Source organism: Micromonospora sp. NPDC050276, assembly GCF_044459545.1.
In the GTDB taxonomy this organism is placed as follows: Bacteria; Actinomycetota; Actinomycetes; order Mycobacteriales; family Micromonosporaceae; genus Micromonospora.
Window position 1 is genome coordinate 115,344 of sequence record NZ_JBITJA010000012.1, and the last position, 54,399, is coordinate 169,742.

62 protein-coding genes and 1 pseudogene (2 of these 63 running past the window's edge) are annotated in these 54,399 nt (G+C 71.6%); 36 read left to right on the plus strand and 27 right to left on the minus strand.

The window, feature by feature from the left end; translation table 11 throughout:
* The 3 genes from ACIBF8_RS24635 to ACIBF8_RS24645 all read right to left on the minus strand — a co-directional run.
* Positions 1-349 carry the 5' portion of a glycogen debranching N-terminal domain-containing protein gene (locus ACIBF8_RS24635; protein WP_396785928.1) on the minus strand. 1,706 nt of this gene lie to the left of the window's left edge, so the window shows 349 of its 2,055 coding nt (coding positions 1-349); its start codon is at positions 347-349; the stop codon falls past the left edge of the window.
* Positions 346-726 (minus strand): SCP2 sterol-binding domain-containing protein, encoded by a 381-nt coding sequence (locus tag ACIBF8_RS24640; protein ID WP_396785929.1) that lies wholly within the window; start codon positions 724-726, stop codon positions 346-348. Before ACIBF8_RS24640 ends, ACIBF8_RS24635 begins: the two co-directional genes overlap by 4 nt.
* Positions 727-805: 79 nt before the next feature.
* Positions 806-1,180 (minus strand): DsrE family protein, encoded by a 375-nt coding sequence (locus tag ACIBF8_RS24645; RefSeq protein ID WP_396785931.1) that lies wholly within the window; start codon positions 1,178-1,180, stop codon positions 806-808.
* 12 nt (positions 1,181-1,192) lie between these two features.
* Here ACIBF8_RS24645 and mtfM point away from each other — a divergent pair, with 12 nt between their 5' ends.
* Together mtfM and ACIBF8_RS24655 are read left to right on the plus strand one after the other, a co-directional pair.
* On the plus strand, positions 1,193-1,297 hold the full coding sequence (gene mtfM, locus ACIBF8_RS24650; protein ID WP_030327764.1) for a small membrane protein MtfM: 105 nt from the start codon (positions 1,193-1,195) through the stop codon (positions 1,295-1,297).
* Positions 1,298-1,358: 61 nt separating this feature from the next.
* On the plus strand, positions 1,359-1,949 hold the full coding sequence (locus ACIBF8_RS24655) for an FABP family protein (protein ID WP_396786035.1): 591 nt from the start codon (positions 1,359-1,361) through the stop codon (positions 1,947-1,949).
* Here ACIBF8_RS24655 and ACIBF8_RS24660 read toward each other — a convergent pair whose 3' ends face one another.
* Entirely contained in the window at positions 1,950-2,828 is an 879-nt protein-coding gene (locus tag ACIBF8_RS24660) for an aminotransferase class IV (RefSeq protein ID WP_396785932.1), read from the minus strand.
* Between the two features lie 92 nt (positions 2,829-2,920).
* Between ACIBF8_RS24660 and ACIBF8_RS24665 the strand changes: the two genes are divergently transcribed.
* The 4 genes from ACIBF8_RS24665 (at position 2,921) to ACIBF8_RS24680 (ending at position 6,339) form a co-directional block, all read left to right on the plus strand.
* Positions 2,921-3,325, plus strand: coding sequence for a Fur family transcriptional regulator (locus ACIBF8_RS24665; protein ID WP_396786036.1), 405 nt, complete (start codon positions 2,921-2,923; stop codon positions 3,323-3,325).
* Entirely contained in the window at positions 3,322-4,434 is a 1,113-nt protein-coding gene (locus ACIBF8_RS24670; protein ID WP_396785934.1) for a YgfZ/GcvT domain-containing protein, read from the plus strand. The genes ACIBF8_RS24665 and ACIBF8_RS24670 overlap by 4 nt, the downstream gene beginning before the upstream one ends.
* A gap of 23 nt (positions 4,435-4,457) precedes the next feature.
* Positions 4,458-5,285, plus strand: coding sequence for a 3-keto-5-aminohexanoate cleavage protein (locus ACIBF8_RS24675; RefSeq protein WP_396785936.1), 828 nt, complete (start codon positions 4,458-4,460; stop codon positions 5,283-5,285).
* A 94-nt stretch (positions 5,286-5,379) separates the two neighbouring features.
* The gene (locus tag ACIBF8_RS24680; RefSeq protein ID WP_396785939.1) at positions 5,380-6,339 is read left to right on the plus strand and encodes an asparaginase; all 960 of its coding nucleotides are present in this window, start codon (positions 5,380-5,382) and stop codon (positions 6,337-6,339) included.
* 7 nt (positions 6,340-6,346) lie between these two features.
* Here the strand turns inward: ACIBF8_RS24680 and ACIBF8_RS24685 are convergent, their stop codons facing one another.
* Entirely contained in the window at positions 6,347-7,144 is a 798-nt protein-coding gene (locus tag ACIBF8_RS24685; protein WP_396785941.1) for an alpha/beta fold hydrolase, read from the minus strand.
* Between the two features lie 112 nt (positions 7,145-7,256).
* On the opposite strand from ACIBF8_RS24685, the gene ACIBF8_RS24690 reads away from it, so the two are divergent.
* From ACIBF8_RS24690 to ACIBF8_RS24715, 6 genes are all read left to right on the plus strand, one after another.
* Positions 7,257-7,844 carry a helix-turn-helix domain-containing protein gene (locus tag ACIBF8_RS24690; RefSeq protein ID WP_396785942.1) on the plus strand — a complete coding sequence of 196 codons (588 nt, stop codon included), beginning with the start codon at positions 7,257-7,259 and terminating at the stop codon, positions 7,842-7,844.
* Positions 7,841-8,461, plus strand: a complete 621-nt coding sequence (locus tag ACIBF8_RS24695) for a hypothetical protein (protein ID WP_396785944.1) — start codon at positions 7,841-7,843, stop codon at positions 8,459-8,461. Before ACIBF8_RS24690 ends, ACIBF8_RS24695 begins: the two co-directional genes overlap by 4 nt.
* Before the next feature lie 71 nt (positions 8,462-8,532).
* The gene (locus tag ACIBF8_RS24700) at positions 8,533-8,847 is read left to right on the plus strand and encodes a DUF2516 family protein (protein WP_030327754.1); all 315 of its coding nucleotides are present in this window, start codon (positions 8,533-8,535) and stop codon (positions 8,845-8,847) included.
* Positions 8,844-9,731 (plus strand): alpha/beta fold hydrolase, encoded by an 888-nt coding sequence (locus tag ACIBF8_RS24705; protein WP_396785946.1) that lies wholly within the window; start codon positions 8,844-8,846, stop codon positions 9,729-9,731. The genes ACIBF8_RS24700 and ACIBF8_RS24705 overlap by 4 nt, the downstream gene beginning before the upstream one ends.
* Before the next feature lie 11 nt (positions 9,732-9,742).
* Positions 9,743-10,480, plus strand: coding sequence for an alanyl-tRNA editing protein (locus ACIBF8_RS24710; protein WP_396785949.1), 738 nt, complete (start codon positions 9,743-9,745; stop codon positions 10,478-10,480).
* A gap of 54 nt (positions 10,481-10,534) precedes the next feature.
* Positions 10,535-11,449, plus strand: coding sequence for an SDR family oxidoreductase (locus ACIBF8_RS24715; protein WP_396785950.1), 915 nt, complete (start codon positions 10,535-10,537; stop codon positions 11,447-11,449).
* On the opposite strand, the gene ACIBF8_RS24720 is transcribed toward ACIBF8_RS24715, so the two are convergent.
* Positions 11,440-12,408: a helix-turn-helix transcriptional regulator gene (locus ACIBF8_RS24720; RefSeq protein WP_396785952.1), complete on the minus strand. Its 969-nt coding sequence runs from the start codon at positions 12,406-12,408 to the stop codon at positions 11,440-11,442. The two genes, ACIBF8_RS24715 and ACIBF8_RS24720, sit on opposite strands and share 10 nt — an antisense overlap.
* 68 nt (positions 12,409-12,476) lie before the next feature.
* Between ACIBF8_RS24720 and ACIBF8_RS24725 the strand changes: the two genes are divergently transcribed.
* Positions 12,477-13,307 (plus strand): EI24 domain-containing protein, encoded by an 831-nt coding sequence (locus tag ACIBF8_RS24725; RefSeq protein WP_396785954.1) that lies wholly within the window; start codon positions 12,477-12,479, stop codon positions 13,305-13,307.
* A gap of 2 nt (positions 13,308-13,309) precedes the next feature.
* Complete coding sequence (locus tag ACIBF8_RS24730; protein ID WP_396785956.1) at positions 13,310-13,825, plus strand: O-acetyl-ADP-ribose deacetylase; 516 nt, start codon at positions 13,310-13,312, stop codon at positions 13,823-13,825.
* Positions 13,826-13,919: 94 nt separating this feature from the next.
* Here ACIBF8_RS24730 and ACIBF8_RS24735 read toward each other — a convergent pair whose 3' ends face one another.
* Complete coding sequence (locus ACIBF8_RS24735) at positions 13,920-14,666, minus strand: XRE family transcriptional regulator (RefSeq protein WP_396785958.1); 747 nt, start codon at positions 14,664-14,666, stop codon at positions 13,920-13,922.
* A gap of 189 nt (positions 14,667-14,855) precedes the next feature.
* Between ACIBF8_RS24735 and ACIBF8_RS24740 the strand changes: the two genes are divergently transcribed.
* Both ACIBF8_RS24740 and ACIBF8_RS24745 read left to right on the plus strand, forming a co-directional pair.
* On the plus strand, positions 14,856-15,161 hold the full coding sequence (locus tag ACIBF8_RS24740) for a hypothetical protein (protein WP_396785959.1): 306 nt from the start codon (positions 14,856-14,858) through the stop codon (positions 15,159-15,161).
* Positions 15,158-15,433 (plus strand): hypothetical protein, encoded by a 276-nt coding sequence (locus ACIBF8_RS24745; RefSeq protein WP_396785960.1) that lies wholly within the window; start codon positions 15,158-15,160, stop codon positions 15,431-15,433. The genes ACIBF8_RS24740 and ACIBF8_RS24745 overlap by 4 nt, the downstream gene beginning before the upstream one ends.
* Positions 15,434-15,458: 25 nt before the next feature.
* On the opposite strand, the gene ACIBF8_RS24750 is transcribed toward ACIBF8_RS24745, so the two are convergent.
* From ACIBF8_RS24750 to ACIBF8_RS24780, 7 genes are all read right to left on the minus strand, one after another.
* Entirely contained in the window at positions 15,459-16,355 is an 897-nt protein-coding gene (locus ACIBF8_RS24750) for a GNAT family N-acetyltransferase (protein WP_396785961.1), read from the minus strand.
* Positions 16,356-16,507: 152 nt separating this feature from the next.
* A complete protein-coding gene (locus ACIBF8_RS24755; protein ID WP_396785962.1) occupies positions 16,508-17,515 on the minus strand; it encodes a LacI family DNA-binding transcriptional regulator in 1,008 nt (335 codons plus the stop codon).
* Positions 17,516-17,537: 22 nt separating this feature from the next.
* Positions 17,538-18,917 (minus strand): GH1 family beta-glucosidase, encoded by a 1,380-nt coding sequence (locus tag ACIBF8_RS24760; RefSeq protein ID WP_396785963.1) that lies wholly within the window; start codon positions 18,915-18,917, stop codon positions 17,538-17,540.
* Complete coding sequence (locus tag ACIBF8_RS24765) at positions 18,914-19,747, minus strand: carbohydrate ABC transporter permease (RefSeq protein ID WP_396785964.1); 834 nt, start codon at positions 19,745-19,747, stop codon at positions 18,914-18,916. Before ACIBF8_RS24765 ends, ACIBF8_RS24760 begins: the two co-directional genes overlap by 4 nt.
* A complete protein-coding gene (locus ACIBF8_RS24770; RefSeq protein ID WP_396785965.1) occupies positions 19,744-20,736 on the minus strand; it encodes a carbohydrate ABC transporter permease in 993 nt (330 codons plus the stop codon). Before ACIBF8_RS24770 ends, ACIBF8_RS24765 begins: the two co-directional genes overlap by 4 nt.
* 70 nt (positions 20,737-20,806) lie before the next feature.
* Positions 20,807-22,111, minus strand: a complete 1,305-nt coding sequence (locus tag ACIBF8_RS24775; RefSeq protein ID WP_396785966.1) for an ABC transporter substrate-binding protein — start codon at positions 22,109-22,111, stop codon at positions 20,807-20,809.
* Positions 22,112-22,293: 182 nt separating this feature from the next.
* On the minus strand, positions 22,294-23,052 hold the full coding sequence (locus ACIBF8_RS24780; protein WP_396785967.1) for a maleylpyruvate isomerase family mycothiol-dependent enzyme: 759 nt from the start codon (positions 23,050-23,052) through the stop codon (positions 22,294-22,296).
* A gap of 69 nt (positions 23,053-23,121) precedes the next feature.
* On the opposite strand from ACIBF8_RS24780, the gene ACIBF8_RS24785 reads away from it, so the two are divergent.
* Entirely contained in the window at positions 23,122-24,204 is a 1,083-nt protein-coding gene (locus tag ACIBF8_RS24785; RefSeq protein ID WP_396785968.1) for a UDP-N-acetylmuramate dehydrogenase, read from the plus strand.
* A 186-nt stretch (positions 24,205-24,390) separates the two neighbouring features.
* Here ACIBF8_RS24785 and ACIBF8_RS24790 read toward each other — a convergent pair whose 3' ends face one another.
* Together ACIBF8_RS24790 and ACIBF8_RS24795 are read right to left on the minus strand one after the other, a co-directional pair.
* Positions 24,391-25,179 (minus strand): class I SAM-dependent methyltransferase, encoded by a 789-nt coding sequence (locus ACIBF8_RS24790; RefSeq protein ID WP_396785969.1) that lies wholly within the window; start codon positions 25,177-25,179, stop codon positions 24,391-24,393.
* A gap of 113 nt (positions 25,180-25,292) precedes the next feature.
* Positions 25,293-26,054 (minus strand): SDR family NAD(P)-dependent oxidoreductase, encoded by a 762-nt coding sequence (locus ACIBF8_RS24795; protein ID WP_396785971.1) that lies wholly within the window; start codon positions 26,052-26,054, stop codon positions 25,293-25,295.
* A gap of 192 nt (positions 26,055-26,246) precedes the next feature.
* On the opposite strand from ACIBF8_RS24795, the gene mshA reads away from it, so the two are divergent.
* Positions 26,247-27,611, plus strand: coding sequence for a D-inositol-3-phosphate glycosyltransferase (gene mshA / locus ACIBF8_RS24800; protein WP_396785972.1), 1,365 nt, complete (start codon positions 26,247-26,249; stop codon positions 27,609-27,611).
* A 57-nt stretch (positions 27,612-27,668) separates the two neighbouring features.
* Positions 27,669-28,184, plus strand: coding sequence for a YbjN domain-containing protein (locus tag ACIBF8_RS24805; protein ID WP_396785973.1), 516 nt, complete (start codon positions 27,669-27,671; stop codon positions 28,182-28,184).
* A 220-nt stretch (positions 28,185-28,404) separates the two neighbouring features.
* Here the strand turns inward: ACIBF8_RS24805 and ACIBF8_RS24810 are convergent, their stop codons facing one another.
* Entirely contained in the window at positions 28,405-29,295 is an 891-nt protein-coding gene (locus ACIBF8_RS24810; RefSeq protein ID WP_396786040.1) for a hypothetical protein, read from the minus strand.
* Between ACIBF8_RS24810 and ACIBF8_RS24815 the strand changes: the two are divergent.
* Positions 29,198-29,566, plus strand: a pseudogene (locus tag ACIBF8_RS24815) (hypothetical protein); the annotation flags it as partial. The gene ACIBF8_RS24810 and the pseudogene ACIBF8_RS24815 sit on opposite strands and share 98 nt — an antisense overlap.
* Positions 29,567-29,930: 364 nt before the next feature.
* Here the strand turns inward: ACIBF8_RS24815 and ACIBF8_RS24820 are convergent.
* Together ACIBF8_RS24820 and ACIBF8_RS24825 are read right to left on the minus strand one after the other, a co-directional pair.
* Positions 29,931-31,226, minus strand: a complete 1,296-nt coding sequence (locus ACIBF8_RS24820; protein ID WP_396785975.1) for an MFS transporter — start codon at positions 31,224-31,226, stop codon at positions 29,931-29,933.
* 70 nt (positions 31,227-31,296) lie between these two features.
* The gene (locus tag ACIBF8_RS24825) at positions 31,297-32,583 is read right to left on the minus strand and encodes an MDR family MFS transporter (RefSeq protein WP_396785977.1); all 1,287 of its coding nucleotides are present in this window, start codon (positions 32,581-32,583) and stop codon (positions 31,297-31,299) included.
* Between the two features lie 153 nt (positions 32,584-32,736).
* Here ACIBF8_RS24825 and ACIBF8_RS24830 point away from each other — a divergent pair, with 153 nt between their 5' ends.
* A complete protein-coding gene (locus tag ACIBF8_RS24830; RefSeq protein WP_278141873.1) occupies positions 32,737-33,504 on the plus strand; it encodes a phosphoglyceromutase in 768 nt (255 codons plus the stop codon).
* Positions 33,505-33,578: 74 nt separating this feature from the next.
* On the opposite strand, the gene phoU is transcribed toward ACIBF8_RS24830, so the two are convergent.
* The gene (phoU, locus tag ACIBF8_RS24835; protein WP_396785980.1) at positions 33,579-34,232 is read right to left on the minus strand and encodes a phosphate signaling complex protein PhoU; all 654 of its coding nucleotides are present in this window, start codon (positions 34,230-34,232) and stop codon (positions 33,579-33,581) included.
* Between the two features lie 204 nt (positions 34,233-34,436).
* On the opposite strand from phoU, the gene ACIBF8_RS24840 reads away from it, so the two are divergent.
* Positions 34,437-35,720, plus strand: a complete 1,284-nt coding sequence (locus tag ACIBF8_RS24840) for a sensor histidine kinase (RefSeq protein WP_396785981.1) — start codon at positions 34,437-34,439, stop codon at positions 35,718-35,720.
* Positions 35,721-35,744: 24 nt separating this feature from the next.
* A complete protein-coding gene (locus ACIBF8_RS24845; RefSeq protein WP_039906992.1) occupies positions 35,745-36,428 on the plus strand; it encodes a response regulator transcription factor in 684 nt (227 codons plus the stop codon).
* A gap of 327 nt (positions 36,429-36,755) precedes the next feature.
* On the opposite strand, the gene ACIBF8_RS24850 is transcribed toward ACIBF8_RS24845, so the two are convergent.
* Positions 36,756-37,553 carry a hypothetical protein gene (locus tag ACIBF8_RS24850; RefSeq protein ID WP_396786037.1) on the minus strand — a complete coding sequence of 266 codons (798 nt, stop codon included), beginning with the start codon at positions 37,551-37,553 and terminating at the stop codon, positions 36,756-36,758.
* Positions 37,554-37,633: 80 nt separating this feature from the next.
* Between ACIBF8_RS24850 and ACIBF8_RS24855 the strand changes: the two genes are divergently transcribed.
* Together ACIBF8_RS24855 and ACIBF8_RS24860 are read left to right on the plus strand one after the other, a co-directional pair.
* Positions 37,634-38,578: a Ppx/GppA phosphatase family protein gene (locus ACIBF8_RS24855; protein ID WP_396785984.1), complete on the plus strand. Its 945-nt coding sequence runs from the start codon at positions 37,634-37,636 to the stop codon at positions 38,576-38,578.
* 75 nt (positions 38,579-38,653) lie between these two features.
* Complete coding sequence (locus ACIBF8_RS24860; RefSeq protein WP_396785986.1) at positions 38,654-39,460, plus strand: sugar phosphate isomerase/epimerase family protein; 807 nt, start codon at positions 38,654-38,656, stop codon at positions 39,458-39,460.
* Between the two features lie 26 nt (positions 39,461-39,486).
* On the opposite strand, the gene ACIBF8_RS24865 is transcribed toward ACIBF8_RS24860, so the two are convergent.
* Genes ACIBF8_RS24865 through ACIBF8_RS24875 form a run of 3 tightly spaced genes read right to left on the minus strand, consistent with a single transcriptional unit; the run spans position 39,487 to position 41,534 of the window.
* Positions 39,487-40,074 (minus strand): CGNR zinc finger domain-containing protein, encoded by a 588-nt coding sequence (locus tag ACIBF8_RS24865; RefSeq protein ID WP_396785988.1) that lies wholly within the window; start codon positions 40,072-40,074, stop codon positions 39,487-39,489.
* A 19-nt stretch (positions 40,075-40,093) separates the two neighbouring features.
* Positions 40,094-41,260 (minus strand): glutathionylspermidine synthase family protein, encoded by a 1,167-nt coding sequence (locus tag ACIBF8_RS24870; RefSeq protein WP_396785990.1) that lies wholly within the window; start codon positions 41,258-41,260, stop codon positions 40,094-40,096.
* A 1-nt stretch (position 41,261) separates the two neighbouring features.
* A complete protein-coding gene (locus tag ACIBF8_RS24875; RefSeq protein ID WP_396785992.1) occupies positions 41,262-41,534 on the minus strand; it encodes a hypothetical protein in 273 nt (90 codons plus the stop codon).
* Positions 41,535-41,639: 105 nt separating this feature from the next.
* Here ACIBF8_RS24875 and ACIBF8_RS24880 point away from each other — a divergent pair, with 105 nt between their 5' ends.
* The 11 genes from ACIBF8_RS24880 (at position 41,640) to ACIBF8_RS24930 (ending at position 51,935) form a co-directional block, all read left to right on the plus strand.
* Positions 41,640-42,560, plus strand: coding sequence for a proline dehydrogenase family protein (locus tag ACIBF8_RS24880; protein WP_396785994.1), 921 nt, complete (start codon positions 41,640-41,642; stop codon positions 42,558-42,560).
* Between the two features lie 106 nt (positions 42,561-42,666).
* Positions 42,667-43,467, plus strand: coding sequence for an alpha/beta fold hydrolase (locus tag ACIBF8_RS24885; RefSeq protein WP_396785995.1), 801 nt, complete (start codon positions 42,667-42,669; stop codon positions 43,465-43,467).
* A complete protein-coding gene (locus ACIBF8_RS24890) occupies positions 43,460-44,035 on the plus strand; it encodes a TetR/AcrR family transcriptional regulator (RefSeq protein ID WP_396785996.1) in 576 nt (191 codons plus the stop codon). Before ACIBF8_RS24885 ends, ACIBF8_RS24890 begins: the two co-directional genes overlap by 8 nt.
* A 54-nt stretch (positions 44,036-44,089) precedes the next feature.
* The gene (locus ACIBF8_RS24895) at positions 44,090-45,379 is read left to right on the plus strand and encodes a hypothetical protein (RefSeq protein ID WP_396785998.1); all 1,290 of its coding nucleotides are present in this window, start codon (positions 44,090-44,092) and stop codon (positions 45,377-45,379) included.
* Positions 45,380-45,422: 43 nt separating this feature from the next.
* Positions 45,423-46,805 carry an efflux RND transporter periplasmic adaptor subunit gene (locus tag ACIBF8_RS24900; RefSeq protein WP_396786000.1) on the plus strand — a complete coding sequence of 461 codons (1,383 nt, stop codon included), beginning with the start codon at positions 45,423-45,425 and terminating at the stop codon, positions 46,803-46,805.
* Entirely contained in the window at positions 46,802-47,713 is a 912-nt protein-coding gene (locus ACIBF8_RS24905) for an ABC transporter ATP-binding protein (RefSeq protein WP_396786002.1), read from the plus strand. The genes ACIBF8_RS24900 and ACIBF8_RS24905 overlap by 4 nt, the downstream gene beginning before the upstream one ends.
* Positions 47,710-48,894 (plus strand): ABC transporter permease, encoded by a 1,185-nt coding sequence (locus tag ACIBF8_RS24910; RefSeq protein WP_396786003.1) that lies wholly within the window; start codon positions 47,710-47,712, stop codon positions 48,892-48,894. Before ACIBF8_RS24905 ends, ACIBF8_RS24910 begins: the two co-directional genes overlap by 4 nt.
* A gap of 212 nt (positions 48,895-49,106) precedes the next feature.
* Positions 49,107-49,316 (plus strand): helix-turn-helix domain-containing protein, encoded by a 210-nt coding sequence (locus ACIBF8_RS24915; RefSeq protein WP_007465625.1) that lies wholly within the window; start codon positions 49,107-49,109, stop codon positions 49,314-49,316.
* A 204-nt stretch (positions 49,317-49,520) separates the two neighbouring features.
* Positions 49,521-49,622, plus strand: coding sequence for a 30S ribosomal protein bS22 (locus tag ACIBF8_RS24920; RefSeq protein WP_007465623.1), 102 nt, complete (start codon positions 49,521-49,523; stop codon positions 49,620-49,622).
* Between the two features lie 122 nt (positions 49,623-49,744).
* Positions 49,745-50,821, plus strand: a complete 1,077-nt coding sequence (locus ACIBF8_RS24925) for an NAD-dependent epimerase/dehydratase family protein (protein ID WP_396786005.1) — start codon at positions 49,745-49,747, stop codon at positions 50,819-50,821.
* Between the two features lie 232 nt (positions 50,822-51,053).
* Positions 51,054-51,935: a lysophospholipid acyltransferase family protein gene (locus ACIBF8_RS24930; RefSeq protein ID WP_396786038.1), complete on the plus strand. Its 882-nt coding sequence runs from the start codon at positions 51,054-51,056 to the stop codon at positions 51,933-51,935.
* 8 nt (positions 51,936-51,943) lie between these two features.
* Here the strand turns inward: ACIBF8_RS24930 and ACIBF8_RS24935 are convergent, their stop codons facing one another.
* The 3 genes from ACIBF8_RS24935 to ACIBF8_RS24945 form a co-directional block, all read right to left on the minus strand.
* Positions 51,944-52,813 (minus strand): HAD family hydrolase, encoded by an 870-nt coding sequence (locus ACIBF8_RS24935; protein WP_396786007.1) that lies wholly within the window; start codon positions 52,811-52,813, stop codon positions 51,944-51,946.
* A gap of 126 nt (positions 52,814-52,939) precedes the next feature.
* Positions 52,940-53,809 (minus strand): DUF5667 domain-containing protein, encoded by an 870-nt coding sequence (locus tag ACIBF8_RS24940; RefSeq protein WP_396786009.1) that lies wholly within the window; start codon positions 53,807-53,809, stop codon positions 52,940-52,942.
* A 289-nt stretch (positions 53,810-54,098) separates the two neighbouring features.
* Positions 54,099-54,399, minus strand: the final stretch of a protein-coding gene (locus ACIBF8_RS24945; protein ID WP_396786011.1) for an ECF subfamily RNA polymerase sigma factor, BldN family. 635 nt of this gene lie beyond the right edge of the window; 301 of the gene's 936 nt are visible here — the last part of the coding sequence; its start codon lies off the right edge, out of view — the gene reads right to left on this strand; its stop codon occupies positions 54,099-54,101.

Sequence of the window (54,399 nt, forward strand, 5' to 3'; positions counted from 1 at the left end):
CGATCTCGATCCGGACCGTGCACTCGACCTCCGCGCCGAGGTGGTTGAGCACGGTCAGCTCCTCCTCGAAGCTACCCACGATCGCCCGGCTGCGGATCACCGACGCCTTCGCGTCCAGATAGTGCGTGGGTTCCCCGGGGGCGAGGAAGAACTTGGTGCGGTACGACTCGGCGTCGTCGACGGAGAGGGCGTGCAGCCGTTTGCCGTCCAGGGTGAGCACCCAGGTGGACAGGAAGCGGGTGTCGAAGGAGAACAGCCCGGTGGGGAAGTCGTAGGACGGCTCGATGTCCCCACGCCGGTCGCTGACCAGGAAGGTGTTGCCGTCCAGAATGCTGACGAGTTCCCTCACCTGAGTCGTCCGGCTGCTCGGCGGGCCGTTTCGCGGGGGTCGCGGGTGCCCGGCGGGTTCGGGAAGAACCGGCGGAAGGCGAGGAAGAGCACCACGTTGCCGCTGAAGGTGCTCTCGTTGCGCAGCACCGCCGCGACCCCCTGCGCCTCGCCGGTGATCAGTCGGTCGAAGAGGTCGGCGCTGCTGTGCCAGATGGCGTCGGCCGGGCCGCGCCCACGGCTGACCTGCACCGACCCGGGCCGCATCCGGACCAGCCAGTGTTCGGTCCGCTGGTCGTCGCCGAGGTCGATCTGGAGGGTGCCGTCGGCCAGGCCGCCCAGGACCTCGGGGGCGCGCGACGGCAGTGCTTCGAAGAACCTCTCCGCCGCCTCGGTCACATCCGAATCGTAGGCAGTCGCCCGAGATGTCGGGTCGGTATCGGCAGTCCGCTCGGATCGACTCGCAGCCGTCGGGCGGTCAGTACACGAGTGCCTGCGCGCCCTCGGCCAACGCCTCCTCGACGAAGACCGCGGCGCCCGCGATCCGGACCCCGGGGAGTACGTCGTCCGGGCCGATCTCCCGTCGTGCCGCGCACTGGGTGCAGGCGGTCACCCGACCACTGGTCAGGATGACGTGCAGCAACTCGGCCAGGGGTGCGGAATGCGGCAGCTCGAACTGCTGGGCGCGGCCGGGCAGCGCGAACCAGGTCGACTCACCGGTCAACCAGAGCGAGACGTCCACTCCGGCCGCGACCGCCGTCGCGGCGACGGTGAATGCCTGTGCGCACCGCTCCGGGGCGTCCGCCCCAGCGGTGGCCTTGACGACGAGAGTGCGGGCCATGGGGCCCAGCATAGGATGGTCGGGATGGTTACCGAGATCGGGTTTGTCAGCCTGCTGGTCGCTGGCCTGGGCGGGCTCGCCGGTGGCCTGGTCTACCTTGCCGTACGCATTTCGAGAGGACGTTGGTGAGCGCGAGGAGTGAGCCGGGCCTGCGAGCCCCGCAGTCGCGAACGAGAGAGGCGGGGTGACGCTGGTGAGCGAGAATCCGCTGCAGCCGCCGTGGCTGAACGCGCCGCCGGTCGAGGAGTACCCGTTCGAGGAGAGCCACGACCTGCGGGTCGGGCCGAAGCTGCACCCCGCACTGGACGGTCTGCTGCCGTACATCGGCCTGTGGCGTGGTCGAGGCAAGGGCGGTTTCCCCACCATCGAGGACTTCGACTACGCGCAGGAGATCCGGATCAGCCACGACGGCCGACCGTTCCTGCACTACGAGTCGCGGGCCTGGATCCTCGACGAGCAGAGCCAGCCGGTCCGTCCGGCCGGTCGCGAGGTCGGCTGGTGGCGGCCGGTGCTGGTGGATGGTCGGGCAACCGATGAGCTGGAGGCGCTGCTGACCACCCCGACCGGGGTGATGGAGCTGCACCTGGGCAAGCGCACCGGCACGCAGGTCGAGTTCGCCACCGACGCGGTCATCCGGACTCCGACCGCCAAGGAGGTCACCGGCGGGCACCGGCTCTTCGGCATCGTCGAGGGCGCGCTGCTCTACGCCCAGGAGATGGCCGCCATGGGGCACGGGCTCAGCCCGCACCTCTCGGCCCGGCTCGTTCGGGTCGGCGGCTGACTAGACGGGGAAACCCAGCAGGGCGTGCAGGGCGGGGGTGCGCGGGCAGTGGTCCCGGCGCACCCCGTCCAGCATCCGGACCTCGGCGAGGCCGCGCACGGATGAGCTGAACCAGACCCCGTCGGCGGCGTGCAACTCGGCCGGGGTGACCATCCGCTCGGTGCCGTTCAGGCCGAGCTCGTCGGCGTGGGCGAGCAGCCAGGCGACGGTGGTGCCGGGCAGGATGCCGGTGGTGGCGGCGGGCACCGTGCAGAGCGTGTTGCCGGTGAGCCAGACCACGTTGGCGATCGGTCCCTCCAGCGCGTACCCGTCGGAGGAGACCCAGAGCACGTCGTCCACCCCGGCCCGGTGCGCCCAGCGGCGGGCCGCGCTGTTGACCGCGTACGAGGTGGATTTGATCCCCGCCGGCAGCCAGTCGAGCCCGGTGCGCGCGTCGGCGGGCACCCCCAGCGGCAGGACGGCCACGGTGATCCCGTTTCGCCGGGCCGCCCGGGACGACGCCGGCACCTCGGTCAGCGTGGCGTACACGGTCGGCGCCCCGCCGGCCTCCGAGCCCCGGGTGCAGACCAGCCGTAGCGCGCCCTCCACCTGTGCGGGCCAGCCCGCGCGCACCGTGTCGAGCAGGTCGACCAGCGTGTCGGTGGGGGGCAGGTCCAGGTCGACGGCCGCCGCCGCGGTGGTCAGCCGGGCCAGATGCTCGTCGAGCAGCCACGGCCGGCCCCGGCGCAGGTGCATGGACTCGAAGAGCCCGTCTCCGCGCAGAACGCCCAGGTCGTCGCCGCGGAGCACCGGCTCGTCGGCCGGGATCAGGCCCCGCCCGAGCACGGCGATCCGCGTGCTCGCAGAGGCCGGGGCCGTGCCGACGGACGACGTCACCATGACCGTCGAGCCTAGCGGCGGTTGGTCGCGGGCAGGAGGGGGCACGATCGCCGAACTATGATCGGACGGTGTCCGAATCCTCCCTAGCGGAAATGCTGCGGGCCCGTGGGCTGCGACTGACGCCCCAGCGGCAGCTCGTCCTCCAGGCGGTGCTCGATCTGGGCCACGCCACTCCGGAGCAGGTGCACACCGCCGTCCGGGAGGTCGCCGCCGGCGTCAACATCACCACCATCTACCGAACGCTGGAGCTGTTGGAACGGCTCGGCCTGGTGACCCACACGCATCTCTCCCACGGCTCGCCGACCTACCACGCGGCGGGTGAGCACCAACACGTCCACCTGGTCTGCCGGGAGTGCGGCGCGATCGACGAGATCGAACCGGAGCTGCTCCGCCCGCTCGCCGACCAGTTGGCCGCACAGCGGGGTTTCCGGGTGGACATCGGGCACGTGTCACTCTTCGGCGTCTGCGCACGCTGCGAGAACGGGGACGAAAAATGATCGACATCGCGGGCGCGGTGGCCGTCGAGAGCATCGACGAGGCCAGCCGTGACCAGCCGGATCCGGCGCACGTCGCGGCCGGGGTACGGGGAGTTGCCGCGCACTACGGTGACCCGCTGCGCGAGCAGCGCACCCTCGACACCGAGGTCGGCCTGGTCGACCGGTCGCATCGGGGGATCATCGCGGTGCCCGGGGAGGACCGGGCCGGTTGGCTGCACACGATCACCTCGCAGCACCTGACCGCGCTCGCCGCCGGTGAGGGCACCGAGTTGCTGGTGCTGTCGCCGCACGGCCACGTCGAGCAGCACGCCATGGTCGCGGAGGACGGCGAGACCGCCTGGCTGGACACCGAGCCGGGGGCGACCGAGGGCCTGCTGACCTACCTGGAGAAGATGCGGTTCTTCAGCAAGGTCGAACCCCGCGACGCGACGGCCGAGCGCGCGCTGTTGTCGCTGGTCGGGCCGGCGGCCACGGAGGCGTTGGGCACGCTCGGCGTGACCGGGCTGGCGGCACCGGACCTGGTCGCGGTGCCGGGTCCGAAGTTCGCGCACGGTGCCGTGCCACCCCGGGCGAGCGCTCGGTACGACGTGCGACCGCTGCCGATCGGCGGCTGGGCCCGACGTGGTCCGCTCGGAGTGGACCTGCTGGTGCCCCGCTCGGCGATGGACCAGGTGGTGGCCGAGCTGCGCGGTGCCGGCGTGCCGGTCGCGGGGCTCTGGGCGTACGAGGCGATCCGGGTGGCCGCCCGGCAGCCCCGGGTCGGGGTGGACACCGACCACCGGACCATTCCCGCCGAGGTCGACCTGATCGCACCGGCGGTGCACCTGGACAAGGGTTGCTACCGGGGGCAGGAGACGGTGGCTCGGGTGCACAACCTGGGCCGGCCGCCGCGTCGTCTCGTCCTGCTTCATCTGGACGGGGTGACCACCGACCAGCCGCCGGTGGCCGGTACGCCGGTGACCCTCGACGGCCGAGCGGTCGGCTTCGTCGGCAGCGCGGTGCTGCACCACGAGCTGGGTCAGATCGCCCTCGCGGTGCTGAAGCGCAACGTCCCGGACGACGCCGCGCTGCGGATCGGCGAGACCGCGGCGGCGATCGACCCGTCCTGAGCGGGCCGTCTAGGATCGCCGGCATGACGACAGGGACGTTGATCACGGTGGCTCCGACCGGCGCTGAGTCGGCCAAGGCGGAGGTGCCGGCGCTGCCGGTGACCCTCGACGAGCTGCTGCTCACCGCCAAGGAGTGCGAGGCGCTCGGTGCCGCCGTGATCCACGTCCACATCCGGGACGACGAGGCCCGGCCGACGCTCGACCCGGTGCGGCTGGCCGACACGGTCGCGGCGCTGCGGGAGAACACCGACCTGATCGTGCAGCTCTCTTCCGGCGGCGCGGTGACCGACTCGGAGGCCGCCCGGCTCGCCGTGCTCGACGCCCGTCCGGACATGGCCTCCTGCACCATGGGCACTGTCAACTTCGGCGCCGACGTCTTCCTCAACCGTTGGGAGTTCATCGTCGATCTGCACACGCGGATGCAGGACCGCGGGATCGTGCCGGAGTACGAGATCTTCGAGCTCGGCCACCTGTCCGCGTTGCAGCGGCTGCTCGGCAAGTACGGGCTCCCGGCCGGTGGGCACGTGCACGTCGACTTCGTGATGGGCGTGCCGGGCGGTATGCCGGGCACCACCGAGACCCTGGTCGCGGCCCAACGGATGCTGCGGGACCTGCCCGAGGGCACCACGTTCTCGGCCACCGGCGTCGGGCGCAGCACTCTCCCGGTGCTGCTGGCCTCGCTGTCGACCGGCGGTCACCTGCGGGTGGGCATGGAAGACACCGTGACGTACGCGAAGGGCCGCCCGGTGGAGTCCAACATGCAGTTGGTCGCCCGCGCGGTGGGTTTCGCCCAGCTCGCCCAGCGTCCGCCGCTGACCACCACCGAGGCCCGCGAGCTGCTCGGCCTGTAAGGCCGCGCCTGTCCCGCGCCCCTGTCACCCGGGCGGTGGACCTCCTGGTCACCCCGCCGACGGGCACCCCCCGGCCGTCGGTACCGTCCAGCGCGTGACGAAGACGTACGAGGGTGGCGCGCCGCTCGCCGAGGTGGTCCGGTCCGGGTTTGTGGAGGGTGCGCACCGAGGCTCGGTGGTGGTGCTGGACGCCGCGGGTGTGGCGGTGGCGTCCGCCGGGGACGTGACCTCGCCGGTCTTTCCCCGCTCGGCCAGCAAGCCGATGCAGGCGATCGGGATGCTCCGGTCCGGCCTGGCGTTGACCGACCCGGCCGACGTGGCGCTGGTGGCGGCGAGTCACGCGGGCGAGGATTTCCACCTGGCGCGGGTCGGTGCGCTGCTGGAGCGTGTCGGGCTGGACGCGTCGGCGCTGCACTGCCCGCCCGACCTGCCGGTGGGCGCTGCGGCCCGGGAGGCGGTGCTGCGCGCCGGTGGCGGCCCGAGCCGGGTGCAGATGAACTGCTCCGGCAAGCACAGCGGGATGCTGCTGACCTGCGCGGCCGCCGGGTGGCCGCTGGACGGTTACTGGCGGCCGGAGCACCCGCTGCAGCAGCGGTTGCGGGCCGCCATCGAGGAGTTCACCGGCGAGCAGGCGGCGGCGGTGGGCGTCGACGGCTGCGGCGCCCCGGTGCTGGCGGTGTCGCTGACCGGCCTGGCCGGCGCGTACCTGCGGCTGGTCGACGCCGAGCCCGGTTCGGTGCCGCGCACGGTGGCCGACGCCATGCGGGCGCACCCGGAGATCGTGGGTGGCACCCAGGCCGACGACACCCGGCTGATGCGCGGTGTCCCGGGGTTGCTGGCCAAGGTCGGTGCCGAGGGTGTGATCGCCGTGGCGCTGCCCGGCGTCGGCGCCGTCGCACTGAAGATCGACGACGGCGCCGACCGGGCTCGGATGCCGGTGCTGGTCTCCGCGCTGCGCCGGCTCGGCGTGGACGCCCCGGTGCTGACCGAGTACGCCGAGGTGCCGCTCTTCGGCGGCGGCGTCCCAGTCGGTGCGGTCCGCCCGCTCTGGTGACTGGGCCCTAGCTCAGGAAGTCGAGCAGCGCGGCGTTGACCGGCTCCGGTCGCTCCAGCGGCAGCAGGTGCGCGGCGTCCGGCACGTCGGGCAGTCGGATCGCACCGGGGACCTCGGCGGCGATCCGGTCGGCGAGCCGACTGATGTCCGGCACGTCCGCGGCACCTGCGGTGACCAGGACGGGGATCGTCAGTTCGCCGAGCCGGCCGATCGCCGGTGGGGTCAGCTCGCCCACCTCGACCGCGCCGAGCGCGAGCTCGGCGGCGAGGGCACGCTGGTCCATCTCCTGCGCGAAGGCGACCAGCTCCGGGTCGACGTCCGCCGGCTGGCGTCCCGGGCCGACCACCCAGAACCGCACCTCGCCGGCCGCGCCGGCGACGAAGTCGTCGGGGTCGACCTCGCCGACCAGGTCGTCCCAGAGGTCGTTCGCCTCGTCGGACCACTCGTTGCCGGAGACCGCCGTGTCGAACAGCGCGAGCGCGCTGACCCGGTCGGGGTGGGCCAGCGCGGTGTCGATGGCGACCGCTCCACCGAAGGAGCAGCCGACCAGGGCGGCTCGGGGCAGGCCCAGCGCGTCCAGCAACCCGGCCACGTCGTCGTGGTGCGTGAATGGCGCCGGGGGCAGCTCCGAGTCTCCGTAACCGCGCAGGTCAGGAACGATCACCCGGTGCCGGGCGGCGAGCGCGGACACCTGACCCCGCCACATCCGCCGGTCGGCGATGCCGGCGTGCAGCAGGACGACGGGCGAACCAGTGCCGGCCTCGTCGTACGCGATGCTTGCTCCATTGACTGTGATCTTGTGCACGAACGGACCGTACGGATCGGGCGAGCGGCGCGCAAACGGGATGCTGAGACCTTGCTAACTATGGTTAGCGTTTTGCTTGCAGGAGTTAGCGCGGGCGATTAGCGTCGCTGTCATGGCCACACCCAAGGACCTTCCCGACGTCGGCGGGTTCATCCGCGATCTGCGGCGCAACGCCAAGATTTCGCTACGGCAGCTCGCCGAGCAGGCGGGGGTCAGCAACCCGTACCTCAGCCAGATCGAGCGCGGCCTGCGCAAGCCCAGCGCCGAGGTGCTGCAGCAGTTGGCGAGCGCGCTGCGGGTCTCCACGCCGGCGATGTACCTGCGGGCCGGTCTGCTCGACGACAAGGAAGGCCACGGGGTGCTCGCGGCCATCGCCGTGGACGCCGATCTGACGATGGCGCAGAAGCAGTCGCTCAGTCAGATCTACGAGACGTTCCGCCGGGAGAACGCCCGGCTGGCCGAGGCCCAGGCCGAAGCCGAGGCGACCCCGCCCGACCAGGCCGCCGACCAACCCGCGAGCCAGGCCGCCGACCTGGCCAATGTGGCCGCCACCGGCCCCACCACCGTAGGCGGCACCCCGACCGAGGCCGTGCTCGAGTCGATCGCCGTCACCGAGGCGGGCACCGCCCCCGCTCCGGGCAACACCAACATCCCCCAGAAGAAGAAGGCCGCCGAGGCGGCCGAAGAGGAGACGTCATGAGCGAGCCGAAGACCAACCGCATCCCCGCCCCGATCTACGCCGCCGCCGGCGCCGGTGAACTGGCCATCGAGCAGCTGCGCAAGCTGCCGGCCGTGGTCGGCGTGCTCAGCACCCGGGTCGTCGCCGACCTCGGTGGCCGGGCCGTGCTGACCGGCTTCGAGCTGAAGCAGAAGGCCACCGAGACGCTGCGTACCGCCAACGAGACCGCCGACCTGGCGAAGCTGCGCGAGGTGGCCGACCTCGACAAGCTGCGCGCCACCGCGACCCGTAACGCCGCCCTGGTGGTCGCGAGCGCCCAGGCCGCCCAGGAGCGGGCGTTCGCCGCCTACGGCGCGCTGGTCGCCCGCGGTGAGCGGGTCGTCGGCGCCGGGGTTCTGGAGGCCGCCGACACGGTCAACGCCGACATCGAGGCCACTCAGGGCGGAACGCCGGCCGCCACCGCCCCGGCTGCGGCCCCCGCCGATGTGCCGACCCCGGCCGACGTGGCCGAGATCGCCGAGACCAAGCCGGCCGCCGTCAAGAAGGTCGCCCGCGCACCGAAGGCGGCCAAGCCGGCCGAGACCCCGTCGGCGAAGCTTCCCCGGGCCACCAAGCGGACCAGCCCGGCCGCCGAGTAGCTCGTCGGGTCGACGACCCCGGCGGCGTCCTTGTCGGACGTAGCCGGGGTCGTGGACATAAACTTGCCGACATGGCCAACGCCGCGCCGATCTTCGCGTTCGAAGTCCGCTACGTGATCGAGCTGATCCTGCTCGTCTTCGCGCTGATCATCCAGGGTGTCGCGCTGGTGCACGCTGTCACGCAGCGCTCCGACGCGTTTCCCGCCATCGGGACGCTGCCCAAGGGCGGCTGGATCGCCATCCTGGCGGTCTGCCTGGTGCTCACCCTGCTCGGCTTCGGTCCGATCAGCCTCTTCGGACTGATCGGCATCGCCGCCGCGCTCATCTATCTGCTCGACGTCCGGGTCGGTCTGCGCGACCTGAGCGACGGCAAAGGGTTCTGGTGAGAGGTTTTCGCTGGCCGCCACCACCCGACAGCGGGCCCCGCACCTGGGGTCCCGGCCCGGGTGGGCCGCGTACCGGCCGGCCGGCGCTGCCGGAACCGGAGACCGAGCTGGTCACCACCCCACACGGCGTACGGCTGGAGCGGCTGGTCACCGGCACCGGTGACCCGGTCACCGTGTTCGCGCACGGGCTGGGCAACGGCATCGCCACCACCCGCCCGTTCGGCAGTGGGGTGAATGGCCGCAAGGTGTTCTTCCAGTTCCGCGGGCACGGCCGCTCCGAAGCCCCGGACGGTCCGTGGGACTACCTGGACCTGGCCCGGGATCTCCGCGCCATCGCGGACCTCGGCGGGGCCAGTCGGGCGTTCGGCGCGAGCCTCGGCGCCGGTGCCCTGAGCCGCCTCCTCGCCGAGAGTCCAGAGCGTTTCGAGAAGCTGGTCTTCTTTCTGCCGGCGGTCCTCGACGAGCCACGCGGCCCGGTGGCGCGGGAACGTTTCACCGATCTGCTGGAGGCGGTGGAGAGCGGGGACGCCTCGGCGGTCGCCGACGTCGTCACCCTGGAGCTGCCCCCGGCGGTGCGCAACACCCCGGCCGGCTGGGCGTACCTGCGGCAACGGCTCGACCAACTGCTCCGCGACGGCTTGGCCGACGGCCTGGCCACGCTCGCGGACCAGACACCGCTGCGCCAGATCAGTGATCTGTCGGCGGTCACCGCACCGGCGCTGGTGATCGGCTGCGCGGGCGACGACCTGCACCCGGTCGAGGTCGCCGAGCGGCTCGCTGTCGCGCTGCCCCAGGCCACCCTGCACGTGTACGACCGGCCCGGCGTGCTCTGGTCGGAACGCGCCGACCTGCGGGACCGCATCTCCGGCTTCCTGAACGAGTAGCCTGCCCTGTCATGGGCGTCACACAACATGGCCGTACGCACCGGCTGGACCTTGCCGACCCGACCCTGCGCGAGTGGACCTGCACGGTCCTGCACGCCGACCCGGAGCAGGGCATCGTGCTGGACCGTTCGGCGTTCTACCCGGGCGGCGGCGGCCAACCACCGGACCACGGCGTGCTGCTCTGGCAGGGCGTGCAGACCCGGATCGTCGGCACCCGCAAGGGCGACGACCCGTACCTGATCCCCGCCGAGGGTGACCCGCTGCCGCCGGTCGGCACCGAGGTCGTCGGCGCGGTGGAGGATGAGCGTCGCACCCGGCTGATGCGCACGCACTCCGGGCTGCACGTGCTCTGCGGTGTGGTGTTCCGCGACTTCGGCGCGCTGGTCACCGGCGGCAACATGGAACCGGGTGAGGCTCGGATGGACTTCAACCTCCCTGAGGTTCCCCCGGACTTCAAGGCCCGGATCGAGGAGCTGGTCAACGCCGAGGTGGCCGCCGACCGCTCGGTCGCCACCCGGGTGCTGCCGCGCACCGAGGCGCTGGCCCTGCCGGACATCATCCGCACCCAGTCCAACCTCATCCCGCCCGACGAGCAGGAGGTCCGGATCGTCGACATCGTCGGGCTGGACGTGCAGGCCGACGGTGGCACCCACGTCGCCTCCACCGCCCAGATCGGCAAGGTGCAGGTGGTCAAGGTGGAGAGCAAGGGCCGGGCCAACCGCCGGGTCCGCGTCCGGCTGGTGGATTAGGTCGGGTAACGAATTCGGACGTCGGCTGTCAGGTATTCCTGACAACGTCGAGGCATGACACAACCGCTCGCAGGAAAGATCGCGCTCGTCGCCGGTGCCACCCGTGGTGCCGGGCGGCAGATCGCCGTTCAGCTCGGCGCGGCCGGGGCCACGGTCTACGCCACCGGCCGCAGCACCCGGGCCGGCCGCTCCGAGATGGACCGACCGGAGACCATCGAGGAGACCGCCGAGCTGGTCAGCGCGGCCGGCGGCACCGGCATCGCCGTCCAGGTCGATCACCTGGTGCCCGACCAGGTTCGCGACCTGGTCGCCCGGATCGACGCCGAGCAGGGCCAACTCGACGTGCTCGTCAACGACATCTGGGGCGGCGACCCGCTGGTCACCTGGGACAAGCCGGTGTGGGAGCAGCCGCTCGACGCCGGCTTCCGCACCCTGCGGCTGGCCGTCGACACGCACATCATCACCAGCCACTTCGCCCTGCCGCTGTTGATCCGCAAGCCGGGCGGACTGGTGGTGGAGATGGGCGACGGCACCAAGGCGTACAACGACGAGAACTACCGGCTGTCGGTCTTCTACGACCTGGCCAAGGTCTCGGTCAACCGGCTCGCCTTCAGCCAGGCGCACGAGCTGAAGCCGCACGGCTGCACGGCGGTGGCGCTCACCCCCGGCTGGATTCGGTCCGAGGCGATGCTGGAGCACTTCGGCGTGACCGAGGAGAACTGGCGCGACGGCGCTGCCACCGACCCGAACTTCCTCATCTCGGAGACCCCGGCCTTCGTCGGCCGGGCGGTGGCCGCGCTCGCCGCCGACCAGGACAAGGCCCGGTGGAGCGGCAGGTCCGTCGATGCCGGCACGCTGTCCAAGGTGTACGGGTTCACCGACCTTGACGGCAGCCAACCCGAGGGCTTCCGCTACATCACCGAGGTGGTCGATGCCGGCAAGCCGGCGGACGTCACCGGCTACCGGTAGAGCGCACGGAGCCGCTCCGCGCTCTGGACGAACAACTGCCGCAGCTCGGGTGGATCGAGGACCTCGACCTCGGGGCCGAGCCCCAGCAGTTGGTGGTACGCCACCTGGGCCGACTCGACGGGCAGCCGCGCCACCACCCAGCCCTGCCCGTCCGGTTCGCTGGCGGTGGCGACCAGCTCGTCGTACACGAAGGGGGCATCGACCAGGTGCCGGAGCTGGCGCAGGCCGGCGGGGCTCAGCCGGACGGCGACCTCGGCCCGCAGCATGGTCCGCAGGAACGACCCGGCCTGCTCGCGCCAGTGCCCGGCCAGGTCGAAGCCCTCGTCGCGGTCGAAGTGCTCGTCGCCCACCTCGACCGCGGTGACCCGGTCCACCCGGTAGGTGCGGACATCCTCGTCGACCCGGCCGACCAAATACCAGACACCGCTCTTGAGCACCAGGCCGTACGGCTGGACCCGGCGGGTCACCTCGCGGTCGCCGCGTCGGTAGCGCAGCTGCACCACCCGGTCGCCCCAGACCGCTCGGGCGAGGTCGGGCAACCAGAGCGGCGGTGTCGTCTCCCGGAACCAGCCCGGCACGTCCAGGTGGAACCGCTGCCCGGTGCGGGCCGGCGCGTCGCGTAGGGCGGGTGGTAGCGCGGCGAGCACCTTCAGCTCGGCGGACGCGACCGCGTCGGCGAGCCCCATGTCACCGGCGGGGCCGGGTAGCCCAGCGAGGAAGAGCGCCTCCGCCTCGTCCCGGGTCAGCCCGGTCAGCCGGGTGCGGTAGCCACCGAGCAGGCGGTAGCCGCCGGCCCGGCCCCGGTCGGCGTATACCGGCACGCCCGCGGCGGAGAGCGCCAGGACGTCCCGGTAGACGGTTCGCTCGGAGACCTCCAGCTCCCGCGCCAGCTCGCTCGCGGTCATCGACCCGCGCGCCTGCAACAGCAACAGCAACGAGATCAGTCGGGACGCGCGCACCCGCCCATCCTGCCCGCTACCGCCCGCCGTCCGGCGGATTCGATCACCGCTGGTTAGGCTGCTCGATCGTGGACGTCAGCAGAATCGCCAGCCCGGTCACCGGGGTCGCCGGACGCTTCCTCGCCGGGGCAGGGCTGCTCCTGCGCGGGTTGGGCCTCTACGTCCGCAACCCGGGGCTGATGCTGCTCGGCATCGTGCCGGCACTGATCTCCGGCGCGCTCTTCCTGGCCGCGCTCGCCACGCTGGTGTACTTCGTGGACGACCTCGCCGCACTGGTCACCCCGTTCGCCGACGACTGGTCGAGCACCGGCCGCAGCCTGGTCCGGGTGATCGCCGGGTTGGCCTTCCTGGGGCTCGGCGGCCTGCTCGGCGTGCTCACCTTCACCGCGGTCACCCTGGTCATCGGCGACCCGTTCTACGAAAAGATCTCCGAGCAGGTCGAGCAGCGGTACGGCGGCACGCCGGGCGCGGTGGACGTGCCCTTCTGGTCGTCACTGCGGCGCAGCCTCGCCGACTCGGTACGCCTGGTGGCGCTCACCGCGCTGGTCGGCATTCCGCTCTTCCTCGCCGGTTTCATCCCGGTGGTCGGCCAGACGGTCGTTCCGGTGATCGGGGCGGCCGTCGGCGGGTGGTTCCTCGCCGTGGAGCTGGTCGGTGCACCGTTCTACCGACGCGGAATGCGGCTGCCGCAGCGTCGGACGATCCTGAAGGCCGACCGACCCACCGCGCTCGGCTTCGGAGTGGCCGTTTTCCTCTGCTTCCTGATTCCGCTCGGCGCCGTGCTGATCATGCCGGCCGCGGTCGCCGGTGCGACCCTGCTGGCCCGGCGCTCGATGGGCCAGCCGATCGACGGCCCACTGTCGACGCCGCCCATCGGCCGTCCTGTCGAGAGGAACTAGTCGTGGAGATCACCCTGGTCGAGGGGGACATCACCACCCAGCGGGTGGACGCCATCGTGAACGCCGCCAACTCGTCCCTGCTCGGCGGCGGCGGCGTCGACGGTGCCATCCACCGGCGCGGCGGGCCAGCCATTCTGGCCGAGTGCCGGGCGCTGCGGGCGTCCCGCTACGGCAGGGGCCTGCCCACCGGTCAGGCGGTGGCGACCACGGCCGGGGAGCTGCCGGCCCGCTGGGTGATCCACACAGTCGGGCCGGTCTGGTCGGCCAGCGAGGACCGGTCGGTGCTGTTGCGCGACTGCTACGCCAACAGCCTCGCGGTCGCCGACGAGCTGGGCGCGACCACTGTGGCGTACCCGCTGATCTCGGCCGGCATCTACGGCTGGCCGGTGGACGACGCGGTCGGTCAGGCGCTGGCGGTGCTGCGCTCGGCCACCCCGGCCAGCGTCACCGAGGCCCGTCTGGTGCTCTTCGGCGCCGACACCCACGCCACCGCGCGCCAGGTGTTCCAGGCCGGCTGACCGGTCCCGTCCCCCGCTTCTGCCTCGATCAAGTGATGAAAAGTAGGTTCCAGAGGCCACGCGAACCTACTTTTCATCACTTGATCACCGCAGATCAGGTGCTCAGCGACCTCGACACCCGTGCCTCATCCCATAGGGACTCAAAGTGCTCCACGTAACGATCAAAAGGACCGCCGGCTTCGCGGCGTCGGAAGTGCATCGTTACCGAGTCCTGCCCTAGCCCCGCGCCGATGTGCGTAGCCACGATCGCCTCGTCATCGAAGACCCAGACGGACATGGCGACGTGCCGCTCTGACAGCCGGACGGCAAGGGGCTCCGGAGACTTCGCGATCTCTGCCTGGGTCATGGCGATGCGGGTCGCGAGCGTGAGGGGAGTCGATTCGATGCGCTCTCGCGCCGCAGTGACCTCGCTGCCAGGATCGCCGAGTAGGAAACGCACATCAGCGCCGCTCTGGGCCTTCGCGCCGAGCGTGGTGGCTGCGTTGGGGACCTCGAGCCACACGAAGTAACTCGTGTATCCGCCAAACCACAAGCGCGTACCCGCATTGCCGATCAACTCACGAAATAGTGAACGCGGAAGGTCGGATCGGCGCGCGTACACGCCGACCAACTCACGGTCTGAACCGACCTTGACTGCGCGGCGGACGACCTCGGGCCATAGCACCTCTACATCCTGACCCAACACCCCTGCGGCCCGCATCCGGAAGCGAGGGTGCGGAACACGGCCTCTGCTGATCCACCGCTCAACCGTCTTCGGGTCCACACCGCACTTCTCGGCGAGGTCAGCAACGGTCAGCCCGGCCGACCTGAGGGCGTGTCCGAGGGCGTCGTTTCGCGTCATCGCAAGGGGACCTTTCCTAGACGTCCCCGATGGTCGCACACGGACGGTACCGGCGTCCGATACCCGCTGAAACCGTGTAGTTGAGCGGCACCGCTGGTCGAAGCGACGACCGGCGGCGGCGCTAGCCGGGGCCGTCTCTTAGGTGGGAACTAAGTGCGGCCTTCCTAACGATCGGAGAGGTAAATACTGATGGATGGCCGGCTGGGCGGGTCCGAGCGAAAGGTGAAGCCGGGCGATGTCTTGCATCTGACCCGCGCGGCGAGTGTGCAGTTCCTCCGGCCGATCTTCGTCCGCGTGATCGGGCTTCCCGACTGGGTCACCTATGACGGCTGGCTCTGGATTGAGGGCTACGAGCTGGGCCCGAAGGGCGAGGCCGTCGTACGGCGGTCGCTGTTCGTGCAGAAGGCGGGGCTGATCTGGCGGGACCCTCTGACACCGGCCGTCCGGCCGACGGCCCGTCGGCAGGTACGCCGTGGACCGGTGAGGGTCGGATGACCGCCCGCCCTCGGCCGCACCTGCCGATGCGCCCGGCGTGGCTGTGTCGCAACTGCGCCGCGCCCTGGCCCTGCGGTCCGGCTCAACTCGACCTCATTGCCGAGTTCTACGGTCACTCGATCGCTCTGGCGTTCTACCTGGCCTCGTCGATGCAGGAGGCCGTCGACGACATGTACGGCCTGGGCGTCCGCCCGGATCTCGCCGCGCTGCACACCCGCTTCCTCGGATGGCTGTCCCTGGCCCGCCGATCGCGCTGGGCAGATCGCCGTTGAGGAACGGGTCCTGGGCGCCTGCTGGTCAGGTCAGGTCGGTCAGGCAGGTCCACTGGGAGGCCACCGGGCGGTAGCCCAGTCGGGCGTTGATCGCGAGCATCGGCCCGTTCGCCTCGTCGTTCGAGGTGTACGCGACGCGCACGCCGTTCGCGGCGGCCCGGTGCAGGGCGGTGGTCTTGGCCAGCCGGGCGAGTCCTCGACCCCGGTACGCCGGGACGCTGCCGGTGTAGTCCGACCACATCCGGTCCCCGTCCCGCTTGACCAGACTGAAGGCGACCACCTCCCCGTCGACCTCGGCGGCGACGCTGGCTGTCTTGTCCAGGCCGAGGTTGTCCCAGACGTCGTACTGCCAGCTCTGGTAGCTCTTGCTGTCGACCGGCACGTCGCCCGGCTCGTCGGCGGCCGAGGCCACGTCCGCCGCGTACAGCAGGTGCGGGTCCAGGTCGGCGATCGGGTGCAGTCGTACGCCCGGGGGTGGGTCGGCTGGCGCGGGCGCCGGATTCAGGTCGAGCGCCGAGTAGCGCACCTCGCGGCTGGGCTCGTAGCCGTGCCGGCGGGCGAACGGCAGCGCCTCCGGTTGTGCCGTGGCCCGCACCCGGCGGATTCCCAACGGGCGGAGGTAGCTGGTCGCGGCCGTCAGCAGCCCGCTGCCGATGCCGCGTCGCCGGTGCTCCGGGTGCACGTGCAGCAGGTTGATGCCACCGACGTCCGCCATCGACGTGGTGCCGATCCGCTCGGCGGACACCCAGCCGACCACCCGGTCGTCGACCTCGGCCACGAAGGCGGTCCAGGCTTCCTCCGGCGGGGGTTCGGCGAGCATCTTCCGGGTCGACTCGACCCCGCGCACCAGGTACGGGTAGACCATCGCCCGCAGGGCCACCACGCCCGGGGCGTCGTCCGGCTGCGCCACTCGGATCCGCACGTCAGGCCCCCGTCCGTACGGCGGCGACGGCCTCGACCTCGACGAGCTGGTGGGAACAGCTGAGCACGTGCAGCAGCGCGACAGGATCCGGCATGTCGGCGAGGCTAACCAGGATCGCCCGTCCGAGCGACGCATTAAGTCGCCTGCCGAGGTCAGGCGGAGGCGCGGCGGATCAGCTCGGTGGGGAGCATGATCGACTGCTCGATGGTCTCCCCGGCGGCGAGCCGGAGCAGTTGTCGGGTCATCCGGCGGCCCAGTTCCACGATCGGCTGCCGGACGGTGGTCAGTGGCGGCTCGGTGTACGCGGCGGTCTCGATGTCGTCGAAGCCGACCACCGCCACGTCCTCCGGCACCCGCCGACCGGCCTCGCGCAGCGTCCGCAGGGCGGCGTGTGCCATCAGGTCGGAGGCGGCGAAGACGCCGTCGAGGTCGGGATGCTCGGCGAGCAGACGACGCATCGCCGCCGACCCGGATTCCCGGGTGAAGTCACCGATGGCGATCAGCTCGGGCAGCCCCGCGTCGGCGACGGTGCTGCGGTAACCGCTGAGCCGTTCGATGCCGGCGACCATGTCCTGTGGCCCGGCGATGGTGGCGATCCGTCGACGACCGCTGTCGATCATGTGCCGGACGGCTGCGGTCACCCCGGCCACGTGGTCGACGTCGACGTACGGGACGGGCACGTCGTCTAGCGGCCGGCCGCTGACCACCACCGGGATGCCGAGTCGGGCCAGCGTGCCGGGCAGCGGGTCGGCACCGTGCAGCGAGGCGAAGAGCACGCCGTCGACGTGCCGGCCGGTGGTGTACCGCTCGACCCGATGGTGCCCGGCCGGCGAGCCGGCGAGCATCAGCACCAGTTGCTTGTCGGCCGCCTCCAACTCCTGGCTGACGCCCCGGATGATGCCGGGGAAGACCTGGTCGTCGGAGAAGACCCGGGTGGCCGCCTCCGGCATGACCAGGGCGATCGAGTCGGTGCGCTGGGTGACCAGGCTGCGGGCGGCGAGGTTGGGGACGTACCCCAACTCGGCGACCGCCCGGGTGACCGCCTCGCGGATCGGTTCGGCGACGGTGGTGGAGCCGTTGACCACCCGGGACACGGTGGCGCGGGACACTCCGGCCCGCGCTGCCACCGCCTCGAGCGTCGGCCGCTGCGCCGTCGTCATCGCGCCTTCCCCCCCCCGCTCGTCACAGCCCGTTCCGGGAGATCACCTCCTGGTACCACCGGGCGCTGGCCTTCGGTGTGCGCCGCTGGGTCAGGTAGTCGACGTGCACGATCCCGAACCGCTTGCGGTAACCCTCCGCCCACTCGAAGTTGTCCAGGAATGACCATACGAGATACCCGCGCAGGTCCACGCCCCGGGAGATTGCCTCGTGCGCCGCGCGGAGATGCCCGTCGAGGTAGGCGATCCGATCGGCGTCGATCACCTGTGCCGGCCCGTCGGGCGAGTCGGCGCCCGGCTTGTCGGGGAATGCCGCCCCGTTCTCGGTGATCAGCAGTGGCACCCCGGGATAGTCGGCGGCGATCTGCTCCAGCAGTCGGGTCAGCCCGGCCGGCTCGATCATCCAACCCATGTCGGTGAGCGGCCCGGCCGGAGGCAGGAAGTGCACCGCGCCCTCGGTGCCCGGATACGCGCCGTTGCCCGCGCCGCCCGGCCGACCGGCCACGTAACTCGGCGCGTAGTAGTTGATGCCGAGCAGGTCGATCGGGGCGGCGATCAGCTTCTCGTCGCCGTCCCGGATGAAGGTCGGCTCGACGATCCGGGCCACGTGCTCGCGGACGTCGTCCGGGTAACCGCCGGCCAGCAGCGGGTCGAGGAAGATCCGGTTGTGCAGGCCGTCGACCAGGCGGACCGCGGCGGCGTCCGCCGCGCTCTGCGGATCGGCCGGGCGCACGTCGGCCGGGTTGACGGTGATGCCCACGCTGCGTGCGCCGGCCGCCCGCAACGCCCGCGCCGCCAGGCCGTGCCCCAACAGCAGATGGTGTACGGCGGTGAAGGCCGCGGCCGGATCCTGCTCGCCCGGAGCGTGTAGGCCATTTCCGTAACCGAGGTACGCCGAGCACCACGGCTCATTCAGCGTGGTCCACACGTCGATCCGGTCGCCGAGGCGGGCGTACACCGCCGTGGCGTAGGTGGCGAAGTGCTCGGCGGTGTCCCGGTTGGTCCAGCCGCCCCGGTCACCGAGGGCCTGCGGCAGGTCCCAGTGGTAGAGGGTGACGATCGGGTCGATGCCCCGGGCCAGCAGCGTGTCGGTGAGCCGGTCGTAGAAGTCCAGCCCACGCGGGTTGGCAGGGCCGGTGCCGTCGGGCTGGATCCGGGGCCAGGCGACCGAGAACCGGTATGCCCGCAGGCCCAGCTCGGCCATCAGCGCCACGTCGTCGGCGTACCGGTGGTAGTGGTCGCAGGCGACATCGCCGGTGTGGCCCTGGTACACCTTGCCCGGCGTACGGCTGAAGGTGTCCCAGATGGACGGCCCGCGACCGTCGTCGCGGGCCGCACCCTCGATCTGGTACGCGGCGGTGGCCGCCCCCCAGAGGAAGTTCTCAGGAAAACGGATCTCGTTCACGCCTTGACCGCACCTTCCATGATTCCGCCGATGATCTGCCGGCCGAACAACACGAAGACCAGTAGCAGGGGCAGCGTCGCGATGGCGGTGCCGGTGAACACCTGCGACATGTCCTGGTAATACCCGTCCGACAGTGCGCGTAGGGACAGTTGCACTGTCGGATTCGCCGGGTCGTTCAGCACAGCGTACGGCCAGAGGAAGTCGTTCCAGGTGGTCATGAAGGTGAGCAGACCGAGGACGGCGGCGGCGGGACGCAGGGCCGGCAGCACGACGTGCCACCAGATTCGGGCGGTGCCACAGCCGTCCATTCGGGCGGCCTCGATCAGCTCGTCACTGACCGCCTGACCGGCGTACTGCCGCATCATGAACACCCCGAACCCGGTGACCAGGGCCGGCACGATGACCGCGGGCAGCCGGTCGTTCCACTGCAATCGGGTCATCAGGAGATAGAGCGGGATCACGCCGAGCTGGGTCGGCACCATCATGGTCGCGATGATGACGAGCAGCAGGGCATTGCGGCCACGGAACCGCAGCTTGGCGAAGGCGAAGCCGGCCAGGCTGGAGAAGAACACCACGGACAGGGTGACCGTACTGGCCACGATCGTCGAGTTGATCAATCCGGTGAGGAAGTACGCGTCGGTGTTGTCGAACAGTCGGGCGATGTTGGCGCCGAGGTTGCCGCCGGGCGTCATCGGTGGCGGCAGTTGCCCCATCGCGTCGCTGGATCGGCTGGCCACCACGAACATCCACCAGATCGGGAAGACCGACAGGCCGGCGGCGACGACCAGGGCAAGGTAGGTCAGCGGGCTGGCCCGCCAGAGTCGGCTCATCGCGCCGCTCCCTTCCGAGGGCGCTCTGACCCGCCGAGGCGGCGCAGGAGCAGCACGTTGACGGCCGCGACGACCGCGATGAGCGCGAACAGCAGCCAGGCCACCGCCGAGCCGTACCCGAAGTTGTAGTGCGGCGCGAAGGCGTTCTCGAACATGTACATGGTGAGCGTCTGCGACTCACGCGTCGGTCCGCCCCGGATCGGGTTGGTGCCGGAGTGGAACAGTCGAGGCTCGGTGAAGAGCTGCAAGCCACCGATGGTGGCGATGATGGCGCAGAAGATGATCGTCGGTTTGAGGAGTGGCACGGTGATCGACCAGAACTGTCGGGCCCGGTTGGCGCCGTCGATGGACGCCGATTCGTACAGGTCGCGGGGGATGGCCTGCATCGCGGCCAGCAGGATCAAGGCGTTGTAGCCGGTCCACCGCCAGTCGACCATCGCGGAGATCGCCACCCAGGAGGCGAACCGGTTGGACTTCCACCCGATCGCGTCCACCCCGACCAGGTCGAGCAGCCAGTTGATCATGCCGAACTCGCGGCCGAAGATCACCCCGAACACGATCGCCACCGCTGCGGTGGACGTGACATTGGGGACGAGCACCGCCATCCGCCAACCGGTGCGTCCCCGCAGGCCCCGGTTGAGCAGGTTGGCCAGCCAGAGCGCGGCGAGCAACTGCGGGACGGTCGAGATGACGAAGATCCCCAGCGTGTTGACCAGCGCGTGCCAGAAGTCGGCGTCGGCCAGCAGCCGGGTGTAGTTCTCCGCCCCGACGAAGGGGTGGTCGACTCCGAGCAGGTCCCAGTCGTGCAGCGAGACCCAGAAGGTGTACGCCAGCGGGTACACCCCGAAGACCGCGAAGAGCAGGAAGAACGGGGCGATGTAGAGGTACGGCGAGTAGCGGGTGTCGAGCCGGCTGAGCCGGCCCATCGATCGGCGGTGGTGCCCGGTTGCCGGTGCGGTTGGCGGGCGGGCGTCGAGCTGGACGGTCATGCCCGGGAACTCCTTTCGCGGTGCGGGCGGGACTCCGGTGGCCGGGTGCCCGCCCGCACGCTCGTTCGGGCTACTTGGCGGCGGCCTTCTTGGCGTTGTTCACCGCGTCCGTCCAGCCCTGCGCGGGGCTGCGCTGGCCCAGTTCCACGGTCCGTACGGCGTTCTCCACCTCGGTCCGGACGGCCTGGTTCTTCGGACCCATGTAGACCGGCTTCAGGCTCTTCGCGCCGGTGCCGAAGATGGCGCCGACCGGTGCCCCCGAGAAGTACGCGTTGGTCGCGCCGGTGATCGCCGGGTCGTCGAGCGCCTGCGGCGAGGAGGGCAGCGGGCCCTTGGCCTTGAACGCCCCGATCTGGCCCTTGGCGCTGGTCAGGAACTTGGCCAGCTCGATCGCCTCGGCCTGGTGCTTGCTCTGCTTGGGCACGGCGAGGTGCGACCCACCCCAGTTGCCGCCGTTGCCGGGCACCCGGGCGATGTCCCACTTACCCTGGGCCCCCGTGCCGGCGTTGGCCTCGATGACACCGGTCATCCAGGCGGGGCAGGCGATGGTGGCGAACTTTGACTGCTTGAAGGCGGAGACCCACTCCTCCGACCAGGAGCCGTACTTTCCGGACAGGCCCGAGTCGATGATGTCCATGGTGGTGTCCCACGCCTGCCGTACCGAAGGGTTGCTGTCGACGACCAGGTTGTCGCTGGTGTCGTAGTAGCTGTAGCCGGTCGTGCTTCCGGCGGTCTGCAGCAGGATGGTGTTGAAGGTGTTGGTGGCCGCGTCGAGGAAGGATGCGCCGGTCTTGGCGGCGACGAACTTCTCACCGGTGGCGATGTAGTCCGGCCAGGTGGGCCAGAGCTTCGACACCTCGTCCCGCTCGGTGGGCAGGCCGGCCTTTTCGAAGAGGTCCTTGCGGTAGCACATGGCGATCCCGCCGACGTCGGTGCCGAGGCCGATGAGCTGCTTGCCGTCGGCGGTCAGGCCGGCGTTCCACTTCCATTCGAGGAAGTTGCCCTTGAGGTCGGCGGCGCCGTGGTCCAGCAGGTTGACGAAGTTCGCCGGATTGGCCTTGTACTCGACCAGCAGGCCCTCCTCGATGGCCACCACGTCGCCGGCACCTCGGCCGGCGGCGAGCCACTGGGTCAGCTTCGGCGAGTACTCGTCGAGGTTGGTGCCGGTGCCGCGCTCGACGATCTTCACGCCGGGGTGCGCGGTCATGTACTCCTGGTAGAGCTGCTCGTAACCGAACTGGCCGAAGACGTCGACGGTCAGGGTGACCGCTCCGTCGCCCGGCTCGTCACCGCCGCCGCAGCCGGCGGTGACGAGTAGGGCGGTGGTGGCGGCGAGGGCCACCGCGGCGAGGCGGCGGCGCGGGAAGACAGCCATGGTTATCGACCTCTCTCAAGGCGGGCGGGTGGTGGCAAAGGGCTAGGAGAGCGCTCTCACGACAGGGTGGTGGGTTGTCCATCCGCTGTCAAGAGAGCGCTCTCTCGCTACCGCCGACCCGACCCCGAGCCGAAACGAGGGCGCCACCCCCGATGGAGTGACGCCCTCGTCGTGGTGATCCGTCAGCCCGTACGCAGACCGTCCAACAGGGCGCGGTCGCCGGCGATGTCCAGCGTCTCGAAGCTCACCCGACCCCAGAGGGCCAGCAGCAGGTCGCTCGCCGTGCCGCTGACCTGGGCACGGGCGTGGTGATCGTCGTGGTCGAAGATGGTTGCGGTGTCGAGCAACGCCACCCCCTCGCCACGGAGCCGCAGATACCACTCCTGTGCCGCATCGGTCGCGGAGAGCTGCACCACCCCGTGCCAGTCACCCGGCACCTGCCGCCGGCCGGAGGGCAGCCAGGTGTCCAGCACCTCGCTCACCCCGTCGGCCGCGAGCTTCGCCTCCACCGGATCACCAGCCCCGATGGCGAGCTGAGCGTCCCAGCGGTGCACAGCCGACTCGTGCGCCATCCGACGCGGCCAGAAACCGGCCTTCTTCGGCTGGGGAGCCCAGTTCCACGCCGGCGCCTCCGGGTCCAGCCCGTCGAAGAGCGTCATCAGCCGGTCGTACCCCTGCTGCCACAGCTGGAGCGCGCTCACGCCCGGGTCGGCCTCGATCTGCTCCCGGCGAGGCGGCTGGGCGGTCTGACCCGAACCGGCGAACGACGAAACCCAGTGGTAGATGCCGGCCATATGCAGGGTGAGGTCATTGACCGTCCAGCCCGGACAGGACAGCACCGGTGTCTCCGGCGGGGCCTCGGCCACCGCCGCCGCGAAAGCCGGACCCTCCGTCCGGAGCGCCCCGATCCAAAAATCCTTGCTGCCCTGCAGTCTGCTCATCGCCATCCTCCCGGGGGTGCCGGGCGACCAGTGGGTGCCACGGCTATTACTCAGCCTAAGGTGAAGGGCGTGCCAGACGCCTCCGCCCAGCCGACAACCGACGCCGATCGTGCCATCCCCAAACCACTCGCCGGCTACACCACTCTCCGGATGGGTGGGCCGGCCGAGCGGATCGTGGCCGCCGGCAGTGCCGACGAGATCATCCGGGCGGTCCAGGCCGCAGCGGAGCCGGTCCTGCTCCTGGCCGGGGGCAGCAACGTGGTGATCGGCGACCCCGGCTTCCCCGGCACCGCCGTCCTGGTGCGCTCCCGTGGCCTGCGGCTCGTCGCCGAGGACGCCGAGTCGGTCACCGTACGGGTCGAAGCCGGCGAGCCGTGGGACGACCTGGTCGCCGCCACGGTCGCCAACGGCTGGTCCGGGCTGGAGTGCCTGTCCGGCATCCCCGGCTCGACCGGCGCCACCCCGATCCAGAACGTCGGCGCGTACGGCCAGGAGGTCGCCGAGACGATCACCGGAGTCGAGGTGTACGACCGGCGGGAGGGCACCCGCCAGGTCATCCCCGCCGCCGACTGCGGGTTCGCCTACCGGGGCAGCATCTTCAAGTACGTGGACCGCTGGGTGGTGCTCTCCGTCGACTTCCGGCTCACCCGGTCCCCGCTCTCCGGGCCGGTGCGTTACGCGGAGTTGGCCAGGGCCCTCGGTGCCGAGGTGGGCGACCAGGTGCCGCTGGCGGACGCCCGAGCGACGGTGCTGCGGCTGCGCGCGGGCAAGGGGATGGTGCTCGACGCCAATGACCCGGACACTCGCTCGGTCGGCTCCTTCTTCACCAACCCGGTCCTCGACCGCGCGACCTACGAGCTGCTCCTGGAACGCTCCGCCGAGCTGGGCGACCCGCCCGCCTGGCCCGGGGCCGACGGTCTGGTCAAAGTGAGCGCCGCCTGGCTGATCGACAAGGCCGGCTTCGGCAAGGGCCACCCCGGCCGGGGTGGCGTGGCCATCTCCAGCAAGCACACGCTGGCCCTGACCAACCGCAGCGGCACCGCCCACACCGCTGACCTGCTAGCCCTGGCCCGCGACATCCGCGACCAGGTCCACGCCCGTTTCGGCGTAACCCTGCACCCCGAACCAGTCCTCATAAACTGCACCCTCTAACCCACCCCAAGCCCCACCCCAAGCCCCACCCCCGCCGACCCCCGACCCCGTCGATCTTGCAGTTTCTGTGGGGATATAACGGGCGCTAGCCGGCAAATCGGCAACCGAAAGTGCAAGATCGACGGGGCTGGGGGTGACGGGGCTGGGGGTGACGGGGGCTGGGGGTGACGGGGCTGGGGGTGACTGTTAGGGGAGGGGCCAGGGGAGGGTTAGTTCGCCTTGGCGCCAGCGGGTGGGGGTGTCGAGGATGGGCCAGCCTGTTTCGCGGAGGCGGGTCACCGCTCGCAGCCAGCGTTGGCGGGGGCCGAACGTGGCGTAGGGGGCGGCGGCCTGCCAGGCGTCGTCCAGGGCGCGGATCAGCGCGTGTACCGGCTCACCGGGGACGTTGCGATGGATCAGCGCCTTGGGCAGTCGCTCGGCCAGCTCGGTGGGGCTGCCCAGCGTGGTGAGCTTCGCGGCCAGGGTGAGCGTCCGTGGCCCATCGGCGTCGATCAGCAGCCAGCTGGCCAGCCGCCCCAGCTCGTCACAGGTGCCCTCGACCAGCACCCCACCGGGGGCGAGCGCGGCCGTCATCGTCCGCCAGGCGGCGGGCACCTCGCTCTCGTCGTACTGTCGCAGCACGTTGAACGCGCGGACCAGCACCGGCCGGAGTCCGGCCAACTCGAACCCACCCCGGGCGAACGTCAGGCCGGGTGGGTCGGCGGCCGAAGCCGCGGCGGCCACCCGGGCCGGGTCGATCTCCAACCCGACCAGCCGTACGTCCGGACGGACCTTGGCGGCCAGCCGAGCGCGCAGCTCCACCGCGGTGACCGGGGTTGCGCCGTAGCCGAGGTCGACCACCAGCGGATCGTCCGCCGCCGACAGCCGGTCGGCGCAGGTGGCGACGATCCAGTTGTCCACCCGACGGAGTCGGTTCGGATTCGTCGTGCCACGCGTGACCACGCCGAGCGGCCGACGCCGCGCCGCAGGGCTCATGCCACCCTCCGCGCCGCAGGGCTCATGCCGCCCTCCCCGCCGACGACCTCAGGGCCGATCTCCGTTCGTGACTGCGGGGCCCGCAAGCCCGGTGCACTCCTCACGCAGCACTGCTAGACCCGGTGCACCTTGTGCTGGGCGGCCTGGGCCCGCGGCCGGACCACCAGCCGGTCGATGTTGACGTGCTCCGGGCGGGTGGCGCACCAGGCGATGCAGTCGGCGACGTCCTCGGCGACCAGTGGCCCCGGCACCCCGGCGTAGACGGCGGCCGCCCGTTCCGCGTCGCCCTCGAAACGGACCAACCCGAACTCGTCGGTCTTCACCATGCCCGGGTCGATCTCGATGACCCGCAGCGGGCGGCCACACAGCTCCAGCCGCAGCGTGCCGGCGATGGCGGTCTGCGCGTGCTTCGCGGCGGTGTAGCCGCCCCCGCCCTCGTAGACGGTCAGGCCGGCGGTTGAGGAGACCACCACGATGGTGCCGGAACCGGACGCCTCCAGCGCCGGCAGCAGGGCCTGCGTGACCCGCAGGGTGCCGAGCACGTTCACGTCGTACATCCACTGCCAGTCGGTGACCTTGCCGGACTCCACCGGGTCCAGCCCGCGCGCGCCGCCCGCGTTGTTGACCAGCAGGGTGACCGGGCCGGGTGCCCCGGCGGCGGCCTCGGCCAGCCTGGCCACCGACTCGTCCGAGGTGATGTCGCAGGTCACCGCAGTGGCCTGCCCGCCGGCGGCGGTGATCTCGGCGACCAGGTCGGTGAGCCGTTCCGCGCGGCGGGCGGCGGCGAGCACGTGGAAGCCCTCGGCGGCGAGTCGGCGGGCGGTGGCCGCGCCGATCCCGCTGGACGCTCCGGTGACGATGGCGACTGGGGTCATCCCGACATTGTCCCCCGGGGGAATGACCCGCCCCGAGCGGGCGTACGGGGCGTTTCGTGATGAGGTCCGTCACCCCGAGGGGCCGCCCCGGAGAATTTCCGAAGCCCGATGGGGAAGATGACTCGCGGCGTACAGGTTGACCGAAGAGCGCCGGTCGTGCGAGACGGCATCAACCGTGACAAAGGAGCGGATGTGGCGGAAATGCACACCGGTGTCGGGCGTCAGCGAGGTGCCCGACCGTGGCCCCGGCCTCGCCGCATCGCCACCCTGTCGGTACACACCTCCCCCCTGCATCAGCCCGGCACCGGCGATGCCGGCGGAATGAACGTCTACATCCTTGAGGTCGCCCGACGACTCGCCGAGGCCAACGTGGAGGTGGAGATCTTCACCCGGGCCACCTCCGGCGACCTCCCCCCGGTGGTCGAGATGGCGCCCGGAGTGCAGGTCCGACACATCACCTCCGGCCCCCTGGAAGGGCTCACCAAGGAGGAGTTGCCCGGCCAGCTCTGCGCCTTCACGGCGGGGGTGCTGCGCGCGGAGGCGTCCCGCCCACCCGGGCACTACGACCTGATCCACTCCCACTACTGGCTCTCCGGTCAGGTCGGCTGGCTGGCCAAGGAGCGGTGGGGCGTGCCGCTGGTGCACACCGCGCACACCCTGGCGAAGGTCAAGAACGCCCAGCTCGCGGCGGGCGACCGGCCCGAGCCCAAGGCCCGGGTGATCGGCGAGGAGCAGGTCGTCGCCGAGGCGGACCGGCTGGTCGCCAACACCCGGGTCGAGGCCAGCGACCTGCTCGACCGCTACGACGCCGACCCGGCCCGGGTGTCCGTCGTGCAGCCGGGCGTCGACCTGGCCCGCTTCCGACCCGCGCCGGGCGACCGGGCCGCAGCCGCCCGCCAGGCTCGTCGCCGGCTGGGGATTCCGGTCGACGGGTACGTGGTTGCCTTCGTCGGTCGGATCCAGCCGCTCAAGGCTCCCGACGTGCTGATCCGCGCGATTGCCGCGCTGCGGGAGCGCGACCCGGCGCTGGCCGAGCAGGTGACCGTGGTGATCTGCGGTGGGCCCAGCGGCAGCGGGTTGGACCGGCCGACCGCCCTGATCGAGCTGACCGCCAAGCTCGGGGTCGCCGACGGAGTGCGGTTCCTGCCGCCGCTCACCGGTGACGACCTTCCGGCCCTCTACCGGGCGGCGGATCTGGTCGCGGTGCCGTCGCACAACGAATCGTTCGGGCTGGTCGCCCTGGAGGCGCAGGCCTGCGGTACGCCGGTGCTGGCCGCCGCCGTCGGAGGGCTGGTCACCGCGGTACGGGATCAGGTCAGCGGCGTACTGATCGACGGGCACGATCCGGTCCACTGGGCCCGTGCGCTGGGCCGCCTGCTGCCGAACCGGCCCCTCCGGTCGGTGCTGGCCCGAGGCGCCGAGCAGCATGCCCGGCACTTCTCCTGGGACCGTACGGTCGCCGGGCTGCTCGGCGTCTACGGCGAGGCGATCGCCGCGCACCGGGCCCGGCTCGCGGCCGATCTGGCGGGTGACCCGGCGCTCTCCTGCTCCTGGTGACCGGGGGCGTTGGTCGCCACCCGGTGCGTGAGCCGGGTCGGTCGTAGAGTGGGTCCGGTGAGCCCGAAGAGCGATCTTGCGACCCTGATCGAGTCGGTGTGCGCCGAGCGGGACCTGGCCTGGGAGTCGACCGGCCCCGGCTCGTACGCGGTGACGCTGCCGGGCACCCACAAGCTCAAGACGGTCTGCAACCTGATCGTCGGTGAGCACGCGCTGCGGATCGAGGCGTTCGTGATGCGCCAGCCCGATGAGCGCCGTGAGGAGTTGTGGGCCTGGCTGTTGCAGCGCAACGCCCGGATGTACGGCGTCTCGTTCTCCACCGACGCGGTTGGCGACGTCTACCTGACCGGGCGGGTCAACCCGGCCGGCGTGGACGCCGACGAGTTGGACCGGCTGCTCGGCGCGGTCCTCACGTACGCCGACGAGTCGTTCGACACGATGCTGGAGATCGGCTTCGGCAGCTCGATCCGGCGGGAGTACGAGTGGCGGGTCAAGCGGGGCGAGTCGACCGCCAACCTCGCCGCCTTCGCCCATCTCTTCGAGCCCTCCGCTGCCGGCCCCGACCCGACCTGACGCAACGGGAGCTCCCCGCGCCTCGCACGGGGGGATCGCGCTCGAGCCAGGAACTGACGGTGGTTCGGAGTGCTCCTGGTGGGTATGCCGCACCGCGCGGTGCGGCAAGGGACCCCCGCGCGCCGATGACGGAGTGCCAAGGAGCGGAGCGTCCCATGGCTCAGCGGAACAGCTCAGGTCGCGGCGCGACTGCGACCAGGACCAAGCGACAGGCCGGCAATCAGACGCCGGGTACTCCCGGAATCTCCGAGTCGGAGATCTCCCGGATGCGGGTGGACGACATCCGCGGACAGTTGCGCAAACGCGGGGTCTCCGGAATCTCCGCGCTGCGCAAGCCCGAACTGGTGAAACAGTTGGTGCGCTCGATGCGGGCCGGCGCGGGTCGGAGCAGCACCGGCCCGGCGGGCCGGGCCACCGGCACCCGGGCGTCGGCGGGTCGGGCCGCCGCGACCAAGAAGTCGGCGGCCAGGCCGGCGTCGAGCCGCGCGAAGGCCGCGCCGGCGAACAAGAGCGCGCCCGCGAAGCGGGCCGCCGCCACGAAGGCGACCGCCGCGCGGAAGTCGACGGCGGCGGCGAAGAGGGCGCCGGCGAAGAAGGCGACCGCCGCGAAGAGGACGACAGCGGCGTCGACGGCCGCCCGCAAGACCGCGACCGCGAGCAGGACGACCGCCGCCCGCAAGACCGCGGCAGCGCGGAAGACCACGGCCGCCCGTAAGACGGCGACGGCGCGTACGGCGTCCGCCCGGAAGGCGCCGGCGAAGAAGGCACCGGCCCGGCCGGCGGCGAAGCGCGCGACGCCGGCGAAGAGCGCGGCGGCGAAGCGTACGACGGCGAAGCGCACGGCACCGGCGAAGAGCGCGGCGGCCAAGCGCACGACGGCGAAGCGCACGGTACCGGCGAAGCGCACGACGGCGAAGCGCACGGTACCGGCCAGGAGCGCGACGGCGAAGCGGGCGGCGCCGGCCAAGCGCACGCTGACGCCGTCGACCGGTGGCGGGACGACGGCCGGTGGAATCCGGACCGGCCGGGGCACGGGTCGGTCGGTCCGCAGCTCGCAGGTGATCTCGTCGACCTCGGACCGGCCGGAGCGGCCGGGGCGAAGCTTGATCACGGCGAATCACGAGGTGATCCGGCGCTGGGCCCGGGAACGCGGGGCGAAGCCAGCGACGATCGCCGGCACCGAACGGGATGGCCGGGCGGGTGTGTTGACCTTCAACATTCCCGGATACCGGGAAAGCAGCCGGATTCGCGAAATCACCTGGGATGAGTGGTTCCACACGTTTGACCTGCGACGGCTGAACCTGATTTATCAGGAACAGCTTCGGGACGGTCGGCAGAGCAACTTCTTCCGGACCGAGTCACCCGATCGGGAAGATGGTTGAGGTGTTTGCGGGAATGGCCGGCGGGTAACCCGCTGTTGCCAACGGACGAGGCCGGAGCAGCGGATACTCGCCAGTTGTGACGGGCGAGACAGCCGTTCTGGGTTGAATCCAGAATCCGGGCGAACTAGCTTTATTGCACCGCGCCACGTTTGGAAACGTTCGGGGGAGCGGCGGATCGATCAGATCCGCGCACCAGACGAGGCGCGAGGGGACGGGTGGATTAACCGTTGGGGGACGGTGCCCACCTGTTTGGACCGGCGGCGTGAGCGGGCGATGCTTACGGGGGTGAGTGTTGCCCGCCGCCGCCGGCCCCACGGCGGGCGCCCACTACGACCTCAGGGACGTGGTGGGCGCTTTGCGTTGGTCACCCGCTCGTTATGCGGTCTGCGAGGGATGTCGACTCCAGGTTGGCAGTTCGACGCAGCGCGGCGACGTGCCGCTCCCGGGGTGGCCCGGCGAGCAGGTGCCCGAGCGCGGCCAGCAGGCCCAGCCCGGCCACGATCAGCCAGTGCCGGTCGCCGAGGTGCTGCAGACTCACCCCGCCGAGGGTGGGCGCGACGAACGCCGCCGCCGGGAACGTCAGGTAGAAGACCGACTGGTAACGCGCGCGTAGCTGCGGCGGTGCCAGGTCCGCGTTGATCTGCGCGTTGGGCGGGGCGGCGAGCATCGAGCCGACCGTCCAGACGACTGCGGCGCCCAGGTAGATGGCCAGTTCGTCGGCGATGGCGAGCACCCCGAAGCCGAGCGCGAGCAGTGCGGTGGAGGCGGCCAGTACGACGTCCTTGCGGTGCCGGTCGATCAGCCGGGGCACGAACAGTTGCCCGACCACGATCAGTGCGCCCCCGAGCGCCCCCACCAGCCCGTACGCCGATGGGCCCAGGCCGTCCGCACGCATGGCCAGCGGCATGATCGTCGACGTCTGCGTGGTGAGCACGGCCAGCACGAAGGTGAGACCGACGAAGATCAGGAAGGTGCGGTCGGTGAGCGCGGTGTGCAGCCCTGGTCGGCGGGCTCGGACGGACTTCGGCGTCGCGCCGGTGGCGGGCGGGAGGCCGGCCCCCCGCCGGGCCAGCCGCAGAGTCTCCGGCACCTTCCAGCCGATCACGGCGGCGGCGGTCAGTGTGGCCCCCGCGTCGACCAGGAACAGCGCCGTGAAGCTCGCCTCGGCCAGCACTCCGGCGAGCAGCGAGGCGACTGCCATGCCCAGGTTGAACGCCCAGAACTGAAGGTTGAACGCGCGCGAGCGGCGCTCGGCGGGCACCACGTCGACGATCGCCGCCACGAACGCCGGGCTGGGCATCGAGTGGACCACGCCGATCAGCGCGGAGAGCACCGCGATCAGGAGCAGGGACTGACTGAAGGCGAGCGCCACCATCAGACCGACCGTGGCCAGGTGCGCGGCGAGCAGGGTTGCCCGGCGGCCCCACCGGTCGGCGAGCACCCCGCCGAGCAGGACGCCGGCTGCCCCACCGGCCCCGTACGCGCCGACCACCGTGCCGGCCAGACCTTCGCTCGCGCCGCGTACGTCGGTGAGGTAGAGCGAGAGGAACAGCATGGCGAACGCGCCGGCCCGGTTGATCAGCAGACCGGCCCAGAGATACCAGAAGGTGGCGGGGAGCCCGCCTGCGGCGTCGTTCCACCAGCGCCGCAGGGCGTGCACCCGACCTCCCGACAGTTCAGGTTGTTAACTGTTCCTCGTGCACAGTAATCCGGCGTCCTCGCGCCAGTCGTCAGGCGGTCGCCTCGGCGGGCTGCGGTGCCCGGGTGACGGTGGTCGAGGTCAGTGCCTCGCCGGAGCGGCGCAGCGCGGCGGCACGCCGCTCTCGGGCCGGCCCCGAGATCAGGTGAGCCACCGCGGTCAGGAAGCCGAGCGCGGCACAGCCGTACCAGAGCGTGTCGTTGCCGGCATGCTCCCGCACCAGACCACCGAGGATCGGCGCGCTGGCCCCGGCGATCTGCCACGACAGGGAGAACACGCCCTGGTAGCGACCGCGCAACTCGGCCGGGGAAAGTTCGGCGATCAGCGTGGAGTTGGAGGGCGAGTTCAGCATTTCGCCGACCGTCCAGATCAACACGGTCAGCCCGTAGAACCAGGGGGTCCCGGCGAACGCGGTCAGGCCGAACCCCACGCCCATCACCACGGAGGCCAGCGCGAGCACGTGTGAGCGACTCCGGCCCCGGATCAGCCGGGGGACGAAGAGCTGGCCGACCACGATGAGGACGCCGTTGAGCGCGATCACCGAGCCGTAGGTGGCCGGGCTCAGGCCGTCGTCGCCCATCGCGATCGGCAGCATCGAGATGTGCTGGAGGAACACCAGCGCGGCGAACAGGTTGAGTGCCACGAACCCGAGGTAGACGCGGTCGGTGAGGATCGTGCGCAGGGCGCCGCGCGGGGCGGCGGTCATCGTGGTGGCGGTGGCCGAGCGGGCCTGCCGGGTCTCCGGCACCCTGGTGAAGATGATCAGAGCGGTGATCAGCATGGTGACCGCATCGACCACGAACAGCAGCAGGTAGTCGGCCTGTGCGGCGAGGCCGGCGAGGACGGCGGCGCAGGCGAAGCCCAGGTTGATCGCCCAGTAGTTGAGCGAGAAGGCGCGCAACCGGTCCTTCGCCGGCACCACGTCGATCATCATGGCCCCGAACGCCGGCCGGGCCGCCTCGGCGAACATGCCGAGCAGCAGGGCGCCCAGCGCCACCGCCCAGAGGTCCCGGGCCAGGCCGAGCGCGAGCATCATGGTCGCCGCGCCCACGTGGGCGGTGAGCAACGTCGGTCGACGGCCCCACCGGTCCGCGAGGGTGCCGCCGGCGGTCGTACCGAACGCTCCGCCGACGCCCCAGAGGCCGATCACCAGGCCGGCCTGCGAGGCCGAGAAACCACGTTCCTGGGTGAGGTAGATGGCGAGGAAGACGAGCACGAACGAGCCGAGCCGGTTGATCAGGGTGCCGGACCACAGGTACCAGAAGGTGGTTGGCAGGCCGCCGGTGGTTTCCCGGAACCAACTCCGCATCGTCCGCATATGGCGCCCCCGCTTGCAAGTAATGACCGATGTGACTGCCGTGCCTTACAACCCTAGTGGCGGACGGATCCGCTGGTCATCCGCTTTTTCACGTGGTGGTCGTCACGACGGCTGCCCGCGTGTCCCTCGGGCGGTTGAGGCAGGATGATCCGCATGACTGCGAGCGAAGGGCCCACCGTCGGGACGCTGGTCCTGCTGCGACACGGTGAGAGCGACTGGAATGCCAAGAACCTCTTCACCGGCTGGGTGGATGTCGACCTGACCGAGAAGGGCGAGGGCGAGGCGCGGCGCGGCGGCGAGCTGCTGCGCGAGCACAGCCTGCTGCCGGACGTCGTGCACACCAGCGTGATGCGCCGCGCGATCCGCACCGCCGAGCTGGCGCTCAACGCCGCCGACCGGCACTGGATCGCCGTGCGTCGGTCGTGGCGGCTCAACGAGCGGCACTACGGCGCCCTGCAGGGCAAGAACAAGAAGCAGACCCTTGACGAGTACGGCGAGGAGCAGTTCATGCTCTGGCGCCGGTCGTACGACACGCCGCCGCCGCCGATCGACGACAACGACGAGTGGTCGCAGGTGGGCGACCCGCGCTACGCGCTGCTGCCGACCGAGCTGATGCCGCGCACCGAGTGCCTCAAGGACGTCGTCGAGCGGATGCTGCCGTACTGGTACGACTCGATCGTGCCGGACATCCTGGCCGGCCGGACGGTGCTGGTGGCCGCGCACGGCAACTCGCTGCGCGCCCTGGTCAAGCACCTCGACCAGATCTCCGACGAGGCGATCGCCAAGCTGAACATCCCGACGGGCATTCCGCTGCGCTACGACCTCGACCCGCAGCTGCGCCCGCTCACGCTGGGTGGCACCTACCTCGACCCGACCGCTGCCAAGGCCGCCGCCGCAGCCGTGGCCAACCAGGGGCGCTGACCGACAGGCTGAGCTACCGAGGAAGGGCCCCTCGTCATCGTGGAGAGCGATGACGAGGGGCCCTTCCGTGGGAGTCAGTTGTTGCTCGGCGTGCTCTCTCCGGTGATCAGGTAGATCACGTGCTCGCCGGCGTTGACCGCGTGGTCGGCGAAGCGCTCGTAGAAGCGGCCCAGCAGGGTGGCGTCGATCGCCGTCTCCACCCCGTACGGCCAGTCGTCGCCGAGCAGCACCGCGAACAGGCTCTTGTGCAGCTCGTCCATGGCGTCGTCGTCGCGGTCCAGCTCGCTGGCGAGGTCGGCGTCGGGCTTCGCCAGCACCGAACCGATCTTCGCGGCCATCCGGTCGGCGATCTCGGACATCTCGGTGAAGACCTTCCGCAGCTCGGCCGGGACGGCGGGGGAGGGGTGCCGGCGCAACGCGGTCTTCGCCACGTGCTCGGCGAGGTCGCCCATCCGCTCCAGATCCGCGGCGACGTGCAGCGCGGTGATCATCGCCCGGAGGTCGGAGGCCACCGGTGCCTGGCGGGCGAGCAGGTCACAGACCCGCTCCTCGACGTGCTGGTAGAGGTCGTCGATCTCGGCGTCCCGCTCGATGACCGTCTCGGCGGCCTGCCGGTCGGCGGTGAGCAGGGCCCGGGTGGCCTGGCGCATGGCGGTGCGGACGCCCTCCGCCATGTCCACCAGCAGTTGGCTGACGATCTGGAGGTCGGCCCGGAACTCGTCGCGCATCATCACGTCCTGTGGTCGGTCGCCGCCGACGGATGCCGGCGCAGGGGGTTGAGCAGGTGCGACGCCAACGGTAGGGCGCGATGACGGACCCCGGATGAACCACGGTGAACGACGCCAGACGTGGGGGTGAACACTTTCGGAAGTGAGGGTGGTTCGTCCCGGTCTGTGTGGTAGCCAGGTTAACAATGACCCTACGATCGCCGGGTGGAGTGGGCGGTAGCGGTCGTGGTGGCCCTGGCTTTGGTGGCCGGGATGGCCGCCGGTCTGCTGCTGCCCCGGTTCCTGCCGAGGCGGGACGGTCGCTCCACGTCGACGGGGAGCGAGAGCTCCCGCTGGAGCAGGGGGAGGCCCGCGATAGCCGACGAGCAGCAGGCTGGGCTCGGCCGCCGGACGATCGACTCACTCCGGGCCGGTGTCGTGGTACTGGACAACGACGACGTCCCCGTGCTGATCAACCCGGCCGCCCGCGCGATGGGGCTCCTGCGCGCCGGCAGCACCCCCGGCTCGATCGCCGCGCACCCGTTGATCCGTACCCTCGCCGGCCAGGTGCGACGCACCGGTGTGCGGCGCGAGATCGAGCTGGACCTGCCCCGGGGTCGCGACAGCGCGGGGGAGAACCCCCTCGGTGTGCACTTGCGGGCGATGGGCCTCGGCAGCGGGTTCATCGCGGTCGAGGCGGTCGACGTGACCGAGTCGCACCGACTGACCCGGGTACGACGTGACTTCGTGGCCAACGTGAGCCACGAGTTGAAGACCCCGATCGGGGCTCTCCAACTGCTCGCCGAGGCGTTGCTGGACGCGACCGAGCCGGCCGACGCCGCGGCGCCCGATCTCTCCGAGGACCTGGTGGCTGCCCGCCGGTTCGCCGAACGGATACAGCACGAGTCGACCCGGTTGGGCCGGCTGGTGCAGGAGTTGCTGGAGTTGACCCGGCTGCAGGGGGCCGAACCGCAACCGCCACCGGAGCCGGTCGCGCTGGACTGGGTGATCGCCGAGGTGGTCGACCGGACCCGCACCACGGCCTCCGCCCGGGGTATCGAGGTGACCGTGGACGGTGAGCGTGGTCTCACCGCGTACGGCAGCGACTCCCAACTGGCCACGGCGGTGGCGAATCTGGTGGAGAACGCCATCAACTACTCGGGCGAGGACACCACGGTGCGGGTGACCCTGCGCGGCGACGACGAGCACGTCGAGGTCGCCGTCGCCGACCAGGGCATCGGCATCGCCCCCACCGACGTGGACCGGATCTTCGAGCGGTTCTATCGGGCCGACCAGGCCCGCTCGCGTGCCACCGGCGGCACCGGGCTCGGCCTGGCGATCGTGAAACACATTGCGAGCAACCATGGCGGACGGGTCGAGGTGTCGAGCACTCTTGGTGGTGGGTCGACGTTCACCCTCCGGCTGCCCGCCAGTCCACCGGATGACCTCCTGGCGACACTGCCGCCGGTTGGGATCGAGTCCGGTCCGACTGGGCTACGGCAGGTCTGACAGCAAATGGAAAGGAAATCCCCGTTGAGCCGCGTTCTCGTGGTCGAGGACGAGGAGTCGTTCTCCGACGCCTTGTCGTACATGCTCCGTAAGGAGGGCTTTGAGGTCTCGGTCGCCGCGACCGGCACCGACGCCCTCACCGAGTTCGACCGGACCGGCGCCGACATCGTGCTGCTCGACCTGATGTTGCCCGAGATGTCGGGGACCGAGGTCTGCCGGCAGTTGCGGCAGCGATCCGCCGTGCCGATCATCATGGTCACCGCTCGGGACAGCGAGATCGACAAGGTTGTCGGGCTGGAGATCGGCGCCGACGACTACGTCACGAAGCCGTACTCGCCGCGGGAACTGGTCGCCCGGATCCGGGCGGTGCTGCGCCGGCAGAGCCCGGAAGTCGCTGAGGCGGGTGCGCCGACGCTGGCCGCGGGGCCGGTGCGGATGGACATCGAGCGGCACGTGGTGACCGTCGAAGGCGGGGCCGTGCAGCTGCCGCTGAAGGAATTCGAGCTGCTGGAGCTGCTGCTGCGCAACGCGGGCCGGGTGCTCACCCGGGGCCAGCTCATCGACCGGGTCTGGGGTGCCGACTACGTCGGTGACACCAAGACGCTGGACGTGCACGTCAAGCGGCTGCGTTCCAAGATCGAGCCGGAGCCGTCCGCACCGCGCTTCATCGTGACCGTCCGGGGTCTGGGCTACAAGTTCGAGCCGTGATCGGCGTAGCCAACGGGGGTCTGCGCTCGACGCAGGCCCCCGTTGGCCTGTCCGGCCCTGGTCAGCGTCGCGAGCGAGGCGGGCCCGTCGGCGGTTGGAACGTGGTCGCCTCCCCCTGTAGAGCTGCCCCAGATATGGGACGGCTCAAGCGCACGGTCCTCGGAAGGGGCCTGCCCGGGTCGGCCGCAGTCCGCCCGGCCCGAAGTGCCGCCCCATCTGTGGGGCAGCTCTACAGGGGCCACGGGGTGCGTTGGCAGAGACGGGCCGCGGACCCGACACGCCCGGCGCAGCGCCGCGCCCTCGTCGAAGGCGCCCTGCGCTGATCCGTTAGAGATCGTCGGCGGGGTGCGGGGCGATCATGCCCTGCTTCGTCCTGGTGGCGCACAGCTCGGCCAGCCGTTCGTACGCGGAAGCGCCGATCAGGGCGGTCAGCTCCGGCCCGTACGACAGGTACATCGGCTCGGTGCCGACGTGCGCGTCCGTCGAGGAGGTGCACCACCAGTCCAGGTCGTGCCCGCCGGCGCCCCAGCCCCGCCGGTCGAACTCGGACAGGGTGGAGACCAGCACCTTGCTGTTGTCCGGTCGCTTCACCCAGTCCTGATCGCGGCGGATCGGCAGCTGCCAGCAGACGTCCGGCTTGTATTCCAACGGGTGCACCCCGTCGCGCAGCGCCTGGGCGTGCAGGGCGCAACCGCCCCCACCAACGAAGTCGGCGTCGTTGAGGAACACGCACGGACCGTCGGCGCCTTGGGTGGCGGTGCGCCGGGCCGGGTTCTTGCCGTCGATGGTGTCCTCGTCGGTCCAGTTCTTGAACCCGCGCCGGAAGTGCTGCCAGGTCGACGGGGTGAGCCGCTTGACGGCGTTGCGGACCCGCTTCTCGTCGTCCGAGTCGGTGAAGAACGCCCCGTGCGAGCAGCAACCGTCGGCGGCCCGCCCGGCGATGATGCCGTGGCAGCCCTTGCCGAAGATGCAGGTCCAGCGGGACAGCAGCCAGGTCAGGTCGGCCCGGATCAGGTGGGTCTCGTCGGCCGGGTCGGTGAACTCGATCCACTCCCGAGGGAAGTCCAGGGGCACCTCGCGGCTGCGCGGGTCGCCCGGATCGTCCACCAGCACACGGAGCTCCATCGTCACCCGGCCCAGCGTACGCGCGGTGACGTCCCGAGGCCGGTGAGCCGCGCAAACGTGTTGCACCTAGGGTCTTCACCATGCGACTGGGTGTCCTCGACGTCGGATCCAACACGGTGCACCTCCTGGTGGTGGACGCACACCACGGCGCACACCCGTGGCCGGCGCACTCCGAAAAGGTGGTGCTCCGGCTGGCCGAGCAGATCGGCCCCGACGGCGCGCTGACCGATGCGGGTGCGGATGGCCTGGTCAAGGCCGTGGGCATGGCCAAGGCGGCGGCCGCCGGGTTGGAGGCCGACGACCTGATCGCCTTCGCCACGTCCGCGGTGCGCGACGCCACCAACGCGGCCGAGGTGTTGGCCCGGGTCCGGGACGAGACCGGCGTACGTCTGGCGGTGCTCTCCGGGGCGGACGAGGCCCGGATGACGTTCCTGGCCGTGCGGCGGTGGTTCGGCTGGTCGGCGGGCCGGTTGCTGGTGTTGGACATCGGCGGCGGCTCGCTGGAGATCGCCGCCGGCATCGACGAGGACCCGGATGTCGCGGTCTCGCTGCCGCTCGGGGCCGGCCGGCTGACCCGCGAGCGGCTGCGGGTCGATCCGGCCAGTGCCGCCCCGCCGTCGGTGGAGGCCGTCGACAAGCTCCGGGAGTACGTGGACGGCCGGTTGGACAAGGTCGTCGACCAGATGACCGAGGTGGGCTGGGGTCGGGCGGTGGCCACCTCGAAGACGTTCCGCACCTTGGCCCGGCTGGCCGGTGCGGCGCCGTCCGGTGCCGGGCTGTGGGTGCGGCGCAGCCTGACCCGGGCCGGCTTGCGGCAGGTCATCGGCTTCATCCGGCACATCCCACCGGCCCAGTTGATGGAGCTGGAGGGCGTCAGCGCGGGCCGGGCCCACCAGTTGCTGGCCGGTGCCGTGGTCGCCGAGGCGGTCATGCGCCGCCTGGATCTGGACTCGCTGGACATCTGCCCGTGGGCGCTGCGGGAGGGGGTCATTCTCCGCCGGCTCGATCAGCTCGAACCGCTCTGAGCCGGCGGCCGTTTTCGGTTGATTTGCCGGCGCTCGTCACGATGCCCCCGGCGCTGCCGGGCTACGCTGACTGATGTGACTTCCCGCGTTCCCGTCCTCCTGTCCAGCTCGTCGGTCTTTCCCGAGCCGACCGCGGCGGCGTTTCAACTGGCCGCGGCGCTCGGCTACGACGGCGTCGAGGTGATGGTCTGGACCGACGTGGTCAGCCAGGACGCGGGCGCGCTGCGCGGCCTCTCCACGCACTACGGCGTCCCGGTCCTGTCGGTGCACGCGCCCTGCCTGCTGGTCACCCAGCGGGTGTGGAGCCCGGACCCGTGGGAGCGCCTGCGCAAGGCCGCCGAGCTGGCCGAGACGCTGGGGGCGCCGACCGTCGTGGTGCACCCACCGTTCACCTGGCAGCGCGACTACGCGCGTAACTTCGCCGAGGGGCTGGCCACGGTCGCGGACCGGTTCCCCGGGCTGCGCTTCGCGGTGGAGAACATGTACCCGGTGCGGATGGCGGGCCGGCAGTTCGTCCCGTACGTGCCGGGTTGGGACCCCACCGACGCCGGCTATCCGTCGTACACCCTGGATCTGTCGCACTGTGCGGCCTCGCACAGCGACCCGCTGGAGATGGCCGACCGGATGGGCACCGGGTTGGCGCACGTACACCTCGGTGACGGCACCGGCGAGGGCCGCGACGAGCACCTGGTGCCCGGGCGCGGCACCCAGCCCTGCGGGGAGCTGCTCTCCTCGCTGGCCGGCCGGGGTTTCACCGGCGCGGTGGCGGTGGAGGTCGCCACCCGGGGCGCGAAGAGCCGCGCGGTGCGCGAGGCGGACCTGCGCGCCGCGCTGGAGTTCGCCCGCCAGCACCTGACCGCGTCGTCGCCGGTCGACGCCTGACCCGCCCGCCCGGGACGGGCGGTGGGTCAGCTGACCGGCGAGAGCGAGTCGGCCCCGGCGGTCGGCTGCGGGGCCACCGTCACCTGCTCGCCCACGGCGGCCCGCTTGCGGGCCCGGTGCGCCGCCACGTGCGAGCGGGTGGCGCAGCGCTCCGAGCAGAACCGCCGGCAGCAGTTGGACGACGTGTCCAGGTAGACGTTGCCGCACCGCTCGTCGGCGCAGACCCCGAACCGGGCGCTGCCGTACTCGCAGAGCCAGACCGACAGCCCCCAGACCGCGCCGGCCAGGTACTCGGCACTGACCGAGGCGCCCCGACTGGTCACGTGCATGTGCCAGTCGCTGGAGTCGTGCCCGGAGATGCGGGGCTGCACCGGAAACGCCTCGAGCAGCGCGTTCAGCTCGGTGACCGCCTGGGCGTCCCGCCCCGAGGTGCCGTACTCGAAGACGTCACGCAACCGTTTCTGCGCCCGGCGAAAAATCGCGACGTCCCGGTCCGCGACCTCGTCGCGCATCCAGGCGTTGTCGTCCGGGAAGAGGGCCCGCAGGTCGTCGAGGTCGTCCAGGCGGGCGTTGACCAGGTCAACGCCGGTCCGGGCGTACGCGTCGAAGTTCACGCCCCCAACGGTAGACGACTCAGCGGGTGCGCGGCGCGTCGATGTAGTGCGGCAGGAACCGCGCGTAGCCGTCGGTGATCAGACTCGCGCTCTCCCGGACGCCCACGCCGGCCGATTCGCCGTCGACGACCCAACTGCCCAACACCATCCGGTTGCCGTCGAACTGCGGTAACGCCCGGAACTCCTGGTAGCACCAGCCCTCGTCGCCGTAGATCCCCGGATTGGTGATCTCCTCGTCCGCCGTGACGATGCGTACCGAGCCGCCCTCGCGGCCGAGCAGCGGTTTGGCAACGTATTCCGGCATGCCACGCGGCGAGTCGAGGTACGCCGGGAGCAGGTACTCGTGGCCCGGGTACAGCTCCCAGAGGATCGCGAGCAGCGCCTTGTTGGACAGCAGCAGCTTCCAGGCCGGCTCGATCCAGGTGGTCGGGGTGCCCGGGGCCAGGGCCGCCGGCCCGTACGGTTCGGCCAGCATCCACTCCCACGGGTAGAGCTTGAAGCAGGTGGTCACCGGTCGGTCGTCGGCGTCGATGAAGCGCCGGCCGTCCCAGCCGATCTCCTGGATGGGTTGCAGCTCGACCGTCAGGCCGGCCTGCCGCGCGGTCTCGGCGAGGTAGCCGGCGGTCATGTGGTCCTCGCCGGACTCCTCCTCGTTCGACCAGAGCACGTGCACCCGCGGGTCGTGCAGCCCAGCCCCGATCTTGGCCCAGGCGCCGACCAGCCGCTCGTGCAGGCTGTTCCACTGGTCCAGCTCCGGCCGGGTCTGCTCCAGCCAGTACCACTGGACGATGCTCGCCTCGACCAAAGCGGTGGGGGTGTCCGCGTTGTACTCCAACATCTTCGGAGGCCAGGTGCCGTCGTACGCGAGGTCGAAGCGCCCGTAGAGGGTCGGTGGCGCCTCGCGCAGGGACCGGGCCACCGCGTCCGCTGCCCACTCCGGGATGCCGAACTCGGCGTACCGGCGCTGCGCCACCACGTGCTCGGCGGCGGCCACGGACATCCGGTGCAGCTCCTCGGTGGCCTCCTCCAGCCGCAGCACCTCGTCCAGCTCGAAGGCGTACGCGGCGGTCTCGTCCCAGTACGACATGATCCCGCCGTCGGGCAGCTCGGTGTCGACGTACACCAGACCCTGCGACCGGATGGTGGCGTCCCAGTCGGGGCGTGGTGTGACCGCCTCGCGGCGCACCTCAGCCGCCGCAGGCGGCGAGGTGGGTGCCGAACCCGCCGCGCTCGGGCAGGGCCGCGGTGGTCGGCTCCGGAGCGGCGCGACCGGCGGCCGGGTCGGTGACCCGCATCGCCAGCGCGACGGTATCGCCGCCGCCGACCGGTCCGAGGGCGCAGTCGTCGTCATCGTCGTCGTCCGAGGTCATGTTGCAGCCGGAGAGGGCGAGCGCGAGAGCGGTGAGCGCGCCGAGCTGCACGGAGGCCGACCGGAGCCGGCGGCGGGGGCGTTGGTCCACGGCATCGTTGTAGCCGATCGACGCCACCGCCGTCGCCCCGCCCCTTGTCGAGGTGGCCCGGCCGCCCCTCGGCGGGGGCCCTGGCAGGGGCGTTACGCTCGGCTCATGCTCCGTTCCGTCATCCTCGCCGCCTCCCGGTCATCCCAGGTCGAGCGGCTCGTCGCGACTGCCCCGTACACCCGGGACGTCGTCCGCCGGTTCGTCGCCGGCGCCGCCACCGACGACGCGTTGCGCGCGACCCGCGGGCTCGTCGACGACGGTCTCGCGGTCACCCTCGATCATCTCGGTGAGGACACCGTCACCCCCGAGCAGGCCACCGCCACCCGTGACGAATACCTGAGACTGCTGAAGATGCTCGCCGCCGCGGGGCTCACCCCGGCCGCCGAGGTGAGTGTGAAGCTCTCCGCCCTCGGCCAGATGTTCGACGAGCAGTTGGCGTACGACAACGCGCGGGCGATCTGCGCGGCGGCCGACACGGCGGGCACCACGGTCACCCTGGACATGGAGGACCACACCACCACCGACTCGACGCTGGAGGTGCTGAGCCGGCTGCGCAAGGACTTCCCGTCGACCGGCGCGGTGCTCCAGGCGTACCTGCGCCGGACCGAGTCGGACTGCCGGGAGCTCTCCTCGGCCGGGTCGCGGGTGCGGCTGTGCAAGGGCGCCTACAAGGAGCCGGAGTCGGTGGCGTACCAGTCGGCCCGTGAGGTGGACAAGTCGTACGTGCGCTGCATGAACATCCTGATGTCGGGCGACGGGTACCCGATGTTGGCGACCCACGACCCGCGGATGATCGCCATCGGTGAGGACCGGGCCCGGTGGTTCGACCGGGGGCCGGAGCGCTTCGAGTTCCAGATGCTCTACGGCATCCGCCCCGAGGAGCAGGCCCGGCTGGCCGGTGCGGGCTACACCGTGCGCACCTACGTTCCGTACGGCGACGAGTGGTACGGCTACCTGATGCGCCGGCTCGCCGAGCGCCCCGCCAACCTGGTCTTCTTTGGCCGTGCCCTGATCTCCAAGAAGTAACTCTCCGGTTCGGCCGACGGGCCGGCGGCGATCCTCCGGGGTCACCGCCGGCCCGTTTCAGCTGTGCGGCTTGCCACCGAAAGCTAAGTAGTTTAGCTTTAAGGCTATGACAACTAGCCAGGTGCGGCGGGACGGCGGACACATCGCGTACGAGGTGCAGGGCGACGGGCCGTTGGTCGTCCTCGCGCACGGCATGGGGGAGAACCGGGCGAGCTTCCGGCACCTCGTGCCCCTGCTGGTGGCCGCCGGTCACCGGGTCGCCTCGGTCGACGTGCGGGGGCACGGGGAGTCCAGCGTCGGCTGGCCCACGTACGCCCCGGCCGAGGTCGGCGCGGACCTGCTGGCCGTGGTCCGTGACCTCGACGCCGGGCCGGCCGTGCTGGTCGGCAGCTCATCCGCCGCGGCGGCGGTGGTCTTCGCCGCCGCCGACGCGCCCGAGTTGGTCACCGGCATCGTGCAGATCGGCGCGTTCGTCGGTCAGCCGAAGCTCAACCCGCTGCTGCGGATGGCCATGTGGTCGGTGCTGCACAGCCCTCGACTGTTCGGGATGTTCCACAACACGTTGTTCCCGGTGCACCGGCCCACCGACGACGCGGCCTACCGCCGTTCGATGGTGGCCAACCTGCGGGAGCCCGGCCGGATGGCCGCGACGCGCGGCGTGATCGCACCGGCCGAGCCGCACTGGACCGCCCGCGCCCCGCAGGTGCGGCAACCGGTGCTGGTGCTGATGGGGTCCAATGACCCGGACTTCCCCGACCCGGGGGCCGAGGCGAGGGCCGCCCGACGGCTCTTCGGCACCGCCGAGGCCCGGATGATCGAGGATTCCGGCCACTACCCGCACGCCGACCAGCCGCAGCGCACCGCCGACGAACTGCTCGGCTTCCTGGCGGTGTGCGCCGGTGCCTAGGGTCGGCCTCAACCAGCAGACCGTGGTCCGGGAGGCGGCCCGGCTGGCCGACGAGGTCGGCTTCCAGCAGCTCACCCTCGCCGCGCTCGCCAGCCGGCTCGGCGTCGCGCTGCCCAGCCTCTACAAGCACGTGCGGGGCGCGGACGCGCTGGCCCAGAAGCTCGCCGCCCTGGCCACCGCCGAGCTGGCCACCGACATGACGAACGCCGCCGTCGGCCGCGCCGGCGGCGAGGCGCTCCGGGCGATGGCGGACGCCTACCGTGCCTACGCCCACCGGCACCCCGGTCGCTACCCGGCGACGCAGCGGGTGCCCGACCCGGCCGACCCGGAGCACGTCGAGGCGGGCGAACGCGCGGTCGGCGCCATCTTCGCCGTGCTGCGCGGGTACGGGCTCGCCGGTGACGACGCGGTGGACGCGACCCGTGCGCTGCGCAGCGCCCTGCACGGCTTCGTGACCCTGGAGGCGGCGGGCGGGTTCGGTCTGCCCCGCGATGTGGACCGCTCGTACCACCAGTTGGTCGCCAGCATGGACATCTCGTTCCGCTCCTGGCCGAGCACCAATGGGTGAGGAGCACCCGGGGCGGCCTCGCCGCGCCCAGGGATTGGTCGTACCCTTCGGCGGGTGACTGACGGGGTGCAGCAGCCAGCACCACGGCGGCTTTGGCCGTTGTGGACGGTGCTCGTGGTGGTCGTCCTGCTGCTGGGCTGCGGCCTGCCGGCGCTGCTCGTCGTCGGAGTGATCCGGGAGGCAGGTACCCGACCCACGGTCAGCCGGTTCGGCGCCTCGGCGGCCGACGACCCCGCCACCGCCGTGGCCCGAGGGTTGTCCGACCGGATCACCGCCCAGCTCCACCGGCAGTCCGCGGCACTCCTCGGCGGTGACCGCGCCGGGTTCCTCGCCGTCGCCGACCCCGCCGCCCACACCGACCTGCGCCGGCGCTTCGCCGCGCTACGCGAACTCCGGGTGACCGGTTGGCGGGCCGAGCCGAGCGGCCTGCCCGTGCCGACCATCGGCAAGCCCGGCGAGTGGCGGCTGCTGGTGCGCTTCCAGTACTGCTTCGTAACGCCGAACTGCCGGCCCAGCCCGGTGCTGATCGGCACCCGGTGGCGGGAGAACGGCGACCAGCCCCGGATGGTCGCCATGGAGGAATCCAAGTCGGTGGAGACCGGCACCCGACCGTGGGAGATCAGCGACCTGGCGGTCGCCATCGGCGCGCGGACCATCGTCGCCACCACCCCGGCGCTGCGCGGCAAACTACCCGGCCTGCTCGCACAGGCCGAGGCGGCGGCCAAGGTCGCCGACGGGTACGCGGTGACCGGGTCACCGCCGGACCGCTACCGGATCTTCTACGCCGGGCGCACCGAGTGGCAGCGCTGGTACGGCGGGGAGCGCCCAGAATGGACCGGCGGTTACGCGGTGACCGTGGGCGGCGGCCACCACGAGGTGGTGCTCAACGCCGAAGGGCTCACCAACAGCGGCACCGACGATCTGCTCCGGCACGAGCTGACCCACGCGGCGTCGTTGCCGGAGCGTGGCTACCCGGGCAAGCTCACCTGGTGGTTGGTGGAAGGGCTGGCCGAGTTCGCCGGTGCCGGCGGCCAGGCGGTCGACAGGTACGAGGGCATTGCCGACGTGCGCAAGATGGTCCGGGGCGGCTGGGACGGCAAGTTGGAGGGCATCAACCCCGCTGACGATGCCCCCGCCGAGCGGGTCGCCGGCAGCTACGGCATCGGCTACCTCGCCGTTCGGCACCTCGTCGACAGGTATGGGCCGCTGCGGCTGCTGACCTTCTTCAAGACCGTGGTGCACGACGGCAGGACCATCGACGCGGCCTCGGAGAAGGCGTTCGGCGAGCAGTGGTCGACGCTGCACGACGAGTGCGTCGCGTACATCCGCGCCACCGCCGGCTGACGCAGCTCGGGGGTGGTGTGACGGTGCGCCGTACCATCGATGGGTGCACCGCCCTCAGTCACCTCGGCCGGGCAGCGCCATCCGGCCTCGCCTGCTCATCGTCCTGACCGCCGTCGCCGTCCTCACCGCCACCACCGCCGCGTCCTGCGGCGACGAAGACCCCGACCTCGCGCTCGCCTCGGCCGCCCGCAACCCGGTCAGCGAGGTGATCGACGCGCCGGCGACCGTGACCGCCCGGGCCGCCGCCACCCTGACCGCTCCCGCCGACGGCACCCTGGCGAGCCTGCGGGTCCAGCCGGGACAGTCGGTGAAGCGTGGTCAGGTTCTCGCCGTCGTCGACTCGCCCTCCGCCCAGCAGCGACTGCGCCAGGCGAAGCAGGCGTTGGAGGCCGCGAAGCGGGCCGGCCGAGGCGTCGGAACGGGCAGCCTGACCAGCAGCCGGCGGGGCACCGACAGGGCCGCCGACGAGGCGTTCGACGCCGCTCGGAAGGCCGCCGACAAGATCGCCGATCCGCAACTGCGGGACGCGCTGCTGACCCAGGTGACCTCCGCACAACGCCAGTACGCCGCCGCCGCGCGCAGCGCCGACCAGGCCGTCCGGGCAGTGCAGCGGGGGATCAGCGGGTTGAGCTCCGCCGTCGGCGCGCTCTCCGCGGCGCAACGGCTCCAGGCTCAGCAGGCGTACGACCTGGCGAAGGCGACAGTCGACGCGCTGACCCTGCGCGCCCCGATCGCCGGGGTGGTGCAGCCGGGCGGCACCCGGGCCGGGGGTGGTGCGAACAACGGCCTCGCCGCGCTGTTCGAGCAGGCCGGTGGTGCCGGCCTCGACCCGTCCGTGCTGGCCCCCAGCCAGGGCGGGCCGCCCGCCGGGGTGGACGACGCGGTCGCGGTCGGCGGCCAGGTCACCGCCGGCACGCCGGTGTTGACCGTGGTGGACACCGGGCAGTTGGGTCTGCTCGCCGAGGTGGACGAGACCGACGTGTTGTTGGTCAAGGCGGGCGTGACCGCCACCGTCGAGCTGGACGCGGTGACCGGCGCCAGCTACGACGCCACGGTCCGGTCGGTGGACGTGCTGCCCACCAGCTCCGCCCAGGGCGGGGTCACCTACCGGGTACGCCTCGCCCTGGGCGCCGGAAAGCTGGCCGAGGACGAGCCCGCCCCGACGCCCCGCCCCGGCATGAACGCGATCGTGCGTCTGCGGGTACGCGAGGCCGCCGACGCGGTGACCGTCCCCGCCTCGGCGGTGTTCTCCGCCGACGGCCGGGACGCGGTCTGGGTGGTCCGCGACGGCAAGGCCGGCCGGGCGGCGGTGACCGTGGGCGTGCAGGGGTCGGATCTGGTGCAGATCCTCAACGGCGTCCAACCCGGTGACCGGATCGTGGTGCGCGGCACCGACCAGGTGCGCGACGGCCAGGAGGTGCGGTGACCGGCGCCCCGCCGGCGATCGAGGCGGTGAACGTGTCCCGGACGTACCAGCTGGACGGGGTGTCCGTCGAGGCGTTGCGGGGGGTGTCGCTGGTCGTGCAACCGGGGGACTACGTGGCCCTGGTCGGCCCGTCCGGCTCGGGCAAGTCCACTCTCATGCACCTGCTCGGTGGGCTGGACCGGCCCACCGGTGGCCGGTTGGTGATCGGCGGACGGGACGTCAACGCCCTCGCCCCGCCGGAGATGGCGACCCTGCGCAACGAGACGATCGGCTTCGTCTTCCAGGCGTTCCACCTGCTGCCGCGGACCTCGGCGGTGGAGAACGTGGCGTTGCCCCTGGTCTACCGGGGCGTGTCGGCCCGGCAGCGGCGGGCGCGGGCGGCGGCGATGCTCGGCCGGGTGGGCCTCGGCCACCGGCTGGACCACCGGCCCAATCAGATGTCCGGCGGTGAGCAGCAGCGGGTGGCGATCGCCCGCGCGCTGGTCACCGAGCCGACGGTGCTGCTGGCCGACGAACCCACCGGCAACCTGGACAGCGTCACCGGCGCGGCGGTGCTGGAGCTGTTGGAGCAGTTGAACGCCGAGTCCGGGGTGGCGCTGGTGATGGTCACCCACGACCAGGAGGTGGCGGCCCGAGCCCAGCGCCGGATCACCATGCGCGACGGCGTGGTCGTGGCGGACAGCGCCGGCGCACCCCCGACCACGGACACCGGCGAAGCGCCCGCCCCTCATGATCGACCGCCATCCGTTGATCACGGTCGACCTGCGACACTGGTCCCCGCTCCCAGCGCGGAGCCCCGGTCCGCGTCCGGAAGCGGCCCGGGGCACCCGTCCGGTGGCTCCGGTGGCGCCGCCGGAGCCACCGGGCGCCTTCCGCGCGAGGTCGAGCGGCCCGGAGGTACGCCGTGAGGGTCGCCGAGGCGTGGCGGGTGGCGCTGGACGCCCTGCGGGCCAACCGGTTACGCAGCGCCCTGACCATGCTCGGGGTGATCATCGGGGTGGCCTCGGTGGTCCTGCTGGTGGCCATCGGCACCGGCACCAAGCAGAAGGTCGAGCAACAGGTCGAGGGCCTCGGCTCCAACCTGCTGCTGGTCGTCCCCGGCCGGATCGAGGTGGGCAACGCGCCGGTGGTGTCACCGCTGACCCTCAAGGACGTGGACGCCGTCACCCGGGTGGTCGGCGATCCCGATCGGGTGGCGGTCACCGTCGCCTCCGGGGCGACCGCCCGGGCCGGCGCTCGCTCCGACTTCACGACCGTGCAGGGCGTACTGGAGACGACGCCGACGGTGTTCACCCGGTCGCTGGCACGGGGTCGCTACCTCACCGGCACCGACGTCGACACCAGCCGGCGGGTGGCGGTGCTCGGCGACTCGGTGGCCCGCGCGCTCTTTCCCGACCGGGACCCGCTCGGTCAGCAGGTGGCGCTGGCCGGGGTGCGGTTCCGGGTGATCGGTGTCTTCGCGCCGCTCGGGCAGAGCCTCGGCGTGGACCGGGACGACGAGGTGCACGTACCGGTGACCGCCGCACAGCGGCTCTGGGGCACCCAGCGGGTCGACGGCATCGCGGTGAAGGCACCGGACCGCGAGCGGATCGACGAGCTGGGCGAACGGATCGTCGCCGAGCTGAACCGCCGCCACCCGGACACCGAGTTCAGCGCGGTCACCCAGCAGCAGATCCTCGGCGTGCTCGGCGACATCCTCGGGGTCCTCACCGGCGTGCTGGCCGCCATCGCCGGCATCTCGTTGCTCGTCGGCGGCGTCGGCGTCTCCAACATCATGCTGGTCAGCGTCCGGGAGCGGACCCGGGAGATCGGGCTGCGCAAGGCGGTCGGCGCACGCCCTCGCGACATCGGCGTGCAGTTCCTGCTGGAAGCGGTGCTGCTCACCACGATCGGCGGGCTCACCGGGATGGCGCTGGGCGTGGGAACCGCACTGCTGGTCGACGCGCTGTCGCCCATTCCGGCCGCGATCACCTGGTGGTCGTTGGCGCTCGCCTTCGGCGTGTCGGCGGTGGTGGGCATCGTCTTCGGGGTCGTTCCGGCGCAGCGCGCCGGCCGGCTCGACCCGGTGGTCGCGCTGCGCACCGAATGAGCTGCGCCGGAACAACCGGACGGCGGGCACGGGCGGGCGGATAACGGGAGCACGGATCGGGTGAACCGGCCACCGAAACATGATCAGTTGCAGGAAGGGATCGCGCCGGTCACAACCGCCCCGCTACCGTACTGGTAACACGCGCGTCGCTGGCCCGGCCCGGAGCATCCGTCGGGTTGGCACGCGCCGGGCATGGGATGGGTCGGTGAGCCATGGCCGGGTCACAGTCCGACGGGCGGCTGTCGGAGGTCAAGTTCCTGACCGTCGCGGAGGTGGCGACGGTCATGCGGGTGTCGAAGATGACGGTCTATCGCCTGGTGCACAGCGGTGAGCTCACCGCCGTCCGGGTCGGCCGGTCATTCCGGGTGCCCGAGCATGCGGTGCATGAATATCTCCGCGGTGCTTTTCAGGAGACCGCCTGAGCCACCGCCCCGCCCCTCCGATCGCCATCGACGGGGGCGCGTTGGTCCGGCTGACGCCCTCCGGCTACCCTGGAGCCCGACCGAGACCCCACCGGTGCGCCCTGCCGCCCAGACTGGTCCGGTCCGTTGTCCGCAAGCGGTCGCCGTCGCCACCAGCGTGGTGTCATCCGGTCCGCCCCGCACGTTGTATCGAAAGGCTGTCGTATGGGCTCGGTGGTCAAGAAGCGCCGTAAGCGCATGGCTAAGAAGAAGCACCGCAAGCTGCTGCGCAAGACCCGCGTCCAGCGTCGCCGTCTCGGCAAGTGATCGCCGCCGGGCTCACCGCCCGGCGTTCGGCGTCACTTGCCAAACTGTCGACCTCCGGAGGCTCAGGTGATCAGGCCGTGGTCGTCCCGGCTCGGTCCTTCCTGCCGGGGTAGGTGCGTCAGATGACCCCCGGTGGCACCTCAGGTGCTCCGGGGGTCGTCGTCGTCACCGGGGTCGGTCGCTACCTGGGTGCCCACGTGGCGGCGCGACTGGCCGCCGACCCGCGCATCGAACGCGTCGTCGGGGTGGACGCACCGGACTCCGGCACCGAGTTCACCGACCTGCTGGACCGGGTCGAACGGATCCGGGTCGACAACGGTTCCCTCGGTGGCCTCCTCGCGGACCTGGACGTCGACGCGGTGGTGCACCTCGCGCTGGTCACCTCACCGGACCCGCAGCATGGTGGCCGGTCCGCGATGAAGGACCAGAACGTCATCGGCAGCATGCAGATGCTCGCCGCGTGCCAGCGGGCGCCCCGGCTGCGCAAGCTCGTGGTCCGCTCGTCGACCGCCGCGTACGGGGTGTCGTTCCGGGACCCGGCGGTGTTCACCGAGGAGACCGAGCCCCGTGAGGTGCCGCGCGGCGGTTTCGGCCGCGACATCCTCGACCTCGAGGGGTACGTCCGTGGCTTCCGCCGCCGCCGGCCCGACGTCACCGCCACCGTGCTGCGCTTCGCCCCGTTCATCGGCTCGACCGCCGACACCACGTTGACCCGCTACTTCTCGCAGCCGTTCGTGCCGACCGTCTTCGGCCGTGACCCCCGTCTGCAGTTCCTGCACTTCGACGACGCGTTGGAGGTGCTACACCGGTCGATCGTCGAGGACCATCCCGGCACGTACAACGTCGCCGGTCCCGGGGTGCTGTCGCTGTCCCAGGCGATCCGGCGGGCTGGCCGAGTCGCCGTGCCGGTGCTGGAGCCGGGTCTCTCCGGGGCCGCCGCGCTGGCACGCACCATGGGCTTCGGTGGCTACGGCCTGGACCAGGTCGACCTCTTCGTGCACGGCCGGGTGGTCGACACCAGCCGGCTCGAGCAGGAGTACGGCTTCACACCCCGGTCGACCGCCGCGGCGTTCGAGGACTTCATCCGCGCCCATCATGGTGGGGTGGTGGTCACCCGGGATCAGCTGGCCGCCGCCGAGAAACTCGTCCTGGACGGCATCCGACAGGTCCGGTCGGCGATGCGGGAGCGCTCATCGTGAGCGCGAGGAGTGAGCCGGGTTTGCGAGCCCCGCAGTCGCGAACCGAGGTAGTGCTGTGAGTGGGCCGGAGGAAGGGCGCGACCCGCAGTCGGTCGGGCGTTTCGACGTACCCGAGCAGGTGCCCGCGCCGGGCGCGGAGGCGGCGCGGCGCAACGGACACCGACCGGCCGCGCAGGCCGCGCCGACCCCGACGCCTGCGACACCCACGCCGGCCGACGAGGTCGACGCCGGGCTGCCCGGGGGCACCGAGCCGGCGGTATCGGATCGGCCGGGGGACCACTGGGACCGCAAGGTCGCCAACGGGCTGGCGTTCCTGCGTCGGCGGCTCTCCGGCGACTACGAGGTCGACGAGTTCGGCTTCGACTCGGAGCTGACCGACGCGGTCTTCCACCCGCTGCTGCGGCTGCTCTACCGGGACTGGTTCCGCACCGAGGTCAGTGGGGTCGAGCACGTGCCCGTGGATGGGCCCGCCCTGGTGGTCGGCAACCACTCCGGGACGGTGGCCCTGGACGCGCTGATCCTCTCGGCGGCGCTGCACGACAAGCACCCGGCCCGCCGCTACCTGCGGCTGCTCGGCGCCGACCTGGTCTTCCGGATGCCGGTGGTCTCCGAGCTGGCCCGCAAGACCGGCGGCACGGTGGCCTGCAACCCGGACGCCGAGCGGCTGCTCGGCGGCGGCGAACTGGTCGGTGTGTTTCCCGAGGGCTTCAAGGGCGTCGGCAAGCTCTACGCCGACCGGTACAAGCTGCAACGGTTCGGGCGGGGCGGTTTCGTCTCGGCGGCGCTGCGCACCGGCACCCCGATCGTGCCCGTCGCCATCGTCGGCGGCGAGGAGATCTACCCGATGCTCGCCGACATCAAGCCCCTGGCGCGGCTGCTCAAGCTGCCCTACTTCCCGGTCACGCCGACGTTCCCGCTGCTCGGCCCGCTGGGCATGGTGCCGCTGCCCAGCAAGTGGCTGATCGAGTTCTGCCCGCCGATCCCCACCGCCCACCTGACCGACTCGGCGGACGACCCGCTGGTGGTCTTCAACCTCGCTGACCAGGTGCGGGAGACCATCCAGCAGACCCTGCACACGCTGCTGGAGCGACGGCCCGACCCGTTCGGCCCGTAGGGTGTAGGTCAGCCGGCGCGCCGGCGGCGCTGGAGAGCCAGGCCGGCGGTGACCGCGCCGGCGACCAGCCCGGCCGCCGCCGTCGACGGTACGGCGATCTTGACCGCCCGCCGGCCGGTCCGGAAGTCCCGCACCTCCCAGCCGTGCTGGCGGGCCTGCCGCAGCAGGGTGCCGTCCGGGTTGACGGCCACCGCCCTGCCCACCGCGCGGAGCAGCGGCAGGTCGTTCGTCGAGTCGCTGTAGGCCGCGCAGCGGGCCAGGTCGAGCCCTTCCAATACGGCGAGTTGGCCGACCGCCTCGGCCTTTGCCGGCCCGTGCATCAGGTCGCCCACCAACCGCCCGGTGTACGCCCCGTCCACCACCTCGGCCACCGTGCCGATGGCACCGGTCAGGCCGAGCCGGGCGGCGATCACCCGGCCGATCTCGACGGGGGCGGCGCTGACCAGCCACACCCGCTGACCGGCGTCCAGGTGACGCTGAGCGAGCTGGTGGGTGCCGGCCCAGATCCGGGGGGCCATCAGCTCGTCGAAGATCTCCTCGGCGAGGTGCTCGACCTCGTCGACCCGCCAGCCCTGGACGAAGGCCAGCGCCGCCTCCTTGGCCAGGGACATGTCACCGGCGTGCTCTCGGGCCAGCAGCCGGAAACGGAGCTGTTGCCAGGCGAATCGGGCCAGGTCGGCGGTGGTCACATACTTTCGGGAGGCGAGCCCACGGGCGAACCAGTAGATCGACGCGCCCTGCATCATCGTGTTGTCCACGTCGAAGAACGCGGCGGCGGTCGCGTCGGGTGCGGTGACCGGGGCCAGGTCGGTGTCGGCCCAGCCGGCGGTGTGCCCCTCGGCGTCGGTGCTGACCGTCACCTTACGGCTGCGCGCCACGCGATTTCCTTCCTCACCGGTACGACGACTGCTCCCTGGCGAGGGTAGCCGTCGTAGCCGGTTGACCGGCCGGGCACACCGCGAACTGTGGCGCGGCCGGTCGGACGTGCGGTATAAGGGGCTCGGTCAGCGAGTGCCCGGGCAGGCGCTCGGGTTCGGCCCGAGGGCGTCGCTGGCGGTGGGTGCCGGCAGGCCGCAGGCGATCGCCGCGCGCAGGTCGTCCGAGCGTTCCCGGATGCTGTCCAGGAGCAGCAGCGACCGCTGGGTCCGTTCCCGGTCGACGCGGGTGCCCCCGTCGAGCAGGCCGCGTACCGCCCGGCGCTGGCTCGACACGAAGGTGTTGAGCGTGTCCAGGCTGCCCGGCTCGGCCCGCTGCACCGCCGCCGAGGTCAGCAGGCGAACTCCCTGCCGGCTGTCGGCGTCCATGTCGTCGAGGACCGCGCTGTAACCGATCCGGTCGCCGCGCAGCTTGGCGGCTTCGCCAACTCTGGTGCGGGCGAAGTCCAGGAAGAGCTGACCGCGACTGATGTCCGAGCTGGCCAAGGCGAGTTGCGCGCGTTCGGTCGAGCGCTTCATGCCGTACAGCGCGTCACCGGGCACCGCGTTCTCGCTGGCGGCGGAGATTCCGGAGACGGCGATGGCCCCGGCGGCGATGCCGACCAGGATCGCGCCCCGGGCTCGGGCCCGTCGGGCGGTGACCGCCGGCAGCAGCCGGCCACGGGCGGTCGTGGCGGCCGGTTCGCTGACCGCCGCCGGTGTGCTGCCCAGCCCTTCCCGCTCCGCGGTGGCGAGCAGCATCGCCCGCAGGCCGGTGCGGAATTCCTGGTCCACCTCGACAGCCGGGGGGTCGACGCTGAGCCGTTGACCCACCGCGACGAGTGGCGCGAGTTGACCGTCCACCCGGGATCGCACGTGGTGTCGCCGCGCGCCGTTGGCCTCGTCGAGAAGCTGCGCGAAGCGCTCCGCGCGCCGGCGGGAGAAGAGGGTGTTGTCCACCGCAGGCACCTCCTCTCGCTGGTCACGGCCGGTCGGCCGCCGTCGTTGCCAGCGACCGGGCGGCAGTGTGACACCACGGAGGTGAGGTGCCGCCGGCATGCCGGTCGGACCTCGGTGACCCGGGCCTGCCGGGACATCCACCGGTCGCACCCGGAGAAACGCGGCGGGCCGGGCACGGGTTACGGGCCTGGCGGAGCGGAAATTACAGAAAGTGATCGTCATCACCGGGCGGGACCGACTCTGAGCTGCACGGACGTTGATCGACGTCCATCGGTCCCGCCGTTGCGAACTACGGCTGGAAGCCGTCGGGCAGGAGTCGGGCCAGGGCGCGAACGGCGCGGTACTGGAGGGCCTTGATGGCACCCTCGTTCTTGCCCATCGCGCGAGCCGTCTCGGCGACCGAGAAGCCCTGCAGGAAACGCAGCACGATGCACTCCTGCTGCTCCGGGTTGAGCTGCTTCACGGCGGTGAGCAGCGCGACGTTGGTGATGTGCTCCACCACCGCCGCCTCCGGGCTGCCCTCCGGGCCCCGGTCCTCCCGGTCGGCGTCGAGCACGTCGCCGGTGGTGACCTCCAACCGGTACCGGCCG

What these genes read in the sequence shown, in the direction of transcription:
- ACIBF8_RS24715 (WP_396785950.1), top strand. Translation starts at nt 10,535, where the DNA reads ATGACACAACCGCTCGCAGGAAAGATCGCGCTCGTCGCCGGTGCCACC.
- ACIBF8_RS24925 (WP_396786005.1), top strand. Translation starts at nt 49,745, where the DNA reads ATGACCCCCGGTGGCACCTCAGGTGCTCCGGGGGTCGTCGTCGTCACC.
- ACIBF8_RS24675 (WP_396785936.1), top strand. Translation starts at nt 4,458, where the DNA reads ATGACGACAGGGACGTTGATCACGGTGGCTCCGACCGGCGCTGAGTCG.
- ACIBF8_RS24690 (WP_396785942.1), top strand. Translation starts at nt 7,257, where the DNA reads ATGGCCACACCCAAGGACCTTCCCGACGTCGGCGGGTTCATCCGCGAT.
- mtfM (WP_030327764.1), top strand. Translation starts at nt 1,193, where the DNA reads ATGGTTACCGAGATCGGGTTTGTCAGCCTGCTGGTCGCTGGCCTGGGC.
- ACIBF8_RS24665 (WP_396786036.1), top strand. Translation starts at nt 2,921, where the DNA reads ATGCTGCGGGCCCGTGGGCTGCGACTGACGCCCCAGCGGCAGCTCGTC.
- ACIBF8_RS24660 (WP_396785932.1), bottom strand. Translation starts at nt 2,828, where the DNA reads ATGGTGACGTCGTCCGTCGGCACGGCCCCGGCCTCTGCGAGCACGCGG.
- ACIBF8_RS24695 (WP_396785944.1), top strand. Translation starts at nt 7,841, where the DNA reads ATGAGCGAGCCGAAGACCAACCGCATCCCCGCCCCGATCTACGCCGCC.
- ACIBF8_RS24830 (WP_278141873.1), top strand. Translation starts at nt 32,737, where the DNA reads ATGACTGCGAGCGAAGGGCCCACCGTCGGGACGCTGGTCCTGCTGCGA.
- ACIBF8_RS24645 (WP_396785931.1), bottom strand. Translation starts at nt 1,180, where the DNA reads ATGCTGGGCCCCATGGCCCGCACTCTCGTCGTCAAGGCCACCGCTGGG.
- ACIBF8_RS24740 (WP_396785959.1), top strand. Translation starts at nt 14,856, where the DNA reads ATGGATGGCCGGCTGGGCGGGTCCGAGCGAAAGGTGAAGCCGGGCGAT.
- ACIBF8_RS24855 (WP_396785984.1), top strand. Translation starts at nt 37,634, where the DNA reads ATGCGACTGGGTGTCCTCGACGTCGGATCCAACACGGTGCACCTCCTG.
- ACIBF8_RS24670 (WP_396785934.1), top strand. Translation starts at nt 3,322, where the DNA reads ATGATCGACATCGCGGGCGCGGTGGCCGTCGAGAGCATCGACGAGGCC.
- ACIBF8_RS24850 (WP_396786037.1), bottom strand. Translation starts at nt 37,553, where the DNA reads ATGGAGCTCCGTGTGCTGGTGGACGATCCGGGCGACCCGCGCAGCCGC.
- ACIBF8_RS24700 (WP_030327754.1), top strand. Translation starts at nt 8,533, where the DNA reads ATGGCCAACGCCGCGCCGATCTTCGCGTTCGAAGTCCGCTACGTGATC.
- ACIBF8_RS24735 (WP_396785958.1), bottom strand. Translation starts at nt 14,666, where the DNA reads ATGACGCGAAACGACGCCCTCGGACACGCCCTCAGGTCGGCCGGGCTG.
- ACIBF8_RS24755 (WP_396785962.1), bottom strand. Translation starts at nt 17,515, where the DNA reads ATGACGACGGCGCAGCGGCCGACGCTCGAGGCGGTGGCAGCGCGGGCC.
- ACIBF8_RS24710 (WP_396785949.1), top strand. Translation starts at nt 9,743, where the DNA reads ATGGGCGTCACACAACATGGCCGTACGCACCGGCTGGACCTTGCCGAC.
- ACIBF8_RS24790 (WP_396785969.1), bottom strand. Translation starts at nt 25,179, where the DNA reads ATGAGCCCTGCGGCGCGGCGTCGGCCGCTCGGCGTGGTCACGCGTGGC.
- ACIBF8_RS24880 (WP_396785994.1), top strand. Translation starts at nt 41,640, where the DNA reads ATGCTCCGTTCCGTCATCCTCGCCGCCTCCCGGTCATCCCAGGTCGAG.
- ACIBF8_RS24745 (WP_396785960.1), top strand. Translation starts at nt 15,158, where the DNA reads ATGACCGCCCGCCCTCGGCCGCACCTGCCGATGCGCCCGGCGTGGCTG.
- ACIBF8_RS24765 (WP_396785964.1), bottom strand. Translation starts at nt 19,747, where the DNA reads ATGAGCCGACTCTGGCGGGCCAGCCCGCTGACCTACCTTGCCCTGGTC.
- ACIBF8_RS24780 (WP_396785967.1), bottom strand. Translation starts at nt 23,052, where the DNA reads ATGAGCAGACTGCAGGGCAGCAAGGATTTTTGGATCGGGGCGCTCCGG.
- ACIBF8_RS24825 (WP_396785977.1), bottom strand. Translation starts at nt 32,583, where the DNA reads ATGCGGACGATGCGGAGTTGGTTCCGGGAAACCACCGGCGGCCTGCCA.
- phoU (WP_396785980.1), bottom strand. Translation starts at nt 34,232, where the DNA reads ATGCGCGACGAGTTCCGGGCCGACCTCCAGATCGTCAGCCAACTGCTG.
- ACIBF8_RS24795 (WP_396785971.1), bottom strand. Translation starts at nt 26,054, where the DNA reads ATGACCCCAGTCGCCATCGTCACCGGAGCGTCCAGCGGGATCGGCGCG.
- ACIBF8_RS24770 (WP_396785965.1), bottom strand. Translation starts at nt 20,736, where the DNA reads ATGACCGTCCAGCTCGACGCCCGCCCGCCAACCGCACCGGCAACCGGG.
- ACIBF8_RS24920 (WP_007465623.1), top strand. Translation starts at nt 49,521, where the DNA reads ATGGGCTCGGTGGTCAAGAAGCGCCGTAAGCGCATGGCTAAGAAGAAG.
- ACIBF8_RS24775 (WP_396785966.1), bottom strand. Translation starts at nt 22,111, where the DNA reads ATGGCTGTCTTCCCGCGCCGCCGCCTCGCCGCGGTGGCCCTCGCCGCC.
- ACIBF8_RS24915 (WP_007465625.1), top strand. Translation starts at nt 49,107, where the DNA reads ATGGCCGGGTCACAGTCCGACGGGCGGCTGTCGGAGGTCAAGTTCCTG.
- ACIBF8_RS24885 (WP_396785995.1), top strand. Translation starts at nt 42,667, where the DNA reads ATGACAACTAGCCAGGTGCGGCGGGACGGCGGACACATCGCGTACGAG.